Here is a 56,350-nt window from a genome sequence, read left to right on the forward strand (position 1 = left end):
CGGCCACGCCCATGACGACCATGGCCATCACGGACCGCTGCAACCGCACGAGAGCCCGTGGGTGATGCTGGTGCCGCTGCTGCTGCTGTCGGTCGGTGCGATCGCCGCCGGCTTTGTCTTCGCCCCCTATTTCATCGGCGATCACGCGGCCACCTTCTGGAACGGCGCGGTCTTCACCGGCCCGGCCAACCACGTTCTGCACGACAGCCACGGCGTGCCGACCTGGGTGAAATGGTCCCCGCTGGTGCTGACCCTGACCGGGACCTTCGCCGCCTGGTGGATCTATGTCGTCAACGAGGGCATGGGCCGGCGCATGGCCGACCGGGGCGGGGTGGTCCACGCCTTCCTGTACAACAAATGGTATTTCGACGAGCTGTACGACTTCATCTTCGTCAAGGGCGCGCGCGCGCTGGGTGACCTGTTCTGGAAGGTCGGCGACGTGACGATCATCGACGGCGGCGGACCGAACGGCATGGCCTGGCTGTCCCGCAAATTCGCCGGCGGCCTGTCGCGGTTCCAGAGCGGCTACGTCTATTTCTATGCGTTCGTGATGCTGCTCGGCCTCGCCGGCTTCCTCGCCTTCGCCATCTATACGTGGGGAGCCTGAGCCCAAGTGCCCGCTGAAATTCCTCACATCCTGAGCCTCGTCACCTTCCTGCCCCTGATCGGGGCGGGACTGATCCTGCTGGCCCGTTTCGTCATCAAGGGCGCTGCGGACTCCGCGGCGCGCTGGATCGCCCTGGGCACGACCCTGGCCACCCTGGCCGTCGCGGTCGTGCTGGTGCTGGTCTTTGACCCGGCCAGTGCCGGTTATCAGTTCATCGAACGCTACGTCTGGTTCGCCGGGGCCCAGTATCATCTGGGTGTCGACGGCATCTCGATCCTGTTTGTGCTGCTGACGGCCTTCCTGATGCCGATCTGCATCCTGGCCAGCTGGAAGACCATCACCGACCGGGTGGTCGACTATATGGTCGCCTTCCTGGTGTTGCAGACCCTGGTCACCGGCGTGTTCACGGCGCTGGACCTGTTCCTGTTCTACATCTTCTTCGAAGGCACCCTGGTGCCGATGTTCATCATCATCGGCGTGTGGGGCGGGACCAACCGCATCTATGCGGCCTACAAATTCTTCCTCTACACCCTGCTGGGATCCGTCCTGATGCTGCTGGCCATGCTGTGGATGGCCTATACGGCCGGCACCACCAGCATCCCCGAGCTCAAGAGCTTCGCCTTCAGCCCGGCGGCCCAGCCGATATTGTGGCTGGCCTTCTTCGCCAGCTTCGCGGTCAAGATGCCGATGTGGCCGGTGCACACCTGGCTGCCGGACGCCCACGTGCAGGCCCCGACGGCGGGCTCGGTCATCCTGGCCGGCATCTTGCTGAAGCTGGGCGGCTACGGCTTCATCCTGTTCAATGTGCCGATGTTCCCGCTGGCGTCGCAGATGTTCGCGCCGCTGGTGTTCGCCCTGTCGGCCATCGCCATCGTCTACACCTCGCTGGTCGCCTTCCGGCAGACCGACATGAAGAAGCTGATCGCCTATTCGTCGGTGGCCCACATGGGTTTCGTCACCATGGGCATCTTCGCCGGCAACGAAATCGGCATGCAGGGCGCGGTGTTCCAGATGCTGAGCCACGGCCTGATCTCGGGCGCGCTCTTCCTGTGCGTCGGCGTCGTCTATGACCGGATGCACACCCGCGAGATCGCCTTCTACGGCGGCCTGACCAGCAAGATGCCGTGGTTCGCCGCCATCTTCCTGATGTTCACCATGGCCAATGTCGGCCTGCCGGGCACCTCGGGTTTCATCGGCGAGATCCTGACCCTGACCGGCGTCTACCAGGCCTCGACCTGGACCGCCTTCATCGCCGCCTCGGGCGTGATCCTGTCGGCGGTCTATGCCCTGACCCTGTACCGCAACGTCATGTTCGGCGAGATCACCAACCCGGCGCTCAAGGCGATCACCGACATCGATCGGCGCGAGCTGCTGATCTTCGTGCCGCTGATCGTCGGCACGATCTGGCTGGGCGTCCATCCCGGCATCGTGCTCGACTACACCGCCGCCTCGGTCGAGGCCCTGACGACCACCTATCACGCCGCGATCGGCGGGTGAGACCCTGATGCCTGATCTGATCCCTGCACTCCATCTGTCCGCTCCGGAGCTGACGCTCGCCCTCGGCGGCCTCGTGCTGCTGTTGCTGGGGGCCTTCGCCGGCGAAAAATCGACCCGGCTGGTCTCCATGCTGGCCGTGGCCCTGCTGGTGGCGGCCTCGGCCGTGGCCGCGACGGGTCCGCTGGGGTCCGCCTTCAACGGGGCCTATGTCGCCGATCCGCTGGCGGTCTACGGCAAGATCGTCATCTATCTGTCCAGCGCCGTGGCCATCGTCCTCGGCACCGGCTGGATGGAGCGGACGCGCATCACCCGCTTCGAATATCCGGTCCTGATCGTGCTGGCCGCGGTCGGCATGAGCATGATGGCGTCCTCGGGCGACCTGATCTCCCTGTACGTCGGGATCGAGCTGCACTCCCTGGCCCTCTATGTCCTGGCCGCCTTCCACCGCGACGACCTGAAGGCGTCCGAGGCGGGCCTGAAATATTTCGTCCTCGGGGCCCTGTCCTCGGGCCTGCTGCTGTATGGGGCCAGCCTGATCTACGGTTTCACCGGCTCGATGCGGTTCGAGGATATCGCCGTGGTCGCCGCCTCGGGCGAGGCCGGCACCGGCCTGATCTTCGGCCTGGTCTTCCTGATCTGCGGCCTGGCCTTCAAGGTCTCGGCCGCGCCGTTCCACATGTGGACGCCCGACGTCTATGAGGGCGCGCCGACCCCGGTCGTGGCCCTGTTCGCCACCGCCCCCAAGATGGCCGCCATGGTGCTGATCGCCCGGGCCCTGTCGGAAGGCTTCGGCGGCGCGCACGACCAGTGGGCCCAGGTCATTATCCTGATCTCGCTGATCAGCTTCGCGGTCGGCGCCTTCGGCGGCCTGGCCCAGAAGGATTTCCAGCGACTTCTGGCCTATTCCTCGATCGCCAACATCGGCTACGCCCTGCTGGCGATCGCCGCCGGCACTGAGGCCGGTCTGCAGGCGATGCTGATGTTCATGACCCTGTATGTGGTCGATCAGCTGGGTTTCTTCGCCATCCTGATGAGCCTGTCGAAGGGCGGCAAGCCGATCCGGCGCATCGCCGACCTGGCCGGGCTCAAGCGCGACCGTCCCGTGACCGCCATCGCCCTGACGATCCTGTCGCTGTCGGTGCTGGGCATGCCGCCGTTCTCGGGCTTCTGGGCCAAATACTATGTGTTCGGCGCGGCCGCCGGGGCCGGTTACTGGATCGCCGCCGCGATCGGTCTGGTCGCCTCGGTCGTGGCCGCCTTCTACTATCTGCGCATCATCAAGCTTATGTGGTTCGACGCGCCGCTGGACGATGTCCCGACCGACAAGGCCCCGCTCGCACCCCAGTGGATCGGCTGGGCCTGCGCGGCCTTCGCCTTCCCGCTGGTGATCGTCGGCCTGGTCTGGCTGGAGCCGTTGACCCGCGCCGCCGCCTCGGGCTTCGGAGCCGGGTAGGGCGGTGACGCCCGCGCCCGTCCGCCTGCTCGAGGAAACCGACTCCACCAATGCCGAGGCCCGCCGCCTGGCCGAGGCCGGCGAGAGTGGACCGCTGTGGGTCGTGGCCCGCCGCCAGACCGCCGGGCGCGGCCGTCGCGGGCGGGAATGGATCGACCGGACCGGCAACCTGTCGGCCACCCTGCTGACCACGATGCGCCGGCCGCCGGCCGAGGCGGCCCAGCTGACCTTTGTCGCGGCCCTGGCCGTGGCCGATCTGGTCGACGCCTTCGTGCCGCCGTCGCTGGTCACGATCAAATGGCCCAATGACATCCTGCTGGCCGGGGACAAGGTCGCCGGCATTCTGATCGAGTCCGGGGCCCATGCCGACGGCGGCCTGTGGCTGGCGGTCGGGATCGGCGTCAATCTGGCGAGGGCCCCGTCCGGCACCGACCGGCCCGCCACCGCACTGGCCGATCATCTGCGCGGCGACGTGACCGCCGTGCCGATGGTCGAGACCGCCGCCGCCACCCTGGCCGGGACCTTCGCCGTCTGGCTGGACCGTTGGGAGACCCTGGGCTTCCAGCCGGTGCTGGATGCCTGGACCGCCCGGGCCGCGGGGCTGGACGGACCGGCCGTCGCGCGACTGGGCCATGAGACCGTCAGCGGCCGGGCCGAGGGCGTCGATCCCGACGGGTCCCTGCGTCTGCGCCTTGCCGACGGTGGCCTGCGCCTTATTTCGGCAGGCGATGTGTTCTTCGGGGAGGCCGCCTGATGCTGCTTGCGATCGAACAGGGCAATACCAACACCCTTTTCGCCGTCCATGACGGCAGGGACTGGATCGCCCAGTGGCGCACCGCCACGGCCGCCAGCCGCACGGCCGATGAATACGCCGTCTGGCTGACCCAGCTGCTGGCCATGCGCGGGCTGAAGCTGGCCGCTCTGGACGGCTGCATCATCTCTAGTGTGGTGCCGCAGTCGATCTTCAACCTGCGCAATCTGTCGCGGCGCTATCTGTCGGTCGAACCGCTGGTCATCGGCGAGAATGTCGACCTCGGCATTCCGGTGCGGATCACCAAGCCCAGCGAGGCCGGGGCCGACCGGCTGGTCAATGCGCTCGGGGCCCATCTGGTCTATCCCGGTGACCTGATCGTCATCGACAGCGGCACGGCCACCACCTTCGATGTGGTCGCCGCCGACGGGGCCTTCGAGGGTGGTCTGATCGCCCCCGGAATCAACCTCTCGCTCCAGGCGCTGCATGAGGCCGCGGCCATGTTGCCGCGGATCGCCATCCAGCGGCCGGAACGTGTTATCGGCAAGGATACGGTCTCCAACATGCAGTCCGGCGTCTTCTGGGGCTATGTCGCCCTGATCGAAGGCCTGGTCACGCGCATCAAGGCGGAGTGGGAAAAACCCATGACCGTCATCGGCACGGGCGGCGTCGCCTCGCTGTTCGAGGGGGCCACAGACAGCATCGACCGGTTCGATCCGGACCTGACCATACGCGGCCTACTCGAAATCTGGCGCCGCAATACCCATTTGACGGACACATGAAAAAACAAACCAACGACGAACTCGTATTCCTGCCGCTCGGCGGCTCGAACGAGATCGGTATGAATCTCAATCTGTACGGCTACGGGCCGGAGTCCAACCGCCAGTGGATGGTGGTCGACGTGGGCGTGACCTTCGGCGACCTGTCGACGCCCGGCGTCGATGTCATCGTGCCGGATCCGGCCTTCCTCGAGGGCGAGAAGATCCTCGGCATCGTGCTGACCCATGCCCACGAGGACCATATCGGGGCCCTCGGCTGGCTGTGGGCCCGGATGAAGGCCCCGCTGTATGCGACGCCCTTCACCGCCTATCTGATCCGCGACAAGCTGCGCGAGGCCGGCATCCTGGACCAGGTCAAGCTGATCGAGGTGCCGCTGGGCGGCACCGTCGACCTGGGCCCGTTCCAGGTGACCATGGTCACCATGACCCATTCGATCGCCGAGCCGAACGGCCTGGCCATCAAGACGCCACTGGGCACGGTGTTCCACACCGGGGACTGGAAGATCGATGACGAACCGGTCGTCGGCGAGCTGACCGACGGCGGGGCCATCTCGGCGCTCGGCGACGAGGGCGTGCTGGCCATGGTCTGTGACTCGACCAATGTCTTCGTCGACGGCGTGGCCGGCTCCGAGGGCGGTGTCGCCCGGGCCATGACCAAGCTGATCAGCGGCCTCAAGGGCCGGATCGCCGTGGGCTGTTTCGCCTCCAACGTCGCCCGCATGGACAGCGTCATCCGCGCGGCCGAGGCCTCGGGGCGTCGCGTCTCGCTGGCGGGCCGGTCGATGCACCGCATCACCGCCGCCGCCAAACATGTCGGCATGCTCAGCGACATCAAGCCGTTCCTGACCGACGAGGAGGCCCGCGTCTGGCCCGAGGACGAAATCCTGTATCTGTGCACCGGCAGCCAGGGTGAAAGCCGGGCGGCCCTGTCGCGCGTCGCCGAAGGCACCCATCCGGTGATCCGGCTGGGTCGCGGCGATCACTGCATCTTCTCGTCGCGCGTCATCCCCGGCAATGAACTGTCGATCGGTCGCCTGCAGGACAAGCTCGCCGACAAGGGCGTCCGGCTCTACACCGAGAAGGACCACCCCGGCATCCACGTCTCGGGCCATCCGTGCCGTGACGAGCTCAGGCAGATGTACGCCTGGGCGCGGCCGCAGATTTCGGTGCCGACCCACGGCATGCGCCGCCACCTGATGGAACACGCCAACCTGGCCCGCGACATCGGGGTCAAGGAGCAGGTGACGCCGCGCAACGGCGACATGGTGCGTCTGGCCCCGGGGCCGGCGGCGATCATCGATGAAGTGCCGTCCGGCCGCCTCTATGTCGACGGCGGCATGTTGGTGACCGAACAGGGCGAGGCCCTGCGCGAGCGCCGCCACGCCTCGACCAACGGCATTCTGGTGGTGTCCTTCGCTCTCGACGGCCGCGGCAAGATCGTCAGCGACATCGACATGCGGGCCATCGGCCTGCCCAGTGGCGACGAACGCCCGCTGGGCGATGCCCTCGACGGCCTGGCCGAACGGGTCGAACAGGTGGTCAACGGCCTCAAGCCGCAGGCGAGAGACGACGACGATGCGGTCGAACAGGCCGTGGCCCGCGTGCTGAAGAAGGCCAGCCAGCAGATCTGGGATCGTCGACCGATCGTCGAGACCATCGTGCTGCGCCTGTAGGAGAGGGCGGATGACCGAGCGGCTGTTCCTGATCAATCCGGGCTGGCACGACGACCAGGGCGGACCCTGGTACTGCCCGGCCGGCTCGGTCGTCGAAGGAGTGCTGGGCTTCTATCCGGCCCTGCGCGACCAGCTCGACATCACCTATCTGGACCATCCGCGTCCGCGCCCGCCGGTCATCGCCCTGGTCGGCGAGGCCCACCAGAGCTGCCCGCTGCTGGTGCTGGACGGTGAATTCGACTGGCCGGAGGCGGAGACCAGCGCCGCCACCGGTCAGCGCTTTCTGCAGGATGAGGCCATCCTGCCCTATCTGGCGGCCCGCTACGGCGTGGGCCTGCCCCACCCCTGAGGACCGGTCATGATCGGCAAGCTGAACCACGTCGGGGTCGCGACCCCCTCCATTCCCGACAGTATCGCCCTGTACCGCGACATGCTGGGCGTCACAGCCATCGGCACGCCCTTCGACCTGCCGTCCCAGGGGGTGCGGGTCTGTTTCGTCGACCTGCCCAACGCCCAGATCGAACTGATCGAACCGCTGGGCGAGGACTCACCGATCCACGGCTTTCTGGCCAGGAACCCGCGCGGCGGCCAGCATCACATCTGTTTTGAGGTCGAGGATATCCTCGCCGCCCGGGACACCCTGCGCGCCAGGGGGGCGACCATCCTCGGGACCGGCGAGCCGCGGATCGGGGCGCACGGGACACCGATCATCTTTGTTCACCCGCGTGACATGGGTGGTATGCTGGTCGAACTGATGGAAACGCCGAAGGGGGCGCACTGATCATGCCGATTGGCCCGGTGACGATGTTCGCCATCTATGTGGTGGTCTGGTGGGTGGTGCTGTTCGCTATCCTGCCGCTGGGCACGTCCCGGGAGACTCACGCCCCGCCGACCGACGGGGCCCAGTGGGGCGCGCCGGACACGCCCAATCTGAAGCGGAAATTCCTGACCACGACCTGGGTTGCGCTAATCGTCTGGGCCGGGGTGATGCTGCTGGTCTGGATCGGCTGGATGCCCTTGCCCGACCTGGCACCGCCGTCAGTCTGAACCACGCCTAGCTTTTGCCCCGCTGACCCGGCTAAAGCACAGGTCAGACTGACTTTGCCGGATTAGAGCCCATGCGCCTGTCGCGCTACTTCCTGCCCACGCTCAAAGACACGCCGTCCGAGGCGCAGATTATCTCGCACCAGCTGATGCTGCGCGCGGGTCTGGTGCGGCAGGAGGCGGCCGGCATCTATGCCTGGCTGCCGCTGGGCCTGCGGGTGCTGAAGAAGATCGAACAGATCGTGCGCGAGGAACAGGAGCGGGCCGGGGCGGTCGAGCTGCTGATGCCGACCCTGCAACTGGCCGACCTGTGGCGCGAGAGCGGGCGCTATGACGCCTACGGCCCGGAGATGCTGCGCATCACCGATCGCCACGAGCGCGAGCTGCTGTACGGCCCCACCAATGAGGAGATGGTCACCGACATCTTCCGGGCCTACGTCAAATCCTACAAGGCGCTGCCGCTGAACCTGTTTCACATCCAGTGGAAGTTTCGCGACGAGCGCCGGCCCCGGTTCGGGGTGATGCGCGGTCGCGAATTCCTGATGAAGGACGCCTACAGCTTCGACATCGACGAGGAGTCCGCGCGCAAGGCCTACAACCGCATGTTTGTGGCCTATCTGAACACCTTCGCCCGGCTGGGCCTGAAGGCCGTGCCGATGCGCGCCGACACCGGACCGATCGGCGGCGACCTGAGCCACGAGTTCATCGTCCTGGCCGAGACCGGCGAAAGCCAGGTCTTCTGTGACCGCAGACTGGTCGAGATGCCGGTGCCCGGCCCCGACGTCGACTGGAATGACCTGCAGGCCACGGTCGACCAGCGTACCGCCCTGTATGCGGCGACCGAGGAAATGCACGACGCCGCCCGGTTCGAGGGCGAGACGCCCGAGGCGGACCGGCTGACCGCGCGCGGCATCGAGGTCGGCCACATCTTCTATTTCGGTACCAAATACTCCGCCCCGATGAAGGCCTCGGTCCAGGGACCCGACGGCGTCGACCGTCCGGTCCACATGGGCAGCTACGGGGTCGGGGTCTCGCGCCTGATGGGGGCCATCATCGAGGCCAGCCACGACGCCGGTGGCATCATCTGGCCCGACGCCGTGGCCCCGTTCGACGTGATGGTGATCAACCTGCGCGCCAGTGACGCGGCGGTCTCGGCCGCCTGCGAGGCGGCCGTCGCCGCGCTGGAAGCCCTCGGCAAGGACGTCCTCTATGATGACACCGACGAGCGGCCGGGCGGCAAGTTCGCCACCGCCGACCTGATCGGGATACCGTGGCAGCTGACCATCGGGCCCAAGGGCGTGGCCGAGGGCACGGTCGAGCTGAAGCGTCGGGCCACCGGCGAGAAGATCTCGATCCCGTTGGACGAGGCGCTGTCGAGGGTTTGCGGATGAGCGGCACCGACAATTCCCTTCCCCCCAAATGGGGGAAGGAGGAGCGCCACATGACCGATGCTCAGCTTCCCACACCCAAGCCCGCCGGGCCGTTCTCCTCGTGGGAAATCGGTCTGGCCCTTCGCTATCTGCGCGCGCGGCGCAAGGACGGCGGGATCGCCCTGATCGCCATCATCAGCTACGTCGCCATCACCCTGGCGGTGCTGGCCCTGATCACGGTGATGAGCATCATGGCCGGGTTCCGCAGCGAGCTGCTCAGCCGCATGCTGTCGTTCAACGGCCATATGTATGTCCAGGGCCAGGTGTTGGTCTCGCCCGAGCGCGACGCCGCCCTGACCCGGCTCAAGGCCCTGCCGGGCGTGGTCAGTGTGACGCCCCTGACCGAGTCCCAGAGCCTGCTGCGCGCGGCGGGCCAGACCACCGGTGCCATGGTGCGCGGCCTGCGGGCCGAGGATCTCGATTCCATGGCCTATGTCTTCAAGAGCCTGACGCCGGAAGCCCGTGCCGGCTTCGGTCAGGGCGACTGGGGCGGCGACCGGGTGCTGATCGGCAAGGCGCTGGCGGATTCCCTCGGCATCAATGTCGGCGATCCGGTCACCCTGTATTCGCCGGACGGAGCCGGTTCGGCCTTCGGCAATCTGGGCGGACTGGAGAAGACCTATACCGTCGGCGGCGTGTTCAGCTCGGGCACGGCCGATTTCGACCGACTGTTCGTGTTCATGCCGCTGGAACAGGCCCAGCTGTTCTTCGGCAAGGAAGGTCTCTGGGATGTGATCGAGATGAAGGTCGCCGATCCCGACAATGTCGCCGCCTATCTGGAACCCGTGCGGCAGGCCGCCGGGCCGGGCGCGGTCGTCAGCGACTGGCGTGACCGGCTGGCGGCCTTCTGGGGCGCGCTGAAGGTCGAGCGGGTGGCCATGAGCATCATCCTCGGTCTGGTCGTGGCCATCGCCGCCCTGAACATCATCTCCGGCATCGTCATGCTGGTGAAGAACAAGACCCGTGACATCGCCATCCTGCGCACGGTCGGGGCCAGCCAGGCCGCGATGATGCGGGTCTTCTTCGTGGCCGGGGCCGCGATCGGCGTGGCCGGCACCGTCAGCGGCCTGGTGCTGGGTCTGGTGTTCTGCCTGAACATCGGCGCGATCCAGCATTTCCTCGAGGCCCTGCTGGGCGTGCAGCTGTTCAACCAGGAGGTCTATATGCTGGACGCCATCCCGGCCCTGGTCGATCCGGTCGACGTGTTCTGGGTCGCGATCTGGTCGCTGTTCATGTCCTGCGTCGCCTCGCTGCTGCCGTCGTGGCAGGCGGCCAAGCTTGATCCGGTGGAGGCCCTGCGTTTTGAATAGTCCACAGATCGTTCCCCAGAACCATCCCCAGACGGACGCGACGCCCGTCCTGTCGATCCGCGAGGTGACCCGTACCTATGACACGGCCACCGGGGGGCTGACGGTGCTCAAGGGGGTCAATCTCGACGTCATGCCGGGCGAGATCGTCGGTCTGATCGGGCCGTCGGGCTCGGGCAAGTCGTCGCTGCTGCACGCCGCCGGCCTGCTGGAGCGGCCGACCGCCGGTCACATCCGGATCGACGGCGCGGACGTCGGCGATCTGGACGAGGGGGCCCGCACCCGGCTGCGCCTGTCGCGCATTGGTTTCGTCTATCAATTCCACCATCTGCTGGCCGAGTTTGACGCGCGCGATAACGTCGCCCTGCCGATGCGCATCGCCGGCCATTCAAGAACCGAGGCGCGCAACCGGGCCGAGGCCGCCTTGGCGGCCCTGGGTCTGGCCGAGCGGACCACCCATCAGCCGGGCCAGCTGTCGGGTGGCGAGCGCCAGCGGGTGGCCCTGGCCCGGGCCCTGGCCAACCGGCCGCGGCTGCTGCTGGCCGACGAGCCGACCGGCAATCTGGATCCGGCCACCAGCCAGGCGGTGTTCGAGGCCCTGCGGGTGATGGTGCGCGAGACCGGGGTCGCGGCCCTGATCGCCACCCACAATATGGAGCTGGCCGGGCATATGGACCGGGTCTTCGCCCTGAAGGACGGCCATCTGGAAGAGCGCCCGGCCGAGAGTCACGCCTATTAGGCCGTCACCGGCCGGGGCGAGCCGGAGCCGGGACTGATCATGACCGAGGCGATCCGGAGTCAGCTGGAGGCGGGGCGACTGGCCCGGGCCGACGGCCGCATGGTCGACGCCCGCAACGCCTATGCCCGCGCCACGGCCCTGAGCCGCGAGGCGAGGGCGCATTCACTCCAGGCCCTGGGCCTGCGTCATCTGGCCGAGATCGACCTGGGTGCGCGCCGACCCGAGGCCGCCCTGGCCCATGCCGACCAGGCCGCAGCCCTGTACCGGGCCCATGGCGGGAGTGACCCGCTGGAGCTGGCCGTCGTTTTGAAACTGGCCGCGTTGGCGCTGGACGAACTGCGCCGCAGCCCCGAGGCCGCCGACCGCTGGAATGCAGCCCGCGACCTGTATCAGGCAGCCGGAGACACCGAGGCTGCGGCCGACTGCGACGGCCGGACCGCGGGCTAGCCGTCGGTCCCGCCGCGCTTCAGGCCCCTATTTTTTTCCGGGCGGGGTGGTGAAGGGCGAGGCCCCGGCGGCGACCGCCGGCTTGGGCTTCTCCGCCTTGGGTTTGCGGGTTTCCTTGTTGCTGCGCACTTGACCCTTGGCCATGACCGCTCTCCGGACGCCGACCGCCGGAAGGGCGGGGCGTGGCGTCAGTCATCAGGATACAGCATTCGCGCGCCCGGGGGCGGACAATCCGCCGGGCTTGACGGGAACAAAACGGCAACCTAGAACATACAGGGAACGCACCAGATAAGGGGATAAGGTCATGGCACGTTGGGTTCGGGATACGCTGTCGCTTGCATCATGCGGCGGCTTTGTCTGGATGGTCTGGCACGCGGCCCTGCTGGTCGCCTGAGCCCGGGATCGCCGGTTCCTGCCCAGGCGGGGGCCGGAAATCGTGCCGAGGGCGCGGGCGACGGCCAGAATCCCTGCATAGTCGCGGCGGTCGCATCGGCGACCACGGCAAGATGTCTCCGGCGTCACGGGGATGAGGGGAGTGTGATTTGGTCGACCCGGTAGTTCCCGACGCCTCCCTGAGCGCAGACGGCTTCGTGCATCTGCGGGTGCGGTCGGCCTATTCGCTGCTGGAGGGCGCGATCAAGGCCAACAAGGTCGGGCCGATGGCCGCCGATCACGGCATGCCCGCCGTGGCCGTGGCCGACCGGGCCAATCTGTTCGGGGCCCTCGAATTCAGCCAGGCGGCGCGCGACGCCGGGGTGCAGCCGCTGATCGCCTGCGCCCTGCCGGTGCTGGGCATCGGCGGCAGGATCAGCGACCGCTGGGCCAAGACCCCGACCGTCGTGCTGATCTGCCAGAACGAACAGGGCTGGCTGAACCTGTGCGCCCTGTCGTCGGCGGCCTTTCTCGAGTCGGCCGACCTGCCCGAACCGGGGGTGCCGTGGGCGATGGTGGCGGACAAGGCGGAAGGGCTGATCCTGCTGTCGGGCGGACCCGACGGGCCGGTCGATCCGCTGTTCGTCCAGGGCAAGGGGGCCGAGGCCGGGGCGGCCCTGGCCGAGATGCAGGCGGCGTTCGGCGACCGCTTCTATGTCGAACTGCAACGCCACGGCCTGCCCAGCGAGGGCGCGGCCGAACGGGGGCTGGTCGACTGGGCCTACACGGCCGAGGTGCCGCTGGTCGCCACCAACGACGTTCACTATGCCAGGGCTGAACAGGCCAAGTCGCACGACGCCCTGATGTGTATCGCCGACGGGGCCTTCACCGGTCAGGAGGATCGGCGGCGCGTCACCGGCCAGCACTGGTTCAAGGGCGCGGCCGCCATGCGCACCCTTTTCGCCGACCTGCCCGAGGCCTGCGACAACACCATCGACATCGCCCGCCGCTGCGCCTTCATGGTGCAGACCCGCCCGCCGATCCTGCCCAGTTTCGACACCGGTGACGGCCGGACCGAGGCCGACGAACTGGCCTATCAGGCGCGCGAGGGGCTGAAGGCGCGACTGAAGACCGTGATCCCGGCCTTCCCGGAAGAGGACTACTGGACCCGGCTGGAGTGGGAAGTGTCCATCATCCAGCAGATGGGCTTCCCCGGCTATTTCCTGATCGTGTCGGACTTCATCAAATGGGCCAAGTCGCACGGCATCCCGGTCGGGCCGGGGCGGGGCTCCGGGGCCGGGTCGCTGGTCGCCTGGGTGCTGACCATCACCGACCTCGACCCGTTGCGCTTCGGCCTGCTGTTCGAGCGCTTCCTCAATCCCGAGCGGGTCTCCATGCCCGACTTCGACATCGACTTCTGCCAGGAGCGGCGGGAAGAGGTGATCGAATATGTGCAGCAGCGCTATGGCCGCGACCGGGTGGCCCAGATCATCACCTTCGGCACCCTGCAGGCGCGGGCCGTGCTGCGCGACGTGGGCCGGGTGCTGCAGATGCCGCTGGGCCAGGTCGATCGTCTGGCCAAGATGATTCCGGCCAATCCGGCCAATCCGGTGACCCTGGCCCAGGCCATCGCGCTGGAGCCGCGCCTGCGCGAGGCGCGCGACGACGACAAGGCCGTGGCCACATTGCTGGAGACGGCGCTGGAGCTGGAGGGGCTGTACCGCAACGCCTCGACCCACGCCGCCGGCATCGTCATCGGCGACCGGCCGCTGGTCGAGCTGACGCCGCTGTACCAGGACCCGCGCTCGGACATTCCGGCGACCCAGTTCAACATGAAATGGGTCGAGCCGGCCGGGCTGGTGAAATTCGACTTCCTCGGGCTGAAGACCCTGACAGTGCTGGACCGGGCCTCGGGCTATCTGAAGCGGCGCGGGGCCGACCGCGACTTCAACCTGCTGCCGCTGGACGACACGCGCACCTATGAGCTGATGGCCTCGGGCCAGACCGTCGGGGTGTTCCAGCTGGAATCCCAGGGCATGCGCGACACACTGCGCAAGATGCGCTGCGGCGCGATCGAGGAGATCACCGCCCTGATCTCGCTCTACCGGCCCGGGCCGATGGAGAACATCGACGTCTATATCGACCGCAAATTCGGCCGGGCCGAGGTCGACACCCTGCATCCGTCGCTGGCCGGCATCCTGCAGGAGACCTACGGCGTCATCATCTACCAGGAACAGGTGATGCAGATCGCCCAGATCCTGGCCGGCTACAGCCTCGGCGAGGCCGACCTGCTGCGTCGGGCGATGGGCAAGAAGAAGAAGGAGGAGATGGACTTCCAGAAGGCCCGCTTCCTCAAGGGGGCGGCCGAGAAGGATGTGCCCGAGGCCCAGGCCGACTTCATCTTCGAACTGGTGGCCAAATTCGCCGGCTACGGCTTCAACAAGTCTCACGCCGCCGCCTATGCGATGATCAGCTACCAAACCGGCTGGCTGAAGGCGAACCACCCGGTCGAGTTCTTCGCCGCCTCGATGAGCCTGGACCTGTCGAACACCGACAAGCTGGCGGTCTTCTACCAGGACGCGCGCAAATTCGAGGTGCCGGTGCTGGCCCCCGACGTGAACCGCTCCTCGGCTGATTTCGACGTGGCCTACGAGGATGAGACCGGGGCGGTCCTCTATGCGCTGGGGGCGATCCGCAACGTCGGGCTCGAGGCCATGAAACACGTGGTCGAGGTGCGCGAGACCGGCGGCCGCTTCACCGACATCTTCGACTTCCTCGAGCGGGTCGACCCGCGGGCGGTCAACAAGCGGGCGCTGGAGGGTCTGGCCAAGGCCGGGGCCTTCGACAGCATCCACCCCAACCGCGGCCAGCTGTTCGACCAGGCCGATGTGCTGATGGCCTATTGCCAGAGCGTGGCGGCCGAGCGGGCCTCGGCCCAGGTCAACCTGTTCGGCGGTGACCAGGTCGGGGCCGGGCGGCCGCGCCTGAAGATCCGCGAGCCCTGGGTCGGACCCGAGAAGCTGGACCAGGAACTGGCGGCGGTCGGCTTCTATCTGTCCGGTCACCCGCTGGAGGACATGACCCCGGCGCTGAAACGCAAGCGGGTCACCTTTGTGGCCGAGGCGGCCCAGCTGGCCGAGAGCGGGCACGAGGCCTTCATGATGGCCGGGGTGGTGCGCCGTCGCCAGGAGCGGGCCAGCCAGAGGTCCGGCGAGAAATTCGCCTTCGTCACCTTCTCCGACCCGACCGGCGAGTTTGAATGTCTGTTCCCGCCGGAACAGCTGCGCAAATGCCGTGAGGTGCTGGAGGTCGGGGCTTCGGTGCTGGTCCGGGTGCGGGCCAAATGTGCCGACGGCGAGGTGCGGTTCTTCGGCGATGACGCGTCGCGGCTGGACACCCTGCTGGACGACACCAGCATCGGCCTGCGCATCCATGTCTCGTCGCGCGGCACCGACCCGGCGGCGCTGAAGGCGCGGCTGGACCGGGCCAGTTCGCCGGGCAAGGGGGGCGAGATCTCGCTGGTCGCCTCGCTGGACGGCCGCCGCGAGGTCGAGGTCAAATTGCCCGGCCGCTACCGGCTGGACGGGGCCCTGCGCGGCGCGCTGAAGACGGCCCCGGGCGTGCTGATGCTCGAAGACGCCTGAGGGCTCCGTCAGGCCGCGTCGTTGAGCAGACGGCCATAGCTCTCGACCAAGCTGGTATAGGTGGGAACGAAGGTCACCGTCGCCGGCCCGCCTTCGGTGACCGGGGCCTTGATCTCGAAATGCATATGGATGGTCGTGGCTGCGCCGCCGAAATCATTGGAGACCTTGCCGAGGTGCTGGCCCCGGGTCACCGTGCGTGAGGCGAGCGTGGGGAACAGGGCGTGGACCCCCGGCATGTCCAGATGCAGATAGCGGTAGATGCGGCCGGACTCGCCCAGCACCGTCACCGTATAGCTGCCGATCGAGGTGATCTGGCCCGCCTCCGCGGCGACGGCCCAGTGGACCTTCTTTTCACAGGTCGCCGGGCGGATGTCCTGGCCCTGGTGGCCCTTGCCCGTCGGGCAGAAGCCGTTGGTCCAGGATCGGTTCTCGCAGAAATTGTCGCGCCAGGGATAGCTGTAGTTGCGAGAGTCGCACTGGCCGCCGGGGCCGGGCGCGGCGAAGCCGCCGTAGCCATAGACCTGGGAGTTGGCATAGGCCGGGGCCGCCTCGAGCGGAAAGCGGATGCCCGCGGCCCACAGGGTCGGATCGGTGGCACCGGTTCCGGATCCCGGAACGAGGGCACCGCCCGGCTCATGCGGCCAGGTGACCGGCTCGGGCAGCGGCGGGTCCGGGGCGGGGACCGGGGGCGCGTCCGGATCCGGGGCAACCGTGTCGCCGACCGCGGTCCCGACGGTCCCGGGCGGGGTGTCGGGGCCGCCGCAGCCGGCCGGTGAACAGGCCGTCAGAAGCAGCAGCAGCCCCATGGGGATCAGCCGCCTCATTGCGGGCCTCCGCCGATCAGGCGCAGGTCGGCGGCGAAGGCGATGGCCTCGGCCTCGGTGCATCCCGCCACGCCCTGGCGCTCGCAGATGAAGCTGACGTTATAGGCCGCGCCGAACCGGTTGAAGGTGACATCGATGCCGTATTCGGTTCGTTCCGTGCGGATGTTGGTCAGGCCCTGGGCCTGCGCGCGAACCCTGCCGGCCACGCCGGGCGCGACGCGGGCGGTGGTGAGATTGGGGGCAGGGGCGGCACCGGGATCCCGGGACCGGGCGACCGGCGACTGGAAGGCCTTGGTCGTCCCGTAGATCTCGATGATCTGGTCCTCGCGCAGGACCACCATCATATAGTGGCGGTCGCCGGTGAAGAGGCGGGCGGTCTGCAGCAGGGCCGGATCCGCGGGGGCCAGCACCGGCACGGGCGAGGCCGCGGCCCGGGCCATCAGGGCGCGGGTGGCGGGATCCTTGTCCAGACCCTCGCGCAGGCGGGCGGCCAGGGGATCCTGCCGGGCCACGGCGAGGGCCGCGAGGTCGGTCCGCGACGGCGTCACGGTGATCTCGGACGGGATCGGACCGGGGTCCTGCCGGATCTGCGTCCAGGCTACGGCCGCAAGGACCAGAGCCAGGACTCCGCCCGCAGCAACAGCCGCCATTCTGCGCCGGTTCATGTCGCCCTCCGTTCAGGGACCCGCAATATACCGCCGATATATCATTCCCGCTAGGGATGTGGGGCGGAGCGGTGATCGCGGGTCCTTGCCATCGCGTCGGTTTGCGCCTAGAAGCCGCGGCACTTCTCACGCAGGCGTGGCGAGGTTCGGGGAGACATCCCGATCCCTGCCGTTCCGAGGAGCTGGCCCAATAACGGGGCGGCTCTTTCACCGCCTGCGCAAGGTTGATCGGAAAAAGGACTTACCAGATCATGGCTCTGCCTGAATTCTCCATGCGTACCCTGCTCGAAGCCGGCGCGCACTTCGGCCACCAGACGCACCGGTGGAACCCGAAGATGGAGCGCTACATCTTCGGATCGCGCTCGAACATCCACATCATCGATCTGTCGCAGTCGATGCCGCTGATGCACCAGGCGTTGGTCGCCGTGCGTGAAGTCGCGGCCAAGGGCGGTCGCGTCCTGTTCGTCGGCACCAAGCGCCAGGCCGCCGGTCCGGTCGCCGAGGCCGCCACCCGCTGCGCCCAGTACTACATGAACAACCGCTGGCTCGGCGGCACCCTGACCAACTGGCGCACCGTGTCGGGCTCGATCGCCCGCCTGCGCGAGCTGGACAGCCTGCTGGAGTCGGGCGGCGAGGGTCGCGTCAAGAAGGAACTGCTGAACCTCGAGCGCGAACGCGACAAGCTCGAGCTGAGCCTCGGTGGCATCAAGGACATGGGCTCCGTGCCGGACATCATGTTCGTGATCGACACCAACAAGGAGGCGATCGCCATCCTTGAGGCCCGCAAGCTGAACATCCCGATCATCGCCATCCTCGACACCAACTCGGATCCGGACGGCATCACCTATCCGATCCCGGGTAACGACGACGCCGCCCGCGCCATCCAGACCTATTGCGACCTGATCGCCGACGCCGTCCTCGACGGCCTGGCCGCCGGTGCCTCGCAGTCGGGCGTGGATCTGGGCGCTTCGGAAGCGCCGGTCGAGCCGATGCTGGCCGAGGCTGCCGCCCCGGTCGCCGCCGACAAGGCCCCGGCCGGTACCGAGGCCGTCGCCGAGGAAATGATCGCCGCTGCGGAAGCCCCGGCTGCTGCTGAAGCGCCGGAAGCGACCGAAGCGCCGGCCGCTGTCGAAGCGACCGAAGAGCCCGCCAAGGCCGAGGACGCAACGGCCTAAGCCGCCGTCGCATTCCACCGCCGGCACCAGACTATACGGCCGGACCTCAACGGGTCCGGCCGTTCCCGCATACAAATACTCAGGAGCCCCACAATGGCCGAGATCACCGCCGCCCTCGTCATGGAACTTCGCGCCAAGTCCGGCGTCGGCATGATGGATTGCAAGAAAGCCCTGCTCGAGAACGACGGCGACATCGCCGCCTCGATCGACTGGCTGCGCGCCAAGGGCCTGTCCAAGGCCGCCAAGAAGGCCGACCGCGTCGCCGCCGAGGGCCTCGTGGCCGTGGCCTCGAAGGCCGTCGGTGCCGGTGAAGTCGGTGCCGCGATCGAGTTCAACTCGGAAACCGACTTCGTCGCCCGTAACGAGCTGTTCCAGAATGCCGCCAAATCCTTCGCCCAGCTGGGTCTGGAGCACGCCTCGGTCGAAGGCCTGCACGGAGCCGAGCTGGAAGCCGGCAAGACGGTCCAGGATGAAGTCACCAGCCTGATCGCCACCGTCGGCGAGAACATGCAGCTGCGCCGCGCCGCCCGCCTGTCGGTCGACGAGGGCGTTGTCGCCTCCTACGTCCACAATGCCGTGGCTCCGGGCCTGGGCCGCATCGGCGTGCTCGTCGCCCTGCACGGCGGCGGCGACCAGGACAAGCTGCGTGAACTGGGCCGCAAGATCGCCATGCACGTCGCCGCAACGGCACCGCTGTCGCTGAACACCGACGACCTCGATCCGGCCGCCATCGAGAAGGAACGCGCTGTCCTGACCGAAAAGGCCAAGGAAGAAGGCAAGCCGGAAGCGATGATCGCCAAGATCGTCGAGGGCCAGATCAACAAGTTCCAGAAGGACGTGGTGCTGACCAAGCAGCCGTTCGTGATGAACCCGGACGTGACCATCGAGCAGCTGGTCACCGATGCCGGCAAGGAGCTGGGCTTCCCCGGTCTGCACCTGGCCGGATTCGTCCGTCTGGCCCTGGGTGAGGGCGTCGAGAAGGTCGAGGGCCCCGACTTCGCTGCTGAAGTGGCGTCGATGACCGGCGGCCAATAAGCCGACGATCCGGGAGACCGGGAATGAGGGGCCGGCGAGCGATCGCCGGCCCCTTTTTCGTTTCGGCTTTGCGGGGACCCGAGTCTCGGCTCAAATGGACCCGCTTGATTCAAAGGGGTCTGTTCATGACGCGTCTGCTCGTCGCCGTTTCCGCCATCGCCGTCCTCGTCGCCGGCCCGGTGGCCGCCCAGCCGGTGGACCGGCTCGCGATCAACGGCATCATCGACCAGGGGCTGAACCACAGCGAGGTCATGCAGACCGCCGCCTATCTGACCGACCGGATCGGCGGACGGATGACCAATTCGCCGCAGATGCGCGAGGCCGAGGCCTGGACCCAGCAGCGGTTCCGCGACTGGGGCCTGTCCAACGTCCGCGCCGAGGGCTTCGAGTTCGGCCGCGGCTGGTCGATCGTGCGTTCCAGCGCCCGCATGACCGCACCGCGCGTTCTCGACCTGCGCGTGATCCCGATCGCCTGGACCCCGTCGACCGATGGCGTCATCCGCGGAGAGGTGGTCGTCGCCCCGATCACCAGTGCCGGCCAGTTCGAGCCGTGGCGCGGCAAGCTGCAGGGCAAGATCGTCATGCTGAGCCGCCCCGACACCGGGTCGGAGCCGACCGAGCCGGCGTTCCGGCGCTGGACCGATGCGGAACTCGCCAACCCCAACACCTTCGTCCAGCCGCGCAACGATCCGGACGCCGCCGAGCGTGCCGCCCGCACGGGCCGGGCCGACTTCGCCCTGCGGCTCGACGCCTTCCTCGCCGAAGAGGGTGCGCTGGCCTGGGTGCGGATGTCGCCCCGCGACGGCGGCCTGCTGCACGGCACAGGCTACACCTACCGGTCCGGGGCCACGCCCACCGTTCCGGGCATGGAGCTCGCGGCCGAGGACTATCGCCGTCTCGCCCGTCTGGCCCGGACCGATACACCGCCGACCCTGGAGCTGATGAGCGAGGTCCGGTTCCACGACGACGACGTCAACGCCTACAACATCCTCGCCGATATCCCGGGGACCAGCCGCTCCGGGGAGTATGTGATGGCCGGGGCCCATCTCGACAGCTGGGTCGCGTCAGACGGGGCCGTCGACAACGCCGCCGGCAGTGCCGTCGTGATGGAGGCCGCGCGCATTCTCAAGGCCCTCGGCGTCCGGCCCAAACGCACCATCCGCTTCGCACTGTGGAGCGGGGAAGAGCAGGGCATCCTCGGCTCCCTGGCCTATGTCGACCGCCATCTGGCCACGCGCGCGCCGATGGAGGATCCCGCCATGGCCAGCCTGCCGAACGGACAGACCTGGCGCGCCCGCTGGCCGATCCAGCCGCGTCCCGGCTATCGCAACCTGGTCGCCTATTTCAATCTCGACAACGGTTCGGGCAGGATCCGCGGCATCAACGCCGAGGGCAATGTCGCCGCCGTGCCGGTGTTCGAGCAGTGGCTCGCGCCCTTCGCCAGCATGGGGGCCTCGACCGTGTCCCTGCGCAATTCGGGCGGTACCGACCACGTCTATATGCAGAGCGTCGGCGTACCCGGCTACCAGTTCATCCAGGACCCGCTCGACTACGGCAGCCGCCTGCACCACACCTCGATCGACAGCTATGACCATCTGCGGCCCGACGATCTGCGTCAGGCGGCGGTGATCCTGGCCAGCTTCCTGCTGAATGCCGCCAACGCCGACGAGCCCCTGCCGCGCATGCCGCTGCCGACCCGCCCGACGGCCAGTGATCCGTTCGCCTGGCCGGGCGGCGATTGACCCGAAGTCAGTCCGGCCGGGCGATCATCCGGATCGCCAGGCCGGTGCCCATGGGACCGATAACGTCGCTCGATCAGGCCCGTTCGCCCTCGACCCCCTAACGGTAGCGGTTGCCTAACGGCGCGCGTTGGGCTTTGAAGCCCGGCGCGCCCTTCGTCTATGATGACCTGCCCGATTCCCGCCTGCATACGGAACCCGCCCATGCCCGACGTCCCGCCCGAGTTTCGCTACAAGCGCGTGCTGGTGAAGGTATCGGGTGAGGTGCTGATGGGCGATCAGGCCTATGGCATCGATATGAAGACGGTGGACCGGGTGGCCCAGGCGGTCGCCCAGGTCGCCCGCGAGGGCATCCAGATCTGTCTGGTCATCGGCGGCGGCAACATCTTCCGCGGCCTGTCCAAGGCTGCCGGCGACATGGAACGGGCGACGGCCGACTATATGGGCATGCTGGCGACGGTGATGAATGCCCTGGCCATGCAGGCGGCGCTGGAGAAGATCGGCGTGGAGACCCGGGTGCAGAGCGCCCTGGTGATGAATGCCGTGGCCGAGCCCTATGTGCGGCGCCGGGCCCTGCGGCATCTGGAAAAGGGCCGGGTCGTGATCTTCGCGGCCGGTGTCGGTGCCCCGTTCTTCACCACCGACTCGGGGGCTGCCCTGCGCGCCGCGGAAATGGGCTGTGACGCCCTGCTGAAGGGCACCAGCGTCGACGGTGTCTATACCGCCGATCCGAAGAAGGATCCGGCCGCCACCCGCTATGATACCCTGAGCTATCATGACGTGCTGTCGCGCGACCTGAAGGTGATGGACGCCTCGGCCATCGCCCTGATGCGAGACTCCGGCATTCCGATCGTGGTCTTCTCGATCCGCGAGCCCGGTTCGCTGCGCAAGACCCTGACCGGTCAGGGAACGTTCACTGTTATCACGTCAGGTGAAAAATCCGCCTGACATCTGTCTGACCTCCTAGGGAAATCCTGATGGCCCAACCCGATCTGAAGACCTATCGCGACCGCATGGACAAGGCTGTCGTGGCCCTGAAGGAAGAGTTCGCCGGCCTGCGCACGGGCCGGGCCAACGTCGGCCTGCTGGATCCGGTTCAGGTCCAGGCCTACGGCTCGACCTCGCCGCTGAATTCGGTCGCCGCCATCAGCGTGCCCGAGCCGCGGATGATTTCGGTCAATGTCTGGGACAAGACCATGGTCGCGGCGGTCGAGAAGGCCATCCGCGCCGCCGGTCTTGGGCTGAACCCGATCGTCGACGGCCAGACCCTGCGCATTCCGGTGCCGCCGCTGACCGAGGAGCGCCGCAAGGAGCTGGCCAAGCTGGCCGGCAAATATGCCGAGCAGCAGAAGATCTCCGTGCGCAACGTCCGCCGCGACGCCAACGATGACCTGAAGAAGGCCGAGAAGGCCGGCGAGATCAGCCAGGACGACCAGAAGCGGATGGAGACCGAGGTCCAGAAGGACACCGATGCCGCCATCAAGCGCATCGATGAGACCTTGAAGGCCAAGGAAGTTGAGATCATGCAGGTCTGACGGCGCACATCAGCTTGGAACAATCATCCGCCATGACGGTCGAAGCGACGACCATGCCGCGTGCAGCCGACGGGTCGATCCCGGACGGGCCGAAGCATGTCGCCCTGATCATGGACGGCAACGGTCGCTGGGCCAAGGCACGCGGCCTGCCGCGGGCCATGGGCCATCGTGAAGGGGTCAAGGCCCTGAAGCGGACCATCGAGGCGGCCCCCGACCTCGGAATCGGGTGTCTGACGGTGTTCGGCTTCTCGACCGAGAACTGGAACCGTCCGGCCGAGGAGGTCTCGGACCTGATGGGCCTGGTCCGCACCTATGTGAGCAGCGACCTGAAGCGACTGGCCCGGGCCGGGGTCCGGTTGCGGGTGCTGGGCCGGCGCACGGGCCTGCCGGACGACATCGCCGCGATCGTGGAACGGGCCGAGCAGACCACGGCGCACAACAGCCGGTTCCTGCTGCAGGTGGCCTTCAACTACGGGGGGCGGGCCGATGTGGTCGACGCCGCCCAGCGGCACCTGGATCGCGTGCTGGCCGGCGAGGCTGCCGGTCCGTTGACGGAGGACATCCTTTCGTCCGGCCTGTCGACCGCGGGGGCCCCGCCGGTCGATGTCATCGTCCGCACCTCGGGCGAGCAGCGCCTGTCGAACTTCCTGCTGTGGGAAGCCGCCTATGCCGAGCTGGTCTATCAGCAGGTTCTGTGGCCGGACTACGGGCCCGAGGCCCTGGCCGATGTGGTCGAACAATATCGCAATCGCGACCGGCGCTTCGGCGGGATCGAGGGCGTCGCGACGCGCGCGGTCGGCTGATGGCGGTCAAGGTCGGCGATATCGGCGTTCGCGCCGCCTCGGCCTTCGTGCTGGGCCCGGCCGCCGTCCTGGCGACCTGGGCCGGGGGCATCTGGTTCCTGGGGCTGATGCTGCTGGCGTCCGGACTGCTGGCGGTGGAGTGGGCGGCGATGAGCGCGGCCCGGACCTGGCGGGTCATGGCCGGGGCGGTGGCCTTCGGCCTCGTGGCCGCCGCGGTGACGGCCCATGCCGGTCAACTGTCCCTCGCCCTGCTGATGCTCGTGTTCGGTTCGTTCGCGGCCGCCCTGTTCGCGCGCAGCCGCGGCGAGGAGGCGCTGGATGCCGCCTACGGCGTTCTGTACATGGGCTGGCCGATCGTCCTGCTGATCTGGCTGCGGGATCTGGATTCGACGGCGGGTCTGTACTGGACGGTGCTCGTGTTCGCCGTGGCCTGGTCGTCCGATATCATGGCCTATTTCGTCGGCAGTCTGGTCGGCGGTCCCAAGCTGTGGCCGCGCTTTTCACCGAACAAGACCTGGTCGGGCTTCTTCGGCGGCCTGACGGCGGGGGCGATGGCCGGTGCCATCATGGCGGCCTGGCTGGACATGGGGGCCCTGACGGAGCTGTGGGGCGGGGTGCTGGGTCTGGCCGCGGCCCTGGCGACCATGGCCGGCGATTTGTGGGAATCGGCGCTGAAGCGGCGGTTCGGCGTCAAGGATGCGGGCACGCTGATCCCCGGTCATGGCGGATTGCTGGACCGGGTCGACGGCCTGATGTTCGCGGTCGTGGTGGTGGCGTGCGGGCGTCTAATCGTCATCCTGCTGGAGCGGGGCGCATGATCCGGCGGCGCGTCAGCATTCTCGGCTCGACCGGTTCGGTCGGGTGTTCGACCCTGGACCTGATGGACGCGGCCGAGACGGCAGGCACCGGGGCCTTCACGGTCGAGGTTCTGACCGGCGGGACCAACATCGCCCGCCTGGCCGAACAGGCCCGGCGCTGGCGGCCGGCCCTCGTCGTCACCGCCTATCCGGCCCAGCTGGAGGCCCTGAACGCGGCCCTGGCCGGCACCGGTATCGCCACCGCGGCCGGCGAGGCTGCGATTGTCGAGGCCGCCAGCCGCCCGGTCGACTGGGTCATGGCTGCCATCGTCGGGGCCGCCGGCCTGCGCTCGGCCTGGGCTGCGGCGGGCACCGGGGCGACCCTGGCCCTGGCCAACAAGGAAAGCCTGGTCTGCTGCGGTCCGGCCCTGATCGAGCGGGTCCAGCGCTCGGGTGGGCGGCTGATTCCCGTGGATTCGGAGCATTCCGCCATCTTCCAGGTGTTCCCGGCCGAGGCTCCCGAGCGGGTGGCGCGGCTGGTGCTGACAGCGTCGGGCGGGCCGTTCCGGACCCTGTCCCGGACCGAGATGGCCGGAATCACGCCGGAACGGGCCGTGGCCCATCCGAACTGGAGCATGGGCGCCAAGATCTCGGTCGACAGCGCCACCATGGCCAACAAGGGGCTGGAGACCATCGAGGCCGCCTATCTCTTCGCCATGCCGGCCGAGCGGATCGACGTCGTGGTCCATCCGGAATCGATCATTCACAGTCTGGTCGAGTTCATCGACGGATCGACCCTGGCCCAGTTGGGGCCGCCGGAGATGAAGACGCCGATCGCCTGTGCGCTGGCCTGGCCTGACCGGCTGGCCTGGCCGGCCCCGCGTCTCGACCTGCCGGCGCTCGGCCGCCTGACCTTTGAAGCGCCCGACGAAGCCCGTTTTCCGGCCCTGGCCCTGGCGCGGCAGGCGTTGCAGGCGGGGGGTGGGGCCCCGACGATTTTCAACGCGGCCAACGAGGTCGCGGCGATGGCTTTCCTTGACCGTCGTCTGGCCTTTCTCAATATTGCCGCAGTCATCGCCGACACCTTGGGGCGCGTGACGAACTCGGGGGTGAGTTCCGGTTCCGACGACGCCTGCGACGCGGCCCTGGCCGTGGACGCGGAGGCGCGGCGGATGGCGGAGTCCATCATCGGCAAACTCGCCAGGGCGGCCTGACCATCGGGGCGCCGCATCGGCAACGGGAGAGACGATCGTAATGCTGAACCTGCTCGGACAGGTCTTCGTCTTTGTGGTCCCGTTCCTGCTGGTGCTGACGGTTGTCGTCACCATTCATGAGCTGGGTCACTTCCTCGTGGCGCGCGCCTTCAAGGTGAAGGTCGACCGGTTCTCGATCGGCTTCGGGCGCACGCTCGTCAGTCGGACCGACCGGAACGGGATCGAGTGGCGGCTGGCCTGGCTGCCGCTGGGTGGCTATGTGAAATTCTCCGGCGACCTCGACAGCTCCTCTGTGCCCGACCAGGCCGGAATCGAGGCCCTGCGGCAGGAAATCATCGCCGAACACGGACCCGGAGCCGAGCGGGACTATTTCTATTTCAAGCCGATCTGGCAGCGGGCGTTGATCGTCGTGGCCGGGCCTGTGGCGAATTTCGCGCTGGCGATCACCATTTTCACCCTGCTGTTCGCCGGACTCGGGGTCAGCGTCGTGCCGGCGCGGATCGCCGAGGTCCAGCCGGGCACGGCCGCCGCCGCGGCCGGATTCCAGGTCCAGGACCGGGTGATCGAGGTCAATGGCAGGACCATCGCCGACTTCCGCGATGTCGGGCAGGTCGTGGCCCTCAGGGCCGGCACGCCGGTCGATTTCGTGGTGCTGCGCGATGGTCAGCGGGTCAGGCTGACGGCGACACCGGTACGTCAGCTGCGCGAGGATCCCATTTCGGGCCCGGTCCGGGTCGGGTATCTGGGGGTCGGCTGGGACCCGCGTCCGGGCGAGGTCACCTATATCCGCTATCCACCCCATGAGGCCCTGGGCCAGGCGGTCAAACAGACCGGGGAGATTCTCGGCACGACCCTGACCTATCTGGGGCGGATCGTCACCGGCAAGGAGTCCGGGGACCTGCTCAGCGGGCCGCTCGGTATTGCCAAGGCCGCCGGCGGCGTGACGAAACAGGCTGCTGCCGCCACAACCGACGTCGGATTGCAGGCCGCAAACGTCGCCCTGATGCTGGTTCAGTTCGCCGCCATAGTTTCGATTGGAATTGGCTTTCTAAATCTCTTGCCGATTCCCGTTCTCGATGGAGGACACCTGCTGTTTTACGGCTACGAAGCTGTTGCCCGCAGGCCAGTCCCCGCCCAGGTTCAGGAGGTCGGCTATCGCGTCGGCCTTGCTTTGCTCGTAGGTTTGATGTTGTTCGCGACTTGGAACGACCTGCAAAAGCTGAGCCTGTTCAAATTCCTCGGCGGGCTCGCCTCATGAGCCGACGCCAGCCCCCGATGGTTTCCCGTATGATCGAAAATGATGCGTCCGCTGTTCTTCGTTCCGGTGCCCGTGCCCTGAGGCCGGCTTCACTGGTTCCCAGCCTGCTGGCCCTGGCGGTCGCGGCCGGCCTGGGTGCGCCCGCGATGGCCCAGACGGATCCTGCCGCCGCTGCTCCGGCGGCGGCCCCGGCCGAGGCGTCTCCGGCCCCGCGTCAGGAAGAGGCCGTCGTCATCAACCGCATCGTCGTGCGCGGCAATCAGCGCATCGACCAGGCCACGATCCTGTCCTATCTGCCGATCCAGCCGGGCGACACCGTCAATCCGGTCGTTCTGGACGTCGCCGTCCGCACCCTGAACCGCACCGGCCTGTTCGCCGATGTGCAGCTGGGCGTGGCGCTGAACGGCGACCTGATCGTCGATATCGTCGAGAACCCGATCATCAACCAGGTGGTGTTCGAGGGAAACAGCGCGATCGTCGAAAGCAAGCTGCGCGAGGAGGTCACGATCCGGCCGCGCGGCATCTATACCCGTGCCCGCATCCAGGAGGATGTCGGCAAGCTCGTCGAGCTGTACCGCCTGTCGGGCCGGATTTCGGCGACGGTCACGCCCAAGCTGGTCCAGCTGGAGCAGAACCGCGTCGACGTCGTGTTCGAGATCGACGAAGGTCCGCAGACCGGCATCCGCGCCATCACCTTCCTCGGCAACACGGCTTTTTCCGACAACGACCTGCGTGAGGTCATGGTGACCAAGCAGTCGGTGTGGTGGAATTTCTTCACGTCCAACGACAACTACGACCCGAACCGGCTGGACTATGATCGCGAGCAGCTGCGGAAATTCTACACCAACCGCGGCTATTACGATTTCCGCGTGGTGTCCTCGGTCGCCGAGCTGACTCCGGACGACAGCGCCTTCGGGGTGACGATCACCCTTGATGAAGGCCGCAAATACAATTTCGGCGAGATCACGGTCGTCACCGAAAGCGACCGGTTGAACGGCGACTTCCTGAAGCTGCTGCTGCCGATCAGCTCCGGCGATCTGTACGAGAGCGACAAGATCGAGCGGGCCGTTGACGCCCTGACCTTCGCGGCGGGTTCGGCGGGCTATGCCTTCGTCGAGATCAACCCGACCTATACCGCCAACCCGGAGACCGGGCTGGTCGACGTGATCTTCAACGTCACCGAGGGGCAGCGCGTCTATGTCGAGCGGATCAATATCGTCGGCAATACCCGCACGATCGACCCCGTAATTCGTCGTGAACTGGCGCTGACCGAAGGCGACGCCTTCAATCGCACCCTGCTGGAGCGTTCGCGCAACAATCTGCGGGGGCTCGGCTTCTTCAAGGACGTCAAGGTCGAGGAGGTGCGCGGGGCCGCCCCCGACCGCTCCGTGGTGAACGTCACGGTCGAGGAGCAGCCGACCGGCGAGCTTTCGGTCGGTGCGGGCTTCAGTTCGGTCGACTCCTTCGTCGTCAACCTGGGCATCACCGAGCGGAATTTCCGTGGTCGCGGCCAGAATGTCGTGGCCCGGGTCGAGTGGGGCTCGTTGCGTCAGCAGGTCGATTTCCGCTTTACCGAGCCGCGTTTCATGGGTCGGGACCTGCGCGCGGGCCTGGATGCCTTCCACTCCCGCTACGACCTCAGCAAATATTCGTCGTATGATTATCGTTCGACCGGGGCCGGCGTGCGTCTGTCCTATCCGCTGAACGCCTTCACCCTGTTCAGCGCCCGCTATTTCCTCAAGGCCGACGAGATCATCGTTCCGACCGGCTATTGCTCCGGTACCGGGTCCTCGGCCCTGTGCGACCAGGTCGGGTCGTTCATCAACTCCTCGGCCGGCTACACGCTGCAGGTCAACCGGACCAATGATCCGATCCGGCCGACCCGTGGCTGGTCCGGCTCGCTGCGGCAGGACTTCGCCGGCATCGGCGGCGACGTGAACTATGTAAAGACCGAGGCGGACGTCTCGGCCTACTACGGCATCAGCCCCGAATGGGTCGTCTCGACCTCGGCCTCGACCGGCTATGTGGCGGGCTGGGCCGGGGATGCGATCCGTATCAACGACCGCTTCTTCAAGGGCGGCAACAGCTTCCGCGGGTTCGAGACCGCCGGCATGGGTCCGCGTGACCTGAGCACGCGCGACGCCCTGGGCGGCAATTTCTACATGATCGGCACCATCGAGCTGACGGTGCCGAACTATCTGCCCGAGCAGTACGGGATCAAGACATCCCTGTTCGCCGACGTCGGAACCCTGGGCATGCTCGACAGCCGCTACACGACCAATGCCGACGGCACGCCGTCGTCGACGATCGTCGACGAGCTGGCCTTCCGGGCCTCCGCCGGCCTCAGCATCCACTGGAAGTCGCCGATGGGACCGATCCGTTTCGACCTCAGCCATATTCTCGGCAAGGAAGACTACGACAAGACAGAGACTTTCCGCTTCTCGACCTCCACCCAGTTCTAACCGCGGCACCGTCCGTTCGTTCAAAGGCCCAAGATGAAACTGTTCGCTATCGGCGCTTTCGCGCTCGCTTCGCTCGTCGCTTCCACCGCCGTGGCCCAGACCGCCGGTCCGGCCAACCCTGGCCCGGTCATCCCCGGCGTTTGCGTCTATTTCAACCAGCGCCTGCTGGCCCAGTCGACCGCCGGTCAGGCTGTCCAGGCCCGTATGGAACAGCTGTCGCGGGACGTTCAGGGTGAACTGACCCCCTACGCCACCTCGATCCAGTCCGAGATCCAGACGCTGCAGACCAGCGGTGCCAGCCTGTCGGAAGCCGAGCGCAACTCGCGCAGCCAGGCCCTCCAGCAGCGTATCCAGGAAGCCCAGCAGCTGGAGCAGACCCGCGACAACGAGCTGCGCTACACCCTCGGGGAGCAGCGTCGCCTGATCTCGGTCGCGGTCGAGCCCATCCTGGTCGCCATCTACCAGGAACGCGGTTGCGGCATCCTGCTGAGCCGCGAAAGCGTCTTCATGATGAACCCGGCCATGGACGTCACCGATCTGGCCATCCAGCGTCTGAACACAGCCCTGCCGTCGCTGAGCTTCAACCGCATGGCGGTGCCGGTCCAGCAACCGGGCCAATAGGTCCGGGATCGGGCGAAGCCTGATGCCCGACGCGCGGTTCTTCGATAGCCTGCCCGCCGTGACGGTCGCCCAGCTGGGCGACCGGATCGGCGGCACAGTCCTGCGAGGCGGCGAGCGATCCATCGCCGCCGTCGCTCCACTGGCCGTGGCCAACGCCGCCGCGGTTGCCTTTCTGGCTGACCGCAAATTCACGGAAGCCCTGAAGGCCACGGCCGCCGGCTGCGTGATCGTGCCGGCCGCCGCGGTGGATCATGTTCCCGCGGGGACCGCCGTGATCGTTTCGCCCGAGCCGCAGGCGGCCTGGGCGCGCGCCTCGCTGATCCTGCACCGTCCGATCGGCATCGGCGCGGGGCCGCGGGCCCAGCTCGAAGACGACGACGTGACCCTCGAGCCCGGCGTCGTGCTGGGCCAGGGGGTCAGCATCGGTCGCGGCAGCCGGATCGGGGCCAATACGGTTATCGGTCCGGGCGTCCAGATCGGTCGCAATTGCCAGATCGGCTCCAATGCCTCCATCGGCTTCGCCCTGATCGGCGACCGGGTGCGGATCCTGTCCGGGGCCCGGATCGGCGAGCCGGGCTTCGGGGCCGCCGGCTCCAGCGCCGGACCGATCGACGTGCCGCAACTGGGCCGGGTCATCCTGCAGGACGGGGTCAGCGTCGGCGCCAATACCTGCATCGACCGCGGGGCCTATGACGACACGGTCATCGGCGAGAATACCAAGATCGATAATCTGGTGATGATCGGCCACAACTGCGTGATCGGCCGCAACTGCCTGATGGCCGCCCATACCGGCATTTCCGGCTCGGTGACCGTCGGGGACAATGTGATGTTCGGCGGCAAGGCCGGGATCGGCGACCATATTCGCATCGGCGACGGGGCCCGTGTGGCCGGTGGTGCCGGGGTGCTGGCCGACATTCCGGCGGGCGAGACCTGGTCCGGTTATCCCGCCAAACCGATCCGCCAGTCCTTGCGCGAGGCGGTCTGGCTCGCCAGACAGGTGTCGCGGAAGGCGAGTCCCGCGACAAAGGACCAGGCGGAATGACCGAAGAAGCCACTACCTCGATCGATTATGCCGAGGTCATGCGGCGCCTGCCGCACCGCTATCCCTTCCTGCTGATCGACAAGGCCGAGGATTTCGTCGCCAACACCTCGATCACCGGCATCAAGAACGTCACGCACAATGAGCCCTATTTCCCGGGCCATTTCCCGATCGATCCGGTCATGCCGGGGGTGATGATCGTCGAGGCCATGGCCCAGACCGGGGCCCTGCTGATGTCCAAGACCCTGGACGTGGCGGTCGAGGGCAAGGTCATCATGTTCATGTCGATCGACGGCGTGCGCTTCCGCAAGCCGGTGCGGCCGGGCGACCAGCTGCGGATGAAGGTGGTGGTGACGCGGCAGCGGGGCGACATCTTCAAGTTTCGCGGTGAGACTTTCGTCGACGGCAAGCTGACGGCCGAAGCCGATTTCGCGGCCATGGTCGTCACCGTGGCGCAGCCGTGACCATCCATCCGACCGCACTGGTCCATCCGTCGGCTGTCCTCGCCGACGGCGTCAGCATCGGGCCCTGGTGCCAGGTCGGACCGGGGGTGACCCTGGCCGAGGATGTCCATCTGACCAGCCATGTGGTGATCCAGCAGGACACGACCGTCGGCGCGCGCGGCGTCATCCATCCGTTCGCCGTGATCGGCGGTGATCCGCAGCACGGCGGCTACAAGGGTGAGCCTGTGCGGCTGGAGATCGGGGCCGACGCCCTGGTCCGCGAGCATTGCAGCTTCAATCGCGGTACGCCCCAGGGCGGCGGTGTCACCCGGATCGGGTCGAACGGCCTGTTCATGACCGGAGCCCATGTCGGCCATGACGCCGTTGTCGGTGACCATGTGACCATGGCCAACAACGCCACCCTGGGCGGTCATGCGCAGATCGGCGACAGGGTCTTCCTCGGCGGCCTGTGCGCCATCCACCAGTTCGGCCGGGTCGGGCAGGGGGCCATCATCGGCGGTCTGGCCGCGGTGACCCGCGACGTCATCCCCTATGGCTCGGCCTGGGGCAATCACGCGCGGCTGCACGGGCTCAATCTCGTCGGGCTGAAGCGCAAGGGCTATGGCAAGGACCAGATCCGCCGCCTGCTGGCCGCCTTCCGCGAGCTGTTCGAGGCCGACGGTGTGTTCGCCGAGCGTCTGGACCGGGTCGCGACCCGCTATGCCGACCTGGCCGAGATCATGGAGATTGTCGCCTTCATCCGCGCGGATGCGCGGCGTCCGCTGTGCCTGCCGGGCGAATGAGTGGCGACCGCCCGACGGGCACCCGTCTCGGCCTGATCGCCGGGGGCGGGGCCCTGCCGCAGGCGATCGCCGCCCGGTGCGAGGCCGAGGGCCGGCCGGTGTTCGTGATCCGGCTCAACGGTTTCGCCGATCCGCATCTGGCCCGCTATCCCGGGATGGCGGCGGGCATGGCCGAGATCGGTCGCATCCTGTCGGCCCTGAAGGCGGCGGAGTGCGGGGCGGTCTGTTTCGCCGGCATGGTCAACCGGCCCGATTTCAAGACGCTGAAACCCGACCTGAAGGGCGCGACCCTGCTGCCCGGGATCATCGCCGCCGCGACGCGGGGCGACGATGCCCTGCTGCGCAAGATTCTGTCGGTGTTCGAGGCCGAGGGCTATGCGATCGAGGGGGCCGACGACATCCTGGGCGGCGACAGCCTGCCGGCCGGGGCGCTGGGCGCGATCCAGCCGACCGCCGATCAGATCGTCGATCTGAAAAAGGCGCTTCATGTCGCGGAAAAGGCCGGGGAACTGGACATCGGTCAGGGCGCGGTCGTTTGCGACGGCCTGGTGCTGGCGGTCGAGGCCCAGGAGGGCACTGACGCCATGCTGATGCGGGTCGCCGGCCTGCCCGCCGACCTGCGCGGCAAGGTCGGGGCCCCGCGCGGGGCCCTGGGCAAGGCTCCCAAGCCGATCCAGGACCTGCGCGTCGACATGCCGGTGATCGGGGCCCGGACGCTGGAGTTGGCGGCCCTGGCGGGTCTGGCGGGGGTCGGCGGGGTGGCGGGGAAATTGATCCTGATCGACCGCCCGGCCCTGATCGCGGCGGCCGACCGTCTGGGCCTGTTCGTCTGGGGCGAGGATCGGGGGTGACGCGGCCGCTGAAGATCATGCTGGTGGCAGCCGAGGCCTCGGGCGACGCCCTCGGGGCCGGTCTGGCCTCGGCGCTGACGGCCCGGGTCGACGGACCGATCGCTTTCGTCGGCGTCGGGGGCCCACGCATGGCGGCCCTCGGCATCGACAGCCCGTTCGACATCGCCGAATTGTCGATCCTGGGCTGGCTGGAGGGGCTGAAGGCCTATGGGCTGGTCAAGCGCCGGGTCGCCGACACCGTGGCCCTGGCGGTGGCTGAAAAGCCCGATGCCGTGGTGCTGGTCGACAGCTGGGGCTTCACCATCCGCGTGGCCAAGGCGCTGAAAGCCGTCCTGCCGGGCGTGCCGCTGATCAAATATGTCGGCCCCCAAGTCTGGGCCTCGCGCCCGGGCCGGGCAAGGACGCTGGCGGCCACGGTCGACCATCTGCTGGCCCTGTACAGTTTCGACGCCCCCTGGTTCGAGCGTGAGGGCCTGCCGGTCACGGTCGTCGGCTCGCAGGCGGTCCATGTCGACATGGACGCCGCCGACGGCGCGCGTTTCCGGGCCAGCCGCTGCATGGCCGCCGACGCGCCGCTGCTGCTGGTGCTGCCGGGCAGTCGACCGGGCGAGATCAGCCGCATGACGCCGGTGTTCGAACAGGCGGTGGCGCAGCTGAAGGCCCGTCGCCCCGACCTGCAGGTCGCCGTGGTCGCGGCCGGGACGGTGGCCACCGAGGTCGCCGCCCGTATCGCCGCCTGGCCGTTCCGGGTCCAGCTGGTGCAGGAAGCCGAGAAATACGACGCCATGCGCGCCTGTGACGTGGCCCTGGCGACCAGCGGCACGGTCTCGACCGAACTGGCCCTGGCCGGGGCCCCGATGGTCATCGCCTACCGGTTCGACGGGCTCAGCTATGCGATCATGCGGCCCTTCTTCACCGGCAAGTATGCGACCCTGTTCAACATCGCCGCCGACGCGGAAATCGCCCCCGAACTGATCCAGGCCGACGCCACGGCCGAACGCATGGCAGCCGAGGTCGGGCGGCTGCTGGACGACGCCGATGCCCGCGCGGATCAGGCGGCGCGGCAGACCGCGGCGCTAGATCTGATGGGGCGCGGGGCTCCGGACCCGTCAGACCTGGCGGCCGAGGCTGTTCTGGCTGTGATTGCAAAGAAAAACGCCGGAGCCTGAGGCCCCGGCGTTTCCTGTTTCCGCCTGTCGCGTCGGGATTAACCGCGCGACTGGATCGGCACGAAGTCGCGTTCGGTCGGGCCGGTGTAGAGCTGGCGCGGACGACCGATCTTCTGGGTCGGATCGCCGATCATTTCCTGCCACTGGGCGATCCAGCCGACGGTGCGGGCCAGCGAGAACAACACGGTGAACATCGAGGTCGGGAAGCCCATCGCCGACAGGGTGATGCCCGAATAGAAGTCGACGTTCGGGAACAGTTTGCGCTCGATGAAATACTCGTCGCTCAGCGCGATCCGCTCCAGCTCCTTGGCCACCAGGAACAGGGGGTCGTTGGGGTCGCCGACGGCGGCCAGCACTTCGTCGGCCGATTCCTTCATCACCTTGGCGCGCGGGTCGTAGTTTTTGTACACGCGGTGGCCGAAGCCCATCAGCTTGTATTTCTTGGCCTTCACGCCCTCGATGAACTCCGGGATCTTGTCCGGGGTGCCGATCTCCTTGAGCATGTTCAGCGCCTCCTCGTTGGCCCCGCCGTGCGACGGGCCCCACAGGCAGGCGATGCCGGCGGCGATACAGGCGAACGGGTTGGCCCCTGACGATCCGGCCAGGCGCACGGTCGAGGTCGAGGCGTTCTGCTCGTGGTCGGCATGCAGCATGAAGATGCGGTCCATGGCCTTGGCCAGCACCGGGTTGACCACATAGTCCTCGGCCGGAACGGCGAAGCACATGCGCAGGAAATTCTCGGCGTAGTTCAGGTCGTTGCGCGGCGACACGAAGGGCTGGCCGACGTGATACTTGTAGGCGCGCGCGGCGATGGTGGGCATCTTGGCGATCAGGCGGATGGCCGAGATGTTGCGCTGGACGGGATCATGGATGTCGAGGCTGTCGTGATAGAAGGCCGACAGGGCCCCGACGGTGCCGACCATGATCGACATCGGGTGGGCGTCGCGACGGAAGCCCTCGAAGAAGCGGTCGAATTGCGAATGCAGCATGGTGTGCATGGTGATGCTGCGCTCGAAGGCCTCGTATTCGGCGGCCGTCGGCAGTTCGCCGCGCAGCAGCAGGTGGCAGACCTCGATGAAGTTGGACTGTGACGCCAGCTGGTCGATCGGATAGCCGCGGTGCAGCAGGGTGCCCTTGTCGCCGTCGATGAAGGTCAGGGCGCTTTCGCAGGCGGCGGTCGAGGTGAAGCCCGGGTCGTAGGTGAAGGCTTCGGTCGCGCCGTACAGCTTGCGGATGTCGATCACGTTCGGACCGGTCGTCCCGGCCAGAACCGGCAGGTCGACGCTCTTGCCGTTATAGGCGAGCGTTGCCGTTCCGGCGGGTTTGGCTTGTTCAGTCATTGCAGCCCCTTTGTGCAGTCCGGCTGGCGAGGGGAGTCGCGAACCAGATCCAGATGTTAGTGTCAGATAGTCGGTTGCAGCGCATCATCCAAGCGCCCGAGACTTTCCTCGCGTCCGAGGGCCGCCAGGATTTTGGCGATATCGGGTGCGGAATGGCCGCCGGTCAGGGCCGCGCGGGCGGGCGGGCCGATCTTGCCGAAGCCGACGCCCTCTTCCTCGGCGAACACCTTCAGCTCGGTTTCAAGGGCGAAGACATCCCAGCTTTCGAACAGGGCCAGGCGGGCGCGCAGGCGGCCGATGCGCTCGCCGGCCTCGCCGGCCAGCTGGGTCCGGCCCCGCTCGTCGATCACCAGCGGCCGGACCTTCAGCACGAAGGCGGACTGGTCGGCCAGTTCAAGCGTGGTCCTGGCGCGATCCTTGATGAAGGGCATGGCCTGGGCGAGGCGGGCCTCGTCATGCTCGGACAGGCGGTGGCCGCGCGTCAGGTGGATATCCAGCGTCAGCTTGGCCAGCCGCTCGTCGTCGGTCAGGCGAATCCAGTGGGCGTTGACGTGGGCCAGCTTGTCGAAGTCCAGCCGGGCCGGGGCCTTGCCGACGCCGTCCAGATCGAACCACTCCAGGGCCTGGGCGTCGCTGAACAGTTCGTCGTCGCCATGCGCCCAACCCAGACGGGTCAGATAGTTGCGCATCGCCTCGGGCAGATACCCCATTTCGGCATATTCGTGGACAGCCTGGGCCCCGTGCCGCTTGGACAGCTTGGCCCCGTCCGGGCCGTGGATCAGCGGGATATGGGCGAAGACCGGGCGGGCCCAGTCCATCGCGTCATAGATCAGCGACTGGCGCGCCGAATTGTTCAGATGGTCGTCGCCGCGGATCACGTGGGTGACGCCCATGTCGTGGTCATCGACGACCACGGCGAGGTTGTAGGTCGGCGCGCCGTCCGAGCGCAGCAGCACCAGGTCGTCGAGGTCGGCATTGGCCCATGTCACTGGGCCCTGGACCGCGTCCTCGACCGTCACCGAACCGGGCAGGGGGCGGCGGAAGCGCACGACATGCGGGGCCGAGGTATCCCCCTCTGACGGATCGCGATCGCGCCACGGGGATTCGAAGGCCTTGCGTTCGGCCTTGGCCGCGTCGCGCAGCGTGCCGGTCTCTTCGGCCGAGGTCCAGTCGCGATAGGCGTGGCCGGCGGCGACCATCTGCGCCACGACCTCGCGGTGCCGGTCGGCGCGGGCGAACTGGAACACCGGCTCCTCGTCCGGGAACAGGCCCAGCCAGCTGAGACCGTCAAAAATCGCCTGCACCGCACCGTCGGTCGAGCGTTCGCGGTCGGTGTCTTCCACGCGGACAAGGAATTTCCCGCCGCGCCCTTTCGCGTATAGGTAGTTGAACAGCGCCGTCCTCGCGCCGCCTATGTGCAGATAGCCGGTCGGAGACGGGGCGAAGCGGGTGACGACGGGAGGGGAGGAGGTCATTCAGGCATGTCCATGAGTGCCGTTCTTATACCGTCCGGTGCCGGAATTCACAGGGCCGCAGCCCGGATTTGCGTCTGGCTCCGGTCAGAGGTCGCGGCACAGAGTCCGCGCTGGCGGCTGTGGGCCCCGGTCGCCTTCGGCGGCGGCTGCGGCCTCTATTTCGGCCTCAGGGTCGAACCGCCGATGTGGCCGATTCTGGCGCTGGCGGTACTGACCGGCAGCCTGTGGCTGGCGACACGTCGCGCCGGGTATTCGCGGCGCTGGACCCTGCCCCTGCTGCTGCTCGCCTGCCTGACCCTGGGGCTGGCCACGGCCCGGGCGCGGACTGAACGCGTTGCCGCGCCGATCGCCCCGGCCCTGTCCGGGCCCACGGTGATCGAGGCCTGGGTGGTCGATGTCGACAGCCCGGGCGAGCGCGGGGCGCGGGTGATGATCGCCCCGGTGCGGGTGCAGGGGCTGGAGCCGGCCGCGACGCCGCATCGGCTACGGGCCACCCTGCGCGGAGCGCCGCCGCCGCCGGGCGCGTCGATACGTCTGTTCGCCATCCTCAACCCGCCCCCGGCCCCCGCCGCGCCGGGGGCCTATGATTTCGGCCGCAACGCCTGGTTCCAGGGCATGGGCGGGGTGGCCTTCGCCCTGGGGGAGACGCGCCCGGCCGTTCTGGAGGATGCCCCGTGGCGGTTGCGGCTGGCCATGCGGGTGAACCGGATCCGCTATGGTCTGGCGCAGCGGATCGTGGCGCGGCTGGGCGAGCGCAACGGCGGCATCGCCGCGGCCATGACCACCGGCCACGAGGCGTGGCTGCGTCGCGCCGATGTCGATGTGATGCGTGAGTCCGGCCTGGCCCACATCCTGTCGATCTCGGGACTGCACATGGCCATCGTCGGCGGCTTTGCCTTCTTCCTGGTGCGGCTGGTGGTGGCGGCCTGGCCCTGGCTGGCACTGCGTGTTCCGGGCAAGAAGGTCGCCGCCGTGGCGGGACTGGCGGCCGTGACGGCCTATCTGATCCTGTCCGGGGCCCCGCCGCCGGCGGAGCGGGCGGCCATCACCGCCGCGATCGCCTTCGCCGCCATCCTGCTGGACCGGCAGGCGATCACCATGAACGCCCTGGCGACGGCCGCCTTTGTGGTCCTGCTGCTGCAGCCCGAGGCGATCGTCACCCCGGGCTTCCAGATGTCGTTCGCCGCGACCGCCGCCCTGGTGGCCCTGTCCGAGGTCTGGCCGCGACGGATCCGCGAGCTGTCGGCCCCCTGGGTCATCGTGACGGTTCAGCGGGCCGGGGGATGGATCATCGCCGCCTGTGCCGCCAGCCTGGTCGCCGGCCTCGCCACCGGACCGTTCGCCATGCAGCATTTCAACCGCACGGCCGTGTACGGGCTGCTGGCCAATATGGGCACCTCGCCGGTGGCGGACTTCGTGATGATGCCCGCCCTGGCTCTCGGCGCGATGCTGGAGCCGCTGGGGCTGGGCGCCCCCTTCCTGTGGGTCGCGGCCCGGGCGATCGAGGTGATGATGGCGATCGGCACGACCGTGGCCGGGCTGCCGGGGGCGGTGAAGACCGTATCCAGCGCGCCTGTCGCCGCCCTGCCGGTGGCCTTTGTCGGGGTGCTGTTCGTCTGCCTGTGGCGCGGACGGCTGCGCTGGCTCGGCCTGCCGTTCGCCGCCGCGGTGATGATCTGGCCGCGCGCGCCGGTCCCGGACCTCTGGATCGGCGACGGCGGAACCAACGCCGCCGTCGTCGTCGGGGATCAGGCGATGATCCTGCGGCCGGGCATCCGAACCTTTGCCACGGACCTGTGGTCGCGACGGCGGGGCCTGAAGGGCGTCGACCGCCCGGGCGAAGGCTGGGCCTGTGACCGGTTCAGCTGCCGTCCGGAGGCCGGTGGGGAGCTGGCGATGCACTGGGGCCGCAAGCCACCCGCCCCGGCGGCGCTGGAGACCCTCTGCCGCTCGGCCCGGGTGGTCAGCCTGCGTGCGCGTGTGACGGTGCTGCCGGCCGCCTGTGACGGGCGGCTGGTGCTGGACGGGACCGACTATGCGCGCGGTGGCGCGGTCGAGCTGTGGCGCGAGGGCTCAGGCTGGAAGGCCGTGTGGTCGGCGCAGGTGCGGGGGCAGCGGCCATGGAGCGCGCACCCCGGTCCGGACGTCAGTGATAGCGACGGATGAGTCCGACCAGTCTGCCCTGGACCTCGACCTGATCGGGACCGAAGATGCGGGTCTCATAGGCGCGGTTGGCCGGTTCGAGGGCGATGGACTGACCCTTTTTCCTCAGGCGCTTGAGGGTGGCCTCCTCACCTTCGACGAGAGCTACCACGATCTCGCCGGACGAGGCGGTGTCGACCGATTTGATGATGACCAGATCGCCGTCGAGGATACCGGCCTCGATCATCGAATCGCCCTCGATCTCGAGCAGATAGTGCTCACCCGCGCCCAGCATCGATTCCGGCACCGGATAGCGGGCCGTCTCGTGTTCGATGGCGGCGATGGGCGTGCCCGCGGCGATCTTGCCCATCAGCGAGAGTTCGCGGACGTCGTTGGCGGCCTCGATCTCCTGCGGCCGGCCGCCGCCCTCGATGACGTCGGGACGGAAGGGGGCGCGGCCGCGAGTCGGGGCCCCGGTCGTCGCCTGTTCCGGCATCTTGACCACTTCCAGTGCCCGGGCGCGGTGGGCCAGACGGCGGATGAAGCCGCGTTCTTCCAGCGCCGTGATCAGCCGGTGGATGCCGGATTTCGACGCCAGATCCAGCGCTTCCTTCATCTCGTCGAAGGACGGCGAGACGCCGGTTTCCTTGATGCGTTCATGGATGAACATCAGGAGTTCGTGCTGTTTGCGCGTAAGCATGGAGGCGAATCGTCCAGAACAAGGCGTGAACCGTTGTCGATGTTCTGTAAGTGTTCCGTCCTAATGTCAACTTAACGGCGGATCAGCCCAGCAGGGCCCGTGTCGCCGCCGCGACGTCGGTCTGACGCATCAGGCTTTCACCGACCAGGATGGCGCGGGCCCCGTCGCCGCTGACCCGGGCCACGTCGTCCGGGCCGGACAGGCCGCTTTCGGCCACCAGCAGGGCTTCCGGGGGCGCGAGGTCGGCCAGACGGGCCGTCGTGGCCAGATCGACGGCGAAGGTGCGCAGGGAGCGGTTGTTGATGCCGACCAGATCGCCGCCGAGCACGCAGGCCCGGGCCATTTCGGCCACGTCGTGGGTTTCGATCAGGGCGTCCATGCCGAATCGCCGGGCTTCGGCCAGCAGCTCGGCGGCCAGGGCGTCGTCGACCATGGCCAGGATGATCAGGATGCAGTCGGCTCCCAGCGCCCGGCTCTCGGCCACCTGCCAGGGATCGACCAGAAAATCCTTGCGCAGGCAGGGCAGGGTGACGGCGGCGCGGGCGGCGACCAGATAGGTGTCATCGCCCTGGAAGCTGGGGCCATCGGTCAGGACAGACAGGCAGGCGGCCCCGCCGGCCTGATAGGCGCGGGCCAGGGTGGGGGGATCGAAATCGGCGCGGATCAGCCCCTTCGACGGGCTGGCCTTCTTGATCTCGGCGATCAGGGCCGGACGGCCGGGCATGGCGGTTCGGGCCAGGGCGGCGCGGAAGCCGCGCGGCGGCGAGGCGGCGGTGGCGCGGGCCTCGATCTCTTTCTGCGGCGTGGCGGCCATACGGGCGGCCACGTCCGCGCGCTTGTAGGCGGCGATCCGGTCAAGCACGTCGGTCATACGGTCTCTTCGGGCGCGATCGGGGTGCTCGTGATCCGGGCCAGGGACTCCAGCGCGGTGGCGGCGCGGCCGTCGTCGATGACGGCGGCGGCCTGAATCACGCCTTCGGTCAGGTCAGCGGCGCGGTCGGCCACGACCAGGGCGGCGGCGGCGTTGAGCAGGACGATGTCGCGATAGGCTCCGGTCTGACCGGCCAGCAGGGCGCGCAGGGCGGTGGCATTCTCCTCGGCATCGCCGCCGCGCAGGGCGGCGATGTCGGCGCGCGGCAGGCCGGCCGCCTCGGGCGTGACGGTGAAGCGGCGCACGGCCCCGTCTCTCCATTCGGCCACCTCGGTCGGGCCGGTCGTGGTCAGTTCGTCCAGACCCTGTCCATGCACCGTCCAGGCGCGGGTGGCCCCCAGACGCCCCAGCACCTCGGCCAGCGGTTCCAGCAGGCGCGGGTCATAGACGCCCATGACCTGCCGGCGGGCACCGGCTGGATTGGACAGCGGGCCCAGCAGGTTGAACACGGTGCGGAAGCCGATTTCGGCCCGGACCGGCCCGACGTGGCGCATGGCCCCGTGGTAGGCGGGGGCGAACAGGAAGGCGATATTGGCCTGGTCCAGCGACAGGCGCTGCTGGGCCGGGGTGGCCGCGAGGTTGACGCCCAGCACCGACAGCACGTCCGACGAGCCGGATTTCGAACTGAGGGCGCGGTTGCCGTGTTTGGCCACCTTGAGCCCGGCCCCGGCCAGCACCAGGGCGGCGGCGGTCGAAATGTTGAAGGTGTGCTGGCCGTCACCGCCGGTGCCGCAGGTGTCGATCACCTCATACGGATGGTCCAGCGTCAGGGCCGCGTCGCGCATGGCCCCGGCGAAGGCGGCGATCTCGCCCACGGTCTCGCCCCGCATGCGCAGGGCGGTGACGGCGGCGGCGACCTGGGCCGGGCTGGGCTCGCCCCGCAGACAGGCGGCGAAGAAGGCGTGCGCCTCCGGGTCGGACAGGACCTGCCCGTCGACCAGTTTCGCCAGCAGGGGCTTGAACCCGTCAGCCATGGCGTCAGACCACGGCCAGGCGTTGGACGCCGGCCAGGTCGAGGAAATTGGCCAGCAGGTCGTGGCCGTGTTCGGTGGCGATCGACTCGGGGTGGAACTGGACCCCGTGGATCGGCCGCGTCCTGTGGGCCAGGCCCATGATCTCGCCGTCGGCGGTCCAGGCGGTGACCTCGAGCACGTCGGGCAGGGTGTCCCGGCGCACGGCGAGGCTGTGATAGCGGGTGGCGGTGAAGGGCGAGGGCAGGCCACGGAACACGCTCTGACCGGTGTGTTCGATCGGCGAGGTCTTGCCGTGCATCAGGCTCTGGGCGCGAATGACCTCGCCGCCGAAGGCCTGGCCCATGGCCTGGTGGCCGAGGCAGACGCCGAAGATCGGCATGTCGTCGGGGGCCGAGGTCAGCAGCGACAGGCAGATGCCGGCCTGATCCGGGGCGCAGGGGCCGGGTGACAGCAACACCGCCTCGGGTTTCAGGGCCCAGGCCTCGTCCACGGTCAGATCGTCGTTGCGCACGACGCGCGTCTCCGCGCCCAGTTCCGCGAGGTAGTGGACGAGGTTGTAGGTAAAGCTGTCGTAGTTATCGACGACGAGGATCATCCCCGGCTTCTAGGGCCAGAGGGCCCGTCCGCCAAGCGCTCGCAATCCGGTAAGGCTTCATTAACCGTCCCGGGCTGCAATCAGGCCGTAGCGACGGGAAACCTGATGACTGATTCCACAATCCCCGAGGCGCGCCGGCTGCTGCAATCGCCGACGCCGGTTCACAGCCCCTGGGCCACCCTGGTCGCCAGTGCCCTGGCGGCGACGGCGGCGGTGCTGATGGCCGGTGTGATGGTGCTGGGCCCGGGCGTGCGGTTCAACGACACCGGCATCCCGGTCGATCCGGCGACGGTTCCCGTCCAGCCGGGCTGACCTCTCAGCGGTTGCCGCCGGTGTAGCGCCAGGCGTCGGTCGCGGCATTCATCGGGGCGCGGGCCTTGGCCCGGGTTTCGGCATATTCGGCGGCCGGATCGCTGTCGACCACGACGCCCGCCCCGGCCTGGACGAAGATCCGGTCATCGGTGAACATCGCGGTACGCAGCACGATGCAGATGTCGGCCTCGCCGCCGGCCGAGATGTAGCCGACCCCGCCACCGTAGCCGACGCCGCGTTTTTCACTTTCCAGCTCGTCGATGATGGCCATGGCCCGCACCTTGGGGGCACCGGACAGGGTGCCGGCGGGCAGGGCGGCCAGCAGGGTGTCGACGGCGTCCAGCCTCGGATCGGCGCGGCCGCGCACATCCGAGACGATGTGCATGACCTGGCTGTAGCGCTCGACGGTGAAGCTCTCGGTGACCGCGACCGAACCGGGTACGGAGACGCGGCCGACGTCGTTGCGACCCAGATCCAGCAGCATCAGATGCTCGGCCCGCTCCTTGGGATCGGCCAGAAGTTCGGCCTCCAGCGCGCGGTCGGCTTCGGGCGTGGCCCCGCGCGGGCGGGTCCCGGCCAGGGGCCGGATGGTGACCGCCCCGTCCTTGAGCCGCACGAGGATTTCCGGGCTGGACCCGGCCAGCTGGAAGTCGATGAAGTCGAGGTAGAACAGATAGGGCGACGGGTTCTGGCGACGCAGCGAGCGATAGAAGGCGAACGGGTCTTCGCTCCACGGGGCCGAGAACCGGTGGCTGAGCACGACCTGGAAGATGTCGCCCGCCTCGATATAGGCCTTGGCGGCGGCGACCATGCCGGTGAAGGCGGCTTCGTCGACCGCTGAGTGGAAGTCGGGTGCCGGAACCTCGACCGGCCCGGCCCGGGCCGTCAGCGGCGCGCGGAGTTCGGCCTCGAAGGCGTCGAGGTGGGCCGACGCGGTCTCATACGCCTCGCGGGCGGTCTGGCCGCCGTCCGGATAGGCGGCAGCGACCAGAACGATCTCATGCCGCACCGAATCGAAGATGGCGACCAGGGCCGGCCGCGCGAGCACGGCGTCGGGCAGGTCCAGCGGATCGGGATTGGCCGCGCCCAGGGGTTCCAGCAGCCGCACCATGTCATAGCCGAAGACGCCAAACAGGCCCGCGGCCATCGGCGGCAGGTCGTCGGGCAGGTCGAAGGCCGTGGCGGCGATCAGGCGGCGCAGCGAGTCCAGTGCCGGGGCGGGATCGGGGGTGAAGCGACCGGCGGCGATCGCCGGCCCGCGGGCCTGCTCGGCCCGACCGTCGCGGCAGCGCCAGACCACATCCGGATCGCGGGTCAGGATGGAATAGCGGCCGTTGACGGCCCCGCCCTCGACGGACTCCAGCAGGAAGGCATAGGGCCGGCCGTGGCCGACCTTCAGATAGGCCGAGACCGGGGTCTCGAGGTCATCGATCAGCCGCCGGACGACGACCTGGGGCCGTCCGGCGGACCAGCCTGCGGCAAAGCCGTCGACGTCCCCCGACCCGGGACCTTTGGTCATTGGGCCGGGGCGGGTGCCGACGGCGCGGCTTCAGGCTCGGGGCTCAGGCCCAGGGCGACACGGGCCCGGGCGAGGTCATAGGTCGCCTTGATCCGGCCGGCGGCCGCGGTCATCGACTGCTGGATCATGGCCTGCACCTGCTCCTGGGTCATGCGCGGGCGGACCTGTTCGGCGATCGGCGCGGCGAGCGCCGGAACGGCGGCATGGATCTGGTCGACCCGGCCGATCACATAGCTGGTCGCCGACTGCGGCAGGGTGAACACCTGGCCGCGGCCCTGGCCAAACAGACCCTGGAGAGCGCCTTCGCCCAGGGCTTCCTGGCTCTGGCGGTCCTGTTTGACACCGGTATGGACCTGGACCGAAGCCCCGACCGATCCGGCGACGGCGGCAACGTCCTCGCCGGCACGAATGCGACCGGCCAGTTCCTCGGCCTTGGTCACCAGCAGACGATTGTTTTCCCGCAGGAGCCACTGCTGTTCCAGCGGGCCACGGATGTCGGCCAGCGCCGGCAGGCTGGACGGGCGAATGTCATCCAGACGCAGCACGAAATACTGGCCCTGTCCGGCGTCGATCACTTCGCTCTCGCCACCCTTGGTCAGGCTCCAGGCGGTGCTGAAGATCTGCGGCGGCGCGTTCATCGGCTGGCCGTCCGGCGTCTTGCCGTCCTCGGTGAACGGCGGCAGCTGGATGATCCGGGCCCCGACCTCCTGGGCGGCGGCTTCGAGGGTCTTGCCCTCCGTCCGGGCCTTCTCATAGCGGTCGACGCGGTCGTACACGGCCCCGCGCACGTCTTCCTGGCGCAGTTCGGCGATGATGGCCTCGCGGACACTGTCCAGCGAGGCTGCACGTCCCGGCTTGATCGATTCGACCCGGGCGACCGTGAAGCCGACCCGACCCTGGACGGGGGCGGAAACCTCATTGGCGGCCAGACCGAACACGGCCGCGGCAACGGCGGGATCACTGAGGGCCGCACGCGCCGTGTCCGTATAGGGGGCGACCTGGGCCCCGTTGGCGGCGGCGGCCTGGGCCGGGGTCTGACCCGCGCGCAGGGCGGCAGCGACCTTGTCGGCGGCGGCCCGGGTCGGGGCGGTCAGGGTGACGAAGGTGCGCGTCTCGGCTTCGGACAGGGCGTCCTTGCGGAATTCGAAGCGCTCCTGGATCCGCGATTCCGCGATCGGGGCCGTGGCCGCGGCCCCGCCATTGAACAGGACCAGGGCCGCCATCCGGTATTCGGGCTGACGCAGACGATCGGCATTTTCGTTCATGAAGGCCGTCAGCTGGGCTTCAGTCGGCTTCGGCGAGGTCCCGGCCATGGCCTGGGTCACGGTGAAGAAGCGCCCGTCGCGGGTTTCCAGTGCCTGGGCGGCGATCAGGGCTCCGTAGATGCGGGGCAGGCGGGTTCCGGCGAAGATGGCGGCGTCGAAATGGTTGCTGGCATACTGGTCGCGGAATTCCTGCTCCAGCTGGGCCGGTGTGACGTTCTGTGCGGCCAGGGCGGCCCGGTACGCGTTGTCGTCAAACTCGCCGGTGACCTGGTTGAAGAACACCGGGGCCTGGCGGATCTGTTTCAGCACCAGGGCCTTGCCCGGGCGAATGCCGGCCTTCCAGGCCCAGGCCAGGAAGCCGAGGCGCTGGACCTGGTTGTCGAGGTAACGCAGGTGGATGTTTTCGTTGACCAGGTCGTCGACCGACACCGGCCGGCCGGCCTGTTCCTGCAGATTGTTACGGACCCGCTCGAAATCGGTGCGGAACTGCTGCTGGTCGACGCTGCGGTCACCGGCGATGATCACATGTCTGGGGCCGATGTTGGCCAGCACATCCATCTGCGAGCCACCGGTCACGAGCAGGCCGAGAGCCAGCAGGACGATCAGGCCCATGGCCCATTTGGATTTGGCGAAATCGCGGAACAGGGAGATCATCGAGAGAACCTGACGGGCCGACGGCAAGGGAAGTGTCTGGTGGCGTATAGGGCTCGTCAGGGCGGCACGGCAAGCGGCCGGTGCCGCAGACGGCTTGGCTTGAGCCCGCAGGATGCCTAAATAGTCCAGATGAAACAATCCGTGAAGTTGATCGTCGGCAACTGGAAGATGAACGGCCTGGGCCGGGATCTGGCCGAGGCCGAGGCCCTCAAACAGGCCCTTGAGGCCGATCCCGCCGCCTGTCGGGTGGTCCTGTGTCCGCCGGCCACCCTGATCGAGCGGATGGCGCGACTGTTGGGCGGCGGGGCGGTGGAACTGGGCGGGCAGGACTGCCATGCCGCCGCCACGGGTGCCTTTACCGGCTCCGTCTCCGCCGAAATGCTGACCGATGCCGGGGCGCGCCTGGTCATTCTCGGTCATTCGGAGCGCCGCGCCGGGTTCGGGGAAGCGGATGCCGACGTCGCCGCCAAGGCCGAGGCGGCGCTCGCCGCGGGCCTGGAGCCGATCATCTGTGTCGGGGAGACCCTGGAGCAGCGTGAGTCGGGCCAGGCCATCGCGGTCGTCAGCCGTCAGGTCGCCGGATCGGTTCCGATGGGCGTGGCGGGCCGGCCGTTCGCCCTGGCCTATGAGCCGGTCTGGGCCATCGGCACCGGCCTGACCCCGACGCTTGAAGAAATCGAGGCGGTTCACCGGGCCGTCCGCCTGGCCCTTCAGTCCCGTCTGGGGGCAGCGGGTGACGTCGCGCCGATTCTCTATGGTGGCTCGGTCAAGCCCGCCAACGCCGTGGCCATCCTGGCTGTGCCCGAGGTGGGCGGGGCGCTGGTGGGCGGGGCCTCGCTGAAGGCGAGCGATTTCCTCGACATCATCCGCGCCGTCTGACCTGAACAGGCGGTATCGATGTTTGCTCCCGGGGCGCATCAATGTTAGACGCCGCCGCTTGATCGGCGCAGCTTCGCGCCCACATGATTGACACCATGCTCCAGACCATTTTGCTCGTCGCCATGATCCTGATTTCGGTCGCCCTTACCGGGGTGATCCTGTTGCAGCGCTCCGAAGGCGGGGCGCTGGGCATGGGCGGAGGTCCGTCGGGCTTCATGACCGCCCGCGGGGCCGGCAATCTGCTGACCAAGGCGACCTCGATCCTGGCCATCCTGTTCTTCATCTGCGCCATCGGCCTGACCATTGCCGGCAACCTGTCGCGGGCGAACCAGTCGGTGATCAATGCCGATGACGTCGGTGCGATCGCCGTCGGCGGTGACACCCAGGCCCCCGCCACCACCGCTCCGGCCCCGACCACGCCGCTCCAGCCCGCCGCGCCGTCGCTGGATGACCTGGAAGCCAGCCTGCCGTCCGGCGCGCCGGCCCCGGCGCAATAGGGAATGTGGCCGGCGGTCGTTTCCGCCTCCGGCCTTCGCCCGAATAGTCTCAAATCCCGGGCGCGCGCAGGCGCGCCCGTTTCGTTTTCAACCGATGGATCGCGCAAGCGCCATCACAGGCCGCGCGAATCGGCGGTAAGGTAAGCTCCCATGGCCCGTTATGTGTTCATCACTGGCGGCGTGGTTTCCTCATTGGGAAAAGGCCTCGCTTCCGCCGCTCTCGGTGCGCTGCTCCAGGCGCGCGGCTACAAGGTGCGCCTGCGCAAGCTGGATCCGTATCTCAACGTCGATCCGGGCACGATGAGCCCCTATCAGCACGGTGAGGTCTTCGTCACCGACGACGGAGCCGAGACCGATCTCGACCTGGGCCATTACGAGCGCTTCACAGGGGTCTCGGCGGCGAAATCGGACAACATCACCACCGGCCGCATCTATTCGACCATCCTCGAGAAGGAGCGTCGCGGCGACTATCTGGGCGCGACGGTCCAGGTCATTCCGCACGTCACCGACCAGATCAAGCAGTTCTGCCTGACCCCGGCCCTGACCGACGCCGGCGAGGACGTCGACTTCGTGCTGGTCGAGATCGGCGGCACGGTCGGCGACATCGAGGGCCTGCCCTTCTTCGAGGCCATCCGCCAGCTGGGCCAGGATCTGCCCCGCGGGCAGTCGTGCTTCGTACACCTGACCCTGCTGCCGTTCATCAAGACCGCCGGGGAGATGAAGACCAAGCCGACGCAACACTCGGTCAAGGAGCTGCGTTCGATCGGCATCCAGCCCGATATCCTGCTGTGCCGCTGTGAATATCCGATCCCGCCCGAGGAAAAGCGCAAGATCGGCCTGTTCTGCAATGTGCGGGAAACCGGCGTGATCCAGGCGATGGATTCGGCTGACATCTATGCGGTGCCGCTCGACTACCACCACGAGGGGTTGGACGCCGAGGTGCTGGCCCATTTCGGCATCAGCGACGCGCCGGAACCCGATCTGACCATGTGGGAGGAGATCGCCCGACGGCGGCTGCATCCCGACGGCGAGGTCACGGTGGCGATCGTCGGTAAATACACGGTGTTGAAGGACGCCTACAAGTCGCTGATCGAGGCCCTGCAGCACGGCGGGGTCGCCAACAACGTCAAGGTCAACATCGACTGGGTCGAGGCCGACACCTTCGAGGGTGATCGCGAGGCCTGTGAACTGCGGCTGCAGGGGGCCCATGCGGTACTGGTTCCCGGCGGCTTCGGCGAGCGCGGTGCCGAGGGCAAGATCGAGGCGGCGCGTTTCGCCCGCGAGCGCAAGATCCCCTATTTCGGCATCTGTTTCGGAATGCAGATGGCGGTGATCGAGGCGGCCAGGAACCTGGCCGGCTGCCCCCGGGCCTCATCGACCGAGTTCGGCCCGACGGACGAGCCGGTCGTCGGCCTGATGACGGAGTGGACCCAGGGCAACCAGCGGGTCCAGCGCCAGCAAGGCGGCGACCTGGGCGGCACCATGCGGCTGGGGGCCTATGAATCCGTGCTGACGCCCGGATCGAAGCTGGCGGAAATCTATGGTGCCACCACCATCAGCGAACGGCACCGGCATCGCTACGAGGTCAATATCAACTATCGTGAGGCGATCGAGACAGACGGCGGACTGGTTTTTTCGGGCCTGTCTCCGGACGGGATCCTGCCGGAGACGGTGGAGCGCCGGGACCATCCCTGGTTCATCGGGGTTCAGTATCACCCGGAACTGAAGAGCCGCCCCTTCGCCCCGCATCCCCTGTTTGCCGGGTTCATCGCGGCCGCCGTGGTGCAGAGCCGACTGGTCTGACGCATTGCCCGCCTGTGCGGGGGCATGAGGATCAGACGGGTTTACGCCGCCGGCACCGGATGCAGGTCATCATGCCGGGGATGCTGTGGCTGTCCACCCAGCGATGGCCCCGGAACAGACAGCGCAGATAGCTCAACAAGGCTTTCACAGGAGTCTCCGCCGGAACCATGGCGCGCCCGTCAGGCCTTGTAAAATATCGTCGTTTCTTGCGTTCCCCCGACGGCACACTCCGGCGGGCCGCGCGCAGCGCCGGCAGTCCGTCCAGGGTCGACAGTATGGGTCGAGCCGGGCGGTCGTTCCTGCCGTGGCACAGGACGTTTGCATGGGCCGGCAACGCGAAGCTCGCGCCTTGGTTCCGTCGGCGCGGCGCGGCGGCGCGCGAATTGATCGGGGTCAAGGTCGTCGGGGGTGGGGCGGGGCACAAAGGCCGGGTGCCGCACGGCCCGGCGACTGAACGCGACCAGCGACGGTGGGGCCGAGGAGGATTTGCATGATCGATATCGGAACCCTGCTGTTCATTCTCTGCGATGGCGGTCGCGCCCGGCTGGTGCAGCGCGCCCCCGATGGCGGCGGCTTCGTCACCATTGAGGAAATGGACAACGGCGAGACGCTGCGGGCCCTCAAGGCCGAGCGGGCGGCCAATCCGGCGACGCGGGTCTTCGACAGCGTCGGCAAGGGGCGACACGGGGCCGGAAAGGACGATTCCGACCGGCTTGCCAAGGAGGCCTTCGTCATCGCGGTGGCCGACCGGGCCGTGGTACTGGTGCGGCAGAACAGGCTGGCCGGGGTCTATGTCGCCGCCCCGCCCGCATTGATGTCGCTGTTGCGCGAACGACTGGCAGCGTCGGTCCGGGTCAGTGGCGTCATTGGCAAGGACCTGACCAAGGTCCCGGATCATGAGCTCGGGCCCTGGCTGGACGAAGCCCGCTATGCGCCGTCAGGAAACTGAGACACGCGGGGCCGGGCCTTCATGCCGGGCCTTGCCCCACCGGCCGGCGGACGAGGGCTCCGGTGGGCAGCCCGGCCGTGATCTCGACCGTCATCCTGCCCCGGCCTGTGGTCTGTTCCCGGACGGGGGTGGTGCCTCTGTGGCAGATTCGCCTTGAGTAACGGACGGCGATCGGGAAGGGTAACCAGTAACGGCGTCGGCGCGATGCTGGGCCCCCAAGAGATTTATAGTATAAATCCAATGTAGACCGTTTGTGCGCAATATTTTGCCGATTTCCATTGAATTATGGCAAAATATATGAAACACTGACGACAATGTCCGACAAAATAAACTTTTTCGATGAGATGTATGGTTCTGGCGATGCTTCGCGCGAGCCGTACAGGGAATACGCCGGGTGGTTCGACAGGCAGGATGCCGGACGGCTTCGGCAGAAGTCGAAGGAGGCCGAGGTCTTCTTCCGCCGGACCGGCATCACCTTCAATGTCTACGGGCAACAGGAGGCCAATGAGCGGCTGATCCCGTTCGACATCGTGCCGCGCATTATCGCGGCGCGGGAATGGAGCCGCCTGACCCGGGGGATCGAGCAGCGGGTGCGGGCCATCAATGCCTTCCTGCATGACATCTATCACCGCCAGGAGATCCTGCGGGCCGGTCGCATTCCGACCGAACTGATCGCCCGGAACGAGGCCTTCCTGCCGCAGATGATCGGCGTCTCGCCGCCCGGCGGAATCTACACCCACATCGTCGGGACCGACATCGTCCGCACCGGCGAGGATGAGTTCTTTGTCCTCGAGGACAATGCCCGGACTCCGTCGGGCGTCTCGTACATGCTCGAAAACCGGGAAACGATGCTCCAGATGTTTCCGGAGCTCTTTTCCAAGGTGTCTGTCCGGGAGGTCGGGGACTATCCCAAGCTGCTGAGACGCTCGCTGGCGGCCTGTGCGCCCGAAGGCTGCGAGGGCACGCCTGTCGTGGCGGTGCTGACGCCCGGCATTCACAACTCGGCCTATTTCGAACACTCGTTTCTCGCCGACCAGATGGGGGTGGAGCTGGTCGAAGGGCATGACCTGCGGCTGGTCGACGGGCGGATCGCCATGCGAACCACCCAGGGCTACAAGCCGATCGATGTCCTGTACCGGCGCGTCGACGACGACTATCTGGACCCGCTCAATTTCAACCCGGCCTCGCAGCTGGGCGTGCCCGGGATCATGGACGTCTACCGCGCCGGCGGGATCACCATCGCCAATGCGCCGGGGACCGGGATCGCGGACGACAAGGCGATCTACAGCTACATGCCCGAGATCGTGGAATTCTACACCGGCGAGAAGGCCATTCTGAAGAATGTGCCGACCTGGCGGTGCGCCGAGCCGGACGCCCTGGCCTATGTGCTGGAACATCTGGCCGAACTGGTGGTCAAGGAGGTGCACGGCTCGGGCGGTTACGGCATGCTGGTCGGACCCGCGGCGAGCAAGCGCGAGATCACGGCCTTCGCGGCCAAGCTGAAGGCCCGGCCGGGAAACTATATCGCCCAGCCGACGCTGGCCCTGTCGACGGTCCCCGTCCTGACCAAGGCCGGTCTGGCCCCGCGCCACGTCGACCTGCGCCCGTTCGTGCTGGTCTCGCCCAACAAGATCGACATCACACCCGGTGGTCTGACCCGGGTGGCGATGAAGGCCGGCTCCCTGGTCGTCAACTCCAGCCAGGGCGGCGGCACCAAGGATACCTGGGTGTTGGAGGAATGAGCGCCGTTCGGGGAGATCGCCCATGCTAGGCAAGACCGCAGGTGGCCTGTTCTGGATGTTCCGCTTTCTGGAGCGCAGTGAAAACACTGCGCGCCTGGTCGACGCGGGTTTCCGCATCGCCCTGACCCGGTCGGCCGCCGCCGAGGCGGAGTGGGCATCGGTGATCGGCACGGCCGGGGTCCGCAAGGCCTATCTGGCCCGCTATGACGACTTCCGGGCCGGCAGTGTCATCGACTTCCTGCTGCGGGATCCGACCAATCCGTCCAGCGTCATGTCGGCCATCGACAGCGCCCGGACCAATGCCCGGCTGGTGCGCACCGCCCTGACCCGCGAGGTCTGGGAGGCGACTAACGAGTGCTGGATGACGATCAAGGCCGTGCTCAAGCGGCCGGTCGCGGAGAACGACCTTCCGGACGTCCTGGCCACCATCCGTCGCCAGAACGCCCTGGTGCGCGGGGCCCTGACCGGCACGATGATGCGCAATGACGTCTACAGCTTCGCCCATATGGGCACGTTCGTGGAGCGGGCCGACAACACGGCGCGGATTCTCGACGTCAAATACTATGTGCTGCTGCCGTCGGTGTCGTTCGTCGGCTCGTCGCTCGACAACGTGCAATGGGAGACCATCCTGCGATCGGTGTCGGCCCAGCGCGCCTATCGCTGGATGAGCGACGGCACGGCCAATCCCAAGCAGATCGCCAATCTGATCATCCTGGATCCGCGCATGCCGCGGTCGCTGGCCTACAGCGTCGGCCAGATCTGCGAGCATCTGGACCTGCTGGCCGAGGCCTATGGCGAGTCTCCGGCCTGTCACGATCTGGCCAGGGCCGCCGTGGCCCGTCTGGCCGATCATTCGATCGATTCGATCTTTGACACCGGCCTGCACCAGTTCCTGGCGGATTTCATCGCCTGCAATACCGCGCTCGGTCTCCAGATCGAGCAGGACTACCGATTCTACGGATGACCCCATGCGCGTGAAAATCCGGCACAGCACCGAGTACCAGTACGACCGGCCGCCGACCCACGGCCTGCAGCAGTTGCGGATGACGCCCAAGGCGTCGGCCGGTCAGTCCATCGTGTCGTGGCGGACCGAGGTGCAGGGCGGGCGCAAGGCGGTGGCCTTCACCGACCAGCACAACAACCAGGTCGAGCTGCTGACCATCGATCCGGGCGCGCGGTCGGTGACCATCGTCTGTGAAGGCGAGGTCGATACGGCTGATACCGTCGGCATCATCGGCCAGCACGGGGGCTTCGCCCCGCTGTGGTATTTCCAGCGGATGACGTCGCACACCCGGCCCGGTCCGCGGGTGCGGCAGCTGGTGCGGGACCTGGGCAAGGATTTCGACAACGACACCGCGCGTCTGCATGCCCTGTCGGCCCTGATCCTGGCCTCGGTCCCCTATGCGACGGGCACCACCGACCTGTCGACGACGGCCGAGCTGGCGCTGGAGGCGGGGCAGGGGGTGTGTCAGGATCACGCCCACATCTTCATCACCGCCGCCCGGCTGATGGGATTTCCGGCCCGCTACGTCAGCGGCTATCTGGTGATGGACGATCGCGTCGACCAGGAGGCCGGCCACGCCTGGGCCGAGGCCCATGTCGAGGGCCTGGGCTGGGTCGGGTTCGACGTGTCCAACGGGGTGTCGCCCGATCCGCGCTATGTCCGGGTCGCCACCGGCCTCGACTATGGCGAAGCCGCCCCGATTTCAGGTATCGTCTTCGGCGGACACAACGAATCCATGGTCGTGCAGCTGCAGGTTCAGCAGTAGCGATGTCTGTCCCGATGAACCCTGTGAGACTTCCATGACCTATTGCGTCGGCCTGCGCCTGAACAAGGGGCTGGTGTTCATGACCGACACCCGGACCAATGCCGGGGTCGATAATATCGCCAAGGTCCGGAAGATGTTCACCTGGCACAAGCCGGGTGAGCGGATGATCACCCTGATGACGGCCGGCAACCTGGCCACGACCCAATCGGTGGTCAGCGTTCTTGACGAGCGCAGCAAGGTCCCGGCCGAGCGCAATCCGTCCCTGCTTGAGGTGCCGACCATGTTCCAGGCGGCGCGTCTGGTCGGCGAGACCCTGCGCGAGACCATCAAGATGAATTCGTCCGGCGGCCAGACCGCCGAAGCCAAATTCGGGGCCACGATCATCGTCGGCGGCCAGATCAAGGGCATGCCGCCGCGCCTGTTCCTGATCTATCCGGAAGGCAATTTCATCGAGGCGACCGCGGACAATCCCTTCTTCCAGATCGGTGAGACCAAGTACGGCCGCCCGATTCTGGTGCGCGGCTTTGATCCGGACATGAGTTTCGAACAGGCGGTCAAGCTGCTGATGGTCTCGTTCGATTCCACGCTGAAGGCCAATCTGTCAGTGGGCCTGCCGCTGGATTTCCAGATCTATCGTTCCGACGACTATGCCCCGGCCCATGAACAGCGGGTCGAGCAGGACGATCCCTATTTCCAGACGATCGCCACGGAATGGGCCGGCGCGCTGAAGGGGGCGTTCGACTCCCTGCCGGATCCGGAGTTCTGAGGCAGGCCTGAACCCGGGCAGCTGGCGGTGCCGCGTGCTGCTAGCTGGCCCCGGGCACCGGCATGCGCGTGATTTCGATCGTCGTGCTGCCGAACTCCAGCCGGTCCCTGTGCTGTTCGAACCCGACCAGCAGCGCCCGGGAAATCGCGTCCTTGGTCGCGCGCCGGCGGCGGTAGTCGACGACGTAGCGGGCGGTGAACTCGATCCAGTTGTCGGTGATGACCAGGGTGATCATCGGGGCCACGCGGGCCTCCTCGATCAGGAATTTCCGGATCAGTACGTCCCACTGCTTGCTGGCCAGATCCTGGAATTCGGCGACATTGTCCCCGACCGCCTTTTCGATGACCTCCTGGGCCAGCCGCCAGTCCGAGCCGCTGCGGACAGGCACCTTGATCTCGTCCCACAGGAAGGGAAATTCGCCCGAATAGTTGTAGACTGGCTCCTTGAACACGAAGCTGTTGGCCACCCGCACGATGCGACCGTTGTAGATGTCGCCGCCGACCCAGTCGCCGATCTCCATCAGGGTGGTGCGCAGCACGCCGATATCGATGACGTCGCCCTTGATGCCGCCGACCTGGACCCGTTCACCCGGCCGGTAGAAACCGCCCAGCGAGATGGCGATCCAGCCCGCGACACTGGCGATGACTTCCTGCAGCGCGAAGGCGACACCGGCACCGGCGACACCGAAGACGACGGTGAGCTGGCCCAGCCGCTCGCTGAACATCGCCAGCAGGACCAGGACGAGGACAATGTAGCCCAGGAAGCCGACCAGCTTGCGGATCCGGTAGCGGGCGCTGGTCTCCTTGACCGAACGGGACACGACGGTCTGCAGCATGCGAATGCCGATCAGCACCGCGATGACGGTGATAATGACGACCCCGACCCTGCCGACGATCGGGTTCGAGACCAGGCCGTCCAGCAGGCCGTTCAGTTCAGTCATGGTCGGTTCGATCCAGGAGGGGGCGGGGTTCGCAGCTACCTAGGCAGATTGGGGCGATTGCGCATCCGGAATCGCATGGCGGAGGTCAGGCGATCGGCCGGCCGGCATGGATTGCCGGCGGGCCCGCGGCCGGGACCGCAATCAGGGGTAACGTGGGGTGTTGATCGGCCTGCCGAGGCGGGAGGCGGTTGGCGCTTTCCGGCTCCGTTGAACCGGGTTGGGGTCTAGCAGGCCGGGGTCAGTGCTAGCTCAGGACTTGAAAGGCCGGAGGCCGGTCGGCCGCAGGTTGACCGTTGCGCGACCGCCCCCCCCGTTGTTTCCGGCACCGTTCGCCTCCGCATAGGGCGCGTTTCGCGAAGCGGGGTCTTGGTCCTGGTCAGGACGTAGTCGATCACGCCGTCGATTTCGGCTTCAGCCAGTCCGCCCGGATCATGTTCCGCCACTCCCTGGCCGAGTGCGATGGCGTGCTGATAAACGACACGTGACTGCAGGGCGGTGGGGCAAACTTCCAGTCCGCCGGCCTGCAGGCTGTCCATCAGCGCTGACACCATCGACGATGCGACGCCGTTGCGCAGGGGCGGGCACTGGTTGAACAGCACCACACCGTCGCGACCCAGTCGACGCACGGTGTCAACAGTATGCAGGGTGGCGGCCACATCGAGATAGGTGGGCCGCGAGACCGCGATACAGAGATCGGCCACCTTCAGCGCGTCGATCATGCCGTTCTCCGGCCCGCCTGCGGTGTCGATGATCAAGACATCACAGCCGTCCCGTTCGCTCGCGAAGGTCAGGGCCGCCAGCTTCGCGGCTGACGTCTCGACCAGCATTCCGTCGTGATCCGCGCGCTGGCGCAGGCTGTCCGTGGCGGAACGAACCGGGTCGGTGTCGGCCAGAATGGTTCGTGCGCCTGCCGCCCGGCAGG

53 protein-coding genes (2 of these 53 only partly in view) are annotated in these 56,350 nt (G+C 67.8%); 40 read left to right on the top strand and 13 right to left on the bottom strand.

The window, feature by feature from the left end:
* From nuoL to AACZ75_RS10320, 13 genes are all read left to right on the top strand, one after another.
* A protein-coding gene (gene nuoL, locus AACZ75_RS10260; protein WP_339872754.1) for an NADH-quinone oxidoreductase subunit L crosses the window boundary here: on the top strand, window positions 1-607 show its 3' portion. It extends 1,478 nt beyond the left edge of the window; only the last 607 of its 2,085 coding nucleotides appear in the window; its start codon lies beyond the left edge, outside the window; the stop codon is at window positions 605-607.
* Between the two features lie 18 nt (window positions 608-625).
* On the top strand, window positions 626-2,104 hold the full coding sequence (locus AACZ75_RS10265; protein ID WP_339872853.1) for an NADH-quinone oxidoreductase subunit M: 1,479 nt from the start codon (window positions 626-628) through the stop codon (window positions 2,102-2,104).
* A gap of 7 nt (window positions 2,105-2,111) precedes the next feature.
* Window positions 2,112-3,557, top strand: coding sequence for an NADH-quinone oxidoreductase subunit NuoN (nuoN, locus tag AACZ75_RS10270; RefSeq protein ID WP_339872755.1), 1,446 nt, complete (start codon window positions 2,112-2,114; stop codon window positions 3,555-3,557).
* A gap of 4 nt (window positions 3,558-3,561) precedes the next feature.
* Window positions 3,562-4,311, top strand: a complete 750-nt coding sequence (locus AACZ75_RS10275; protein WP_339872756.1) for a biotin--[acetyl-CoA-carboxylase] ligase — start codon at window positions 3,562-3,564, stop codon at window positions 4,309-4,311.
* Window positions 4,308-5,090 carry a type III pantothenate kinase gene (locus AACZ75_RS10280; protein ID WP_339872854.1) on the top strand — a complete coding sequence of 261 codons (783 nt, stop codon included), beginning with the start codon at window positions 4,308-4,310 and terminating at the stop codon, window positions 5,088-5,090. The genes AACZ75_RS10275 and AACZ75_RS10280 overlap by 4 nt, the downstream gene beginning before the upstream one ends.
* Window positions 5,087-6,760, top strand: a complete 1,674-nt coding sequence (locus tag AACZ75_RS10285) for a ribonuclease J (RefSeq protein ID WP_339872757.1) — start codon at window positions 5,087-5,089, stop codon at window positions 6,758-6,760. Before AACZ75_RS10280 ends, AACZ75_RS10285 begins: the two co-directional genes overlap by 4 nt.
* Window positions 6,761-6,770: 10 nt before the next feature.
* A complete protein-coding gene (locus AACZ75_RS10290) occupies window positions 6,771-7,109 on the top strand; it encodes a DUF3088 family protein (protein WP_339872758.1) in 339 nt (112 codons plus the stop codon).
* A 9-nt stretch (window positions 7,110-7,118) separates the two neighbouring features.
* Window positions 7,119-7,541 carry a methylmalonyl-CoA epimerase gene (gene mce, locus AACZ75_RS10295; protein ID WP_339872759.1) on the top strand — a complete coding sequence of 141 codons (423 nt, stop codon included), beginning with the start codon at window positions 7,119-7,121 and terminating at the stop codon, window positions 7,539-7,541.
* Between the two features lie 2 nt (window positions 7,542-7,543).
* Window positions 7,544-7,807: a DUF1467 family protein gene (locus AACZ75_RS10300; protein ID WP_339872760.1), complete on the top strand. Its 264-nt coding sequence runs from the start codon at window positions 7,544-7,546 to the stop codon at window positions 7,805-7,807.
* A 71-nt stretch (window positions 7,808-7,878) separates the two neighbouring features.
* Window positions 7,879-9,195 carry a proline--tRNA ligase gene (gene proS / locus AACZ75_RS10305; protein ID WP_339872761.1) on the top strand — a complete coding sequence of 439 codons (1,317 nt, stop codon included), beginning with the start codon at window positions 7,879-7,881 and terminating at the stop codon, window positions 9,193-9,195.
* A gap of 50 nt (window positions 9,196-9,245) precedes the next feature.
* Window positions 9,246-10,544, top strand: coding sequence for a lipoprotein-releasing ABC transporter permease subunit (locus AACZ75_RS10310; protein WP_339872762.1), 1,299 nt, complete (start codon window positions 9,246-9,248; stop codon window positions 10,542-10,544).
* Window positions 10,537-11,280 carry an ABC transporter ATP-binding protein gene (locus AACZ75_RS10315; protein WP_339872763.1) on the top strand — a complete coding sequence of 248 codons (744 nt, stop codon included), beginning with the start codon at window positions 10,537-10,539 and terminating at the stop codon, window positions 11,278-11,280. Before AACZ75_RS10310 ends, AACZ75_RS10315 begins: the two co-directional genes overlap by 8 nt.
* Before the next feature lie 39 nt (window positions 11,281-11,319).
* A complete protein-coding gene (locus AACZ75_RS10320; protein ID WP_339872764.1) occupies window positions 11,320-11,727 on the top strand; it encodes a hypothetical protein in 408 nt (135 codons plus the stop codon).
* A 27-nt stretch (window positions 11,728-11,754) separates the two neighbouring features.
* Here the strand turns inward: AACZ75_RS10320 and AACZ75_RS10325 are convergent, their stop codons facing one another.
* Complete coding sequence (locus tag AACZ75_RS10325; protein WP_339872765.1) at window positions 11,755-11,871, bottom strand: hypothetical protein; 117 nt, start codon at window positions 11,869-11,871, stop codon at window positions 11,755-11,757.
* A 428-nt stretch (window positions 11,872-12,299) separates the two neighbouring features.
* Between AACZ75_RS10325 and dnaE the strand changes: the two genes are divergently transcribed.
* Complete coding sequence (dnaE, locus tag AACZ75_RS10330) at window positions 12,300-15,743, top strand: DNA polymerase III subunit alpha (RefSeq protein WP_339872855.1); 3,444 nt, start codon at window positions 12,300-12,302, stop codon at window positions 15,741-15,743.
* An 8-nt stretch (window positions 15,744-15,751) separates the two neighbouring features.
* Here dnaE and AACZ75_RS10335 read toward each other — a convergent pair whose 3' ends face one another.
* Together AACZ75_RS10335 and AACZ75_RS10340 are read right to left on the bottom strand one after the other, a co-directional pair.
* Window positions 15,752-16,567 (bottom strand): M23 family metallopeptidase, encoded by an 816-nt coding sequence (locus AACZ75_RS10335; protein ID WP_339872766.1) that lies wholly within the window; start codon window positions 16,565-16,567, stop codon window positions 15,752-15,754.
* Window positions 16,564-17,232 carry a hypothetical protein gene (locus AACZ75_RS10340; RefSeq protein ID WP_339872767.1) on the bottom strand — a complete coding sequence of 223 codons (669 nt, stop codon included), beginning with the start codon at window positions 17,230-17,232 and terminating at the stop codon, window positions 16,564-16,566. The genes AACZ75_RS10335 and AACZ75_RS10340 overlap by 4 nt, the downstream gene beginning before the upstream one ends.
* Before the next feature lie 251 nt (window positions 17,233-17,483).
* Between AACZ75_RS10340 and rpsB the strand changes: the two genes are divergently transcribed.
* The 16 genes from rpsB (at window position 17,484) to lpxB (ending at window position 34,176) form a co-directional block, all read left to right on the top strand.
* Window positions 17,484-18,407 carry a 30S ribosomal protein S2 gene (rpsB, locus tag AACZ75_RS10345; protein ID WP_339872768.1) on the top strand — a complete coding sequence of 308 codons (924 nt, stop codon included), beginning with the start codon at window positions 17,484-17,486 and terminating at the stop codon, window positions 18,405-18,407.
* A 93-nt stretch (window positions 18,408-18,500) separates the two neighbouring features.
* On the top strand, window positions 18,501-19,442 hold the full coding sequence (tsf, locus tag AACZ75_RS10350) for a translation elongation factor Ts (protein WP_339872769.1): 942 nt from the start codon (window positions 18,501-18,503) through the stop codon (window positions 19,440-19,442).
* A 125-nt stretch (window positions 19,443-19,567) separates the two neighbouring features.
* Window positions 19,568-21,184, top strand: coding sequence for a M20/M25/M40 family metallo-hydrolase (locus tag AACZ75_RS10355; protein WP_339872770.1), 1,617 nt, complete (start codon window positions 19,568-19,570; stop codon window positions 21,182-21,184).
* 201 nt (window positions 21,185-21,385) lie between these two features.
* Window positions 21,386-22,129: a UMP kinase gene (gene pyrH / locus AACZ75_RS10360; RefSeq protein WP_339872771.1), complete on the top strand. Its 744-nt coding sequence runs from the start codon at window positions 21,386-21,388 to the stop codon at window positions 22,127-22,129.
* Window positions 22,130-22,158: 29 nt separating this feature from the next.
* Window positions 22,159-22,716 (top strand): ribosome recycling factor, encoded by a 558-nt coding sequence (gene frr / locus AACZ75_RS10365; RefSeq protein ID WP_339872772.1) that lies wholly within the window; start codon window positions 22,159-22,161, stop codon window positions 22,714-22,716.
* A gap of 53 nt (window positions 22,717-22,769) precedes the next feature.
* Entirely contained in the window at window positions 22,770-23,519 is a 750-nt protein-coding gene (uppS, locus tag AACZ75_RS10370) for a polyprenyl diphosphate synthase (protein ID WP_339872773.1), read from the top strand.
* On the top strand, window positions 23,519-24,337 hold the full coding sequence (locus AACZ75_RS10375) for a phosphatidate cytidylyltransferase (protein ID WP_339872774.1): 819 nt from the start codon (window positions 23,519-23,521) through the stop codon (window positions 24,335-24,337). The genes uppS and AACZ75_RS10375 overlap by 1 nt, the downstream gene beginning before the upstream one ends.
* Window positions 24,334-25,530: a 1-deoxy-D-xylulose-5-phosphate reductoisomerase gene (gene dxr / locus AACZ75_RS10380; RefSeq protein ID WP_339872775.1), complete on the top strand. Its 1,197-nt coding sequence runs from the start codon at window positions 24,334-24,336 to the stop codon at window positions 25,528-25,530. The genes AACZ75_RS10375 and dxr overlap by 4 nt, the downstream gene beginning before the upstream one ends.
* 40 nt (window positions 25,531-25,570) lie before the next feature.
* Window positions 25,571-26,788 carry a M50 family metallopeptidase gene (locus AACZ75_RS10385; protein ID WP_339872776.1) on the top strand — a complete coding sequence of 406 codons (1,218 nt, stop codon included), beginning with the start codon at window positions 25,571-25,573 and terminating at the stop codon, window positions 26,786-26,788.
* 29 nt (window positions 26,789-26,817) lie between these two features.
* Window positions 26,818-29,250, top strand: coding sequence for an outer membrane protein assembly factor BamA (bamA, locus tag AACZ75_RS10390; RefSeq protein ID WP_339872777.1), 2,433 nt, complete (start codon window positions 26,818-26,820; stop codon window positions 29,248-29,250).
* Window positions 29,251-29,283: 33 nt separating this feature from the next.
* Window positions 29,284-29,871 carry an OmpH family outer membrane protein gene (locus AACZ75_RS10395; RefSeq protein ID WP_339872778.1) on the top strand — a complete coding sequence of 196 codons (588 nt, stop codon included), beginning with the start codon at window positions 29,284-29,286 and terminating at the stop codon, window positions 29,869-29,871.
* Between the two features lie 22 nt (window positions 29,872-29,893).
* Entirely contained in the window at window positions 29,894-30,913 is a 1,020-nt protein-coding gene (gene lpxD, locus AACZ75_RS10400; protein ID WP_339872779.1) for a UDP-3-O-(3-hydroxymyristoyl)glucosamine N-acyltransferase, read from the top strand.
* The gene (gene fabZ, locus AACZ75_RS10405) at window positions 30,910-31,374 is read left to right on the top strand and encodes a 3-hydroxyacyl-ACP dehydratase FabZ (protein WP_339872780.1); all 465 of its coding nucleotides are present in this window, start codon (window positions 30,910-30,912) and stop codon (window positions 31,372-31,374) included. Before lpxD ends, fabZ begins: the two co-directional genes overlap by 4 nt.
* The gene (gene lpxA, locus AACZ75_RS10410) at window positions 31,371-32,156 is read left to right on the top strand and encodes an acyl-ACP--UDP-N-acetylglucosamine O-acyltransferase (protein ID WP_339872781.1); all 786 of its coding nucleotides are present in this window, start codon (window positions 31,371-31,373) and stop codon (window positions 32,154-32,156) included. Before fabZ ends, lpxA begins: the two co-directional genes overlap by 4 nt.
* Window positions 32,153-33,007, top strand: a complete 855-nt coding sequence (gene lpxI / locus AACZ75_RS10415) for a UDP-2,3-diacylglucosamine diphosphatase LpxI (RefSeq protein WP_339872782.1) — start codon at window positions 32,153-32,155, stop codon at window positions 33,005-33,007. The genes lpxA and lpxI overlap by 4 nt, the downstream gene beginning before the upstream one ends.
* A complete protein-coding gene (gene lpxB / locus AACZ75_RS10420; RefSeq protein WP_339872783.1) occupies window positions 33,004-34,176 on the top strand; it encodes a lipid-A-disaccharide synthase in 1,173 nt (390 codons plus the stop codon). Before lpxI ends, lpxB begins: the two co-directional genes overlap by 4 nt.
* Window positions 34,177-34,214: 38 nt before the next feature.
* On the opposite strand, the gene gltA is transcribed toward lpxB, so the two are convergent.
* Together gltA and gltX are read right to left on the bottom strand one after the other, a co-directional pair.
* On the bottom strand, window positions 34,215-35,516 hold the full coding sequence (gene gltA / locus AACZ75_RS10425; protein ID WP_339872784.1) for a citrate synthase: 1,302 nt from the start codon (window positions 35,514-35,516) through the stop codon (window positions 34,215-34,217).
* A 62-nt stretch (window positions 35,517-35,578) separates the two neighbouring features.
* On the bottom strand, window positions 35,579-36,991 hold the full coding sequence (gene gltX, locus AACZ75_RS10430; protein ID WP_339872785.1) for a glutamate--tRNA ligase: 1,413 nt from the start codon (window positions 36,989-36,991) through the stop codon (window positions 35,579-35,581).
* A 6-nt stretch (window positions 36,992-36,997) separates the two neighbouring features.
* Here gltX and AACZ75_RS10435 point away from each other — a divergent pair, with 6 nt between their 5' ends.
* Complete coding sequence (locus tag AACZ75_RS10435) at window positions 36,998-39,157, top strand: ComEC/Rec2 family competence protein (RefSeq protein WP_339872786.1); 2,160 nt, start codon at window positions 36,998-37,000, stop codon at window positions 39,155-39,157.
* Here AACZ75_RS10435 and lexA read toward each other — a convergent pair.
* The 4 genes from lexA to AACZ75_RS10455 form a co-directional block, all read right to left on the bottom strand.
* Window positions 39,138-39,833 carry a transcriptional repressor LexA gene (gene lexA / locus AACZ75_RS10440; RefSeq protein WP_339872787.1) on the bottom strand — a complete coding sequence of 232 codons (696 nt, stop codon included), beginning with the start codon at window positions 39,831-39,833 and terminating at the stop codon, window positions 39,138-39,140. The two genes, AACZ75_RS10435 and lexA, sit on opposite strands and share 20 nt — an antisense overlap.
* A gap of 82 nt (window positions 39,834-39,915) precedes the next feature.
* Complete coding sequence (trpC, locus tag AACZ75_RS10445) at window positions 39,916-40,704, bottom strand: indole-3-glycerol phosphate synthase TrpC (protein WP_339872788.1); 789 nt, start codon at window positions 40,702-40,704, stop codon at window positions 39,916-39,918.
* A complete protein-coding gene (trpD, locus tag AACZ75_RS10450) occupies window positions 40,701-41,738 on the bottom strand; it encodes an anthranilate phosphoribosyltransferase (RefSeq protein WP_339872789.1) in 1,038 nt (345 codons plus the stop codon). Before trpD ends, trpC begins: the two co-directional genes overlap by 4 nt.
* Before the next feature lie 4 nt (window positions 41,739-41,742).
* Window positions 41,743-42,333 carry an aminodeoxychorismate/anthranilate synthase component II gene (locus tag AACZ75_RS10455; protein WP_339872790.1) on the bottom strand — a complete coding sequence of 197 codons (591 nt, stop codon included), beginning with the start codon at window positions 42,331-42,333 and terminating at the stop codon, window positions 41,743-41,745.
* 105 nt (window positions 42,334-42,438) lie between these two features.
* Here AACZ75_RS10455 and AACZ75_RS10460 point away from each other — a divergent pair, with 105 nt between their 5' ends.
* Window positions 42,439-42,645 (top strand): peptidoglycan-binding protein, encoded by a 207-nt coding sequence (locus AACZ75_RS10460; protein ID WP_339872791.1) that lies wholly within the window; start codon window positions 42,439-42,441, stop codon window positions 42,643-42,645.
* 4 nt (window positions 42,646-42,649) lie between these two features.
* Here AACZ75_RS10460 and trpE read toward each other — a convergent pair whose 3' ends face one another.
* Window positions 42,650-44,164 (bottom strand): anthranilate synthase component I, encoded by a 1,515-nt coding sequence (gene trpE / locus AACZ75_RS10465; RefSeq protein ID WP_339872792.1) that lies wholly within the window; start codon window positions 44,162-44,164, stop codon window positions 42,650-42,652.
* Window positions 44,161-46,083 carry a peptidyl-prolyl cis-trans isomerase gene (locus AACZ75_RS10470; protein WP_339872793.1) on the bottom strand — a complete coding sequence of 641 codons (1,923 nt, stop codon included), beginning with the start codon at window positions 46,081-46,083 and terminating at the stop codon, window positions 44,161-44,163. The genes trpE and AACZ75_RS10470 overlap by 4 nt, the downstream gene beginning before the upstream one ends.
* 129 nt (window positions 46,084-46,212) lie before the next feature.
* Between AACZ75_RS10470 and tpiA the strand changes: the two genes are divergently transcribed.
* From tpiA to AACZ75_RS10510, 8 genes are all read left to right on the top strand, one after another.
* Window positions 46,213-46,962, top strand: a complete 750-nt coding sequence (gene tpiA, locus AACZ75_RS10475; protein WP_339872794.1) for a triose-phosphate isomerase — start codon at window positions 46,213-46,215, stop codon at window positions 46,960-46,962.
* A 95-nt stretch (window positions 46,963-47,057) separates the two neighbouring features.
* Entirely contained in the window at window positions 47,058-47,459 is a 402-nt protein-coding gene (gene secG, locus AACZ75_RS10480) for a preprotein translocase subunit SecG (RefSeq protein ID WP_339872795.1), read from the top strand.
* A 150-nt stretch (window positions 47,460-47,609) separates the two neighbouring features.
* Window positions 47,610-49,262 (top strand): CTP synthase, encoded by a 1,653-nt coding sequence (locus AACZ75_RS10485; RefSeq protein WP_339872796.1) that lies wholly within the window; start codon window positions 47,610-47,612, stop codon window positions 49,260-49,262.
* Window positions 49,263-49,752: 490 nt separating this feature from the next.
* Complete coding sequence (locus tag AACZ75_RS10490) at window positions 49,753-50,211, top strand: host attachment protein (protein WP_339872797.1); 459 nt, start codon at window positions 49,753-49,755, stop codon at window positions 50,209-50,211.
* Between the two features lie 314 nt (window positions 50,212-50,525).
* Window positions 50,526-51,953 carry a circularly permuted type 2 ATP-grasp protein gene (locus AACZ75_RS10495; RefSeq protein ID WP_339872798.1) on the top strand — a complete coding sequence of 476 codons (1,428 nt, stop codon included), beginning with the start codon at window positions 50,526-50,528 and terminating at the stop codon, window positions 51,951-51,953.
* A 22-nt stretch (window positions 51,954-51,975) separates the two neighbouring features.
* Entirely contained in the window at window positions 51,976-52,917 is a 942-nt protein-coding gene (locus AACZ75_RS10500) for an alpha-E domain-containing protein (protein ID WP_339872799.1), read from the top strand.
* Between the two features lie 4 nt (window positions 52,918-52,921).
* Entirely contained in the window at window positions 52,922-53,722 is an 801-nt protein-coding gene (locus AACZ75_RS10505) for a transglutaminase family protein (protein WP_339872800.1), read from the top strand.
* 34 nt (window positions 53,723-53,756) lie between these two features.
* On the top strand, window positions 53,757-54,488 hold the full coding sequence (locus tag AACZ75_RS10510) for a proteasome-type protease (protein ID WP_339872801.1): 732 nt from the start codon (window positions 53,757-53,759) through the stop codon (window positions 54,486-54,488).
* A 40-nt stretch (window positions 54,489-54,528) separates the two neighbouring features.
* Here the strand turns inward: AACZ75_RS10510 and AACZ75_RS10515 are convergent, their stop codons facing one another.
* Both AACZ75_RS10515 and AACZ75_RS10520 read right to left on the bottom strand, forming a co-directional pair.
* The gene (locus AACZ75_RS10515) at window positions 54,529-55,428 is read right to left on the bottom strand and encodes a mechanosensitive ion channel domain-containing protein (RefSeq protein WP_339872802.1); all 900 of its coding nucleotides are present in this window, start codon (window positions 55,426-55,428) and stop codon (window positions 54,529-54,531) included.
* Window positions 55,429-55,652: 224 nt separating this feature from the next.
* Window positions 55,653-56,350: the 3' portion of a ParA family protein gene (locus tag AACZ75_RS10520; RefSeq protein ID WP_339872803.1), read on the bottom strand. Its footprint extends 73 nt past the window's final position; only the last 698 of its 771 coding nucleotides appear in the window; its start codon lies beyond the right edge, outside the window — the gene reads right to left on this strand; its stop codon occupies window positions 55,653-55,655.

The organism is uncultured Brevundimonas sp., assembly GCF_963975535.1.
Classification (GTDB): domain Bacteria; phylum Pseudomonadota; class Alphaproteobacteria; order Caulobacterales; family Caulobacteraceae; genus Brevundimonas.

What these genes read in the sequence shown, in the direction of transcription:
- nuoN (WP_339872755.1), top strand. Translation starts at nt 2,112, where the DNA reads ATGCCTGATCTGATCCCTGCACTCCATCTGTCCGCTCCGGAGCTGACG.
- AACZ75_RS10285 (WP_339872757.1), top strand. Translation starts at nt 5,087, where the DNA reads ATGAAAAAACAAACCAACGACGAACTCGTATTCCTGCCGCTCGGCGGC.
- AACZ75_RS10290 (WP_339872758.1), top strand. Translation starts at nt 6,771, where the DNA reads ATGACCGAGCGGCTGTTCCTGATCAATCCGGGCTGGCACGACGACCAG.
- mce (WP_339872759.1), top strand. Translation starts at nt 7,119, where the DNA reads ATGATCGGCAAGCTGAACCACGTCGGGGTCGCGACCCCCTCCATTCCC.
- AACZ75_RS10300 (WP_339872760.1), top strand. Translation starts at nt 7,544, where the DNA reads ATGCCGATTGGCCCGGTGACGATGTTCGCCATCTATGTGGTGGTCTGG.
- proS (WP_339872761.1), top strand. Translation starts at nt 7,879, where the DNA reads ATGCGCCTGTCGCGCTACTTCCTGCCCACGCTCAAAGACACGCCGTCC.
- AACZ75_RS10310 (WP_339872762.1), top strand. Translation starts at nt 9,246, where the DNA reads ATGACCGATGCTCAGCTTCCCACACCCAAGCCCGCCGGGCCGTTCTCC.
- AACZ75_RS10320 (WP_339872764.1), top strand. Translation starts at nt 11,320, where the DNA reads ATGACCGAGGCGATCCGGAGTCAGCTGGAGGCGGGGCGACTGGCCCGG.
- AACZ75_RS10325 (WP_339872765.1), bottom strand. Translation starts at nt 11,871, where the DNA reads ATGGCCAAGGGTCAAGTGCGCAGCAACAAGGAAACCCGCAAACCCAAG.
- AACZ75_RS10335 (WP_339872766.1), bottom strand. Translation starts at nt 16,567, where the DNA reads ATGAGGCGGCTGATCCCCATGGGGCTGCTGCTGCTTCTGACGGCCTGT.
- AACZ75_RS10340 (WP_339872767.1), bottom strand. Translation starts at nt 17,232, where the DNA reads ATGAACCGGCGCAGAATGGCGGCTGTTGCTGCGGGCGGAGTCCTGGCT.
- rpsB (WP_339872768.1), top strand. Translation starts at nt 17,484, where the DNA reads ATGGCTCTGCCTGAATTCTCCATGCGTACCCTGCTCGAAGCCGGCGCG.
- tsf (WP_339872769.1), top strand. Translation starts at nt 18,501, where the DNA reads ATGGCCGAGATCACCGCCGCCCTCGTCATGGAACTTCGCGCCAAGTCC.
- AACZ75_RS10355 (WP_339872770.1), top strand. Translation starts at nt 19,568, where the DNA reads ATGACGCGTCTGCTCGTCGCCGTTTCCGCCATCGCCGTCCTCGTCGCC.
- pyrH (WP_339872771.1), top strand. Translation starts at nt 21,386, where the DNA reads ATGCCCGACGTCCCGCCCGAGTTTCGCTACAAGCGCGTGCTGGTGAAG.
- frr (WP_339872772.1), top strand. Translation starts at nt 22,159, where the DNA reads ATGGCCCAACCCGATCTGAAGACCTATCGCGACCGCATGGACAAGGCT.
- uppS (WP_339872773.1), top strand. Translation starts at nt 22,770, where the DNA reads ATGCCGCGTGCAGCCGACGGGTCGATCCCGGACGGGCCGAAGCATGTC.
- AACZ75_RS10375 (WP_339872774.1), top strand. Translation starts at nt 23,519, where the DNA reads ATGGCGGTCAAGGTCGGCGATATCGGCGTTCGCGCCGCCTCGGCCTTC.
- dxr (WP_339872775.1), top strand. Translation starts at nt 24,334, where the DNA reads ATGATCCGGCGGCGCGTCAGCATTCTCGGCTCGACCGGTTCGGTCGGG.
- AACZ75_RS10385 (WP_339872776.1), top strand. Translation starts at nt 25,571, where the DNA reads ATGCTGAACCTGCTCGGACAGGTCTTCGTCTTTGTGGTCCCGTTCCTG.
- bamA (WP_339872777.1), top strand. Translation starts at nt 26,818, where the DNA reads ATGATCGAAAATGATGCGTCCGCTGTTCTTCGTTCCGGTGCCCGTGCC.
- AACZ75_RS10395 (WP_339872778.1), top strand. Translation starts at nt 29,284, where the DNA reads ATGAAACTGTTCGCTATCGGCGCTTTCGCGCTCGCTTCGCTCGTCGCT.
- lpxD (WP_339872779.1), top strand. Translation starts at nt 29,894, where the DNA reads ATGCCCGACGCGCGGTTCTTCGATAGCCTGCCCGCCGTGACGGTCGCC.
- fabZ (WP_339872780.1), top strand. Translation starts at nt 30,910, where the DNA reads ATGACCGAAGAAGCCACTACCTCGATCGATTATGCCGAGGTCATGCGG.
- lpxI (WP_339872782.1), top strand. Translation starts at nt 32,153, where the DNA reads ATGAGTGGCGACCGCCCGACGGGCACCCGTCTCGGCCTGATCGCCGGG.
- gltA (WP_339872784.1), bottom strand. Translation starts at nt 35,516, where the DNA reads ATGACTGAACAAGCCAAACCCGCCGGAACGGCAACGCTCGCCTATAAC.
- gltX (WP_339872785.1), bottom strand. Translation starts at nt 36,991, where the DNA reads ATGACCTCCTCCCCTCCCGTCGTCACCCGCTTCGCCCCGTCTCCGACC.
- AACZ75_RS10435 (WP_339872786.1), top strand. Translation starts at nt 36,998, where the DNA reads ATGTCCATGAGTGCCGTTCTTATACCGTCCGGTGCCGGAATTCACAGG.
- lexA (WP_339872787.1), bottom strand. Translation starts at nt 39,833, where the DNA reads ATGCTTACGCGCAAACAGCACGAACTCCTGATGTTCATCCATGAACGC.
- trpC (WP_339872788.1), bottom strand. Translation starts at nt 40,704, where the DNA reads ATGACCGACGTGCTTGACCGGATCGCCGCCTACAAGCGCGCGGACGTG.
- trpD (WP_339872789.1), bottom strand. Translation starts at nt 41,738, where the DNA reads ATGGCTGACGGGTTCAAGCCCCTGCTGGCGAAACTGGTCGACGGGCAG.
- AACZ75_RS10455 (WP_339872790.1), bottom strand. Translation starts at nt 42,333, where the DNA reads ATGATCCTCGTCGTCGATAACTACGACAGCTTTACCTACAACCTCGTC.
- AACZ75_RS10460 (WP_339872791.1), top strand. Translation starts at nt 42,439, where the DNA reads ATGACTGATTCCACAATCCCCGAGGCGCGCCGGCTGCTGCAATCGCCG.
- trpE (WP_339872792.1), bottom strand. Translation starts at nt 44,164, where the DNA reads ATGACCAAAGGTCCCGGGTCGGGGGACGTCGACGGCTTTGCCGCAGGC.
- AACZ75_RS10470 (WP_339872793.1), bottom strand. Translation starts at nt 46,083, where the DNA reads ATGATCTCCCTGTTCCGCGATTTCGCCAAATCCAAATGGGCCATGGGC.
- tpiA (WP_339872794.1), top strand. Translation starts at nt 46,213, where the DNA reads ATGAAACAATCCGTGAAGTTGATCGTCGGCAACTGGAAGATGAACGGC.
- secG (WP_339872795.1), top strand. Translation starts at nt 47,058, where the DNA reads ATGCTCCAGACCATTTTGCTCGTCGCCATGATCCTGATTTCGGTCGCC.
- AACZ75_RS10485 (WP_339872796.1), top strand. Translation starts at nt 47,610, where the DNA reads ATGGCCCGTTATGTGTTCATCACTGGCGGCGTGGTTTCCTCATTGGGA.
- AACZ75_RS10490 (WP_339872797.1), top strand. Translation starts at nt 49,753, where the DNA reads ATGATCGATATCGGAACCCTGCTGTTCATTCTCTGCGATGGCGGTCGC.
- AACZ75_RS10495 (WP_339872798.1), top strand. Translation starts at nt 50,526, where the DNA reads ATGTCCGACAAAATAAACTTTTTCGATGAGATGTATGGTTCTGGCGAT.
- AACZ75_RS10500 (WP_339872799.1), top strand. Translation starts at nt 51,976, where the DNA reads ATGCTAGGCAAGACCGCAGGTGGCCTGTTCTGGATGTTCCGCTTTCTG.
- AACZ75_RS10505 (WP_339872800.1), top strand. Translation starts at nt 52,922, where the DNA reads ATGCGCGTGAAAATCCGGCACAGCACCGAGTACCAGTACGACCGGCCG.
- AACZ75_RS10510 (WP_339872801.1), top strand. Translation starts at nt 53,757, where the DNA reads ATGACCTATTGCGTCGGCCTGCGCCTGAACAAGGGGCTGGTGTTCATG.
- AACZ75_RS10515 (WP_339872802.1), bottom strand. Translation starts at nt 55,428, where the DNA reads ATGACTGAACTGAACGGCCTGCTGGACGGCCTGGTCTCGAACCCGATC.